Source organism: Streptomyces sp. Ag109_O5-10, assembly GCF_900105755.1.
GTDB lineage: Bacteria > Actinomycetota > Actinomycetes > Streptomycetales > Streptomycetaceae > Streptomyces.
Genome location: NZ_FNTQ01000001.1, coordinates 5,987,404 through 6,045,074, shown reverse-complemented (window position 1 = coordinate 6,045,074; position 57,671 = coordinate 5,987,404). Strand labels below are relative to the sequence as shown.

At 72.8% G+C, this 57,671-nt stretch carries 46 protein-coding genes (2 of these 46 only partly in view); 24 read left to right on the top strand and 22 right to left on the bottom strand.

The features are described 5' to 3' along the window. The 5 genes from BLW82_RS27620 to rbsD form a co-directional block, all read left to right on the top strand. A protein-coding gene (locus tag BLW82_RS27620; protein WP_093502772.1) for a LacI family DNA-binding transcriptional regulator crosses the window boundary here: on the top strand, window positions 1–594 show its 3' portion. It extends 438 nt beyond the left edge of the window; the window shows 594 of its 1,032 coding nt (coding positions 439–1,032); the start codon falls outside the window, past its left edge; it ends in the stop codon at window positions 592–594. Continuing rightward, window positions 591–2,126: a sugar ABC transporter ATP-binding protein gene (locus BLW82_RS27615; RefSeq protein WP_093502770.1), complete on the top strand. Its 1,536-nt coding sequence runs from the start codon at window positions 591–593 to the stop codon at window positions 2,124–2,126. Before BLW82_RS27620 ends, BLW82_RS27615 begins: the two co-directional genes overlap by 4 nt. Beyond that, window positions 2,116–4,062, top strand: a complete 1,947-nt coding sequence (locus BLW82_RS27610; protein WP_093502768.1) for an ABC transporter permease/substrate-binding protein — start codon at window positions 2,116–2,118, stop codon at window positions 4,060–4,062. The genes BLW82_RS27615 and BLW82_RS27610 overlap by 11 nt, the downstream gene beginning before the upstream one ends. Window positions 4,063–4,242: 180 nt before the next feature. Next, complete coding sequence (gene rbsK / locus BLW82_RS27605; RefSeq protein ID WP_093502766.1) at window positions 4,243–5,145, top strand: ribokinase; 903 nt, start codon at window positions 4,243–4,245, stop codon at window positions 5,143–5,145. After that, complete coding sequence (rbsD, locus tag BLW82_RS27600) at window positions 5,142–5,531, top strand: D-ribose pyranase (RefSeq protein WP_093502764.1); 390 nt, start codon at window positions 5,142–5,144, stop codon at window positions 5,529–5,531. Before rbsK ends, rbsD begins: the two co-directional genes overlap by 4 nt. Window positions 5,532–5,624: 93 nt before the next feature. Here rbsD and BLW82_RS27595 read toward each other — a convergent pair whose 3' ends face one another. The 3 genes from BLW82_RS27595 to BLW82_RS27585 all read right to left on the bottom strand — a co-directional run bounded on the left by BLW82_RS27595 (window position 5,625) and on the right by BLW82_RS27585 (window position 8,163). After that, on the bottom strand, window positions 5,625–6,488 hold the full coding sequence (locus BLW82_RS27595) for a hypothetical protein (protein ID WP_093502762.1): 864 nt from the start codon (window positions 6,486–6,488) through the stop codon (window positions 5,625–5,627). A gap of 117 nt (window positions 6,489–6,605) precedes the next feature. After that, complete coding sequence (locus BLW82_RS27590) at window positions 6,606–7,019, bottom strand: sensor domain-containing protein (RefSeq protein ID WP_093502760.1); 414 nt, start codon at window positions 7,017–7,019, stop codon at window positions 6,606–6,608. 148 nt (window positions 7,020–7,167) lie between these two features. After that, the gene (locus BLW82_RS27585; RefSeq protein ID WP_093502758.1) at window positions 7,168–8,163 is read right to left on the bottom strand and encodes an ArsR/SmtB family transcription factor; all 996 of its coding nucleotides are present in this window, start codon (window positions 8,161–8,163) and stop codon (window positions 7,168–7,170) included. 513 nt (window positions 8,164–8,676) lie between these two features. On the opposite strand from BLW82_RS27585, the gene BLW82_RS27580 reads away from it, so the two are divergent. Next, window positions 8,677–10,635, top strand: coding sequence for a glycoside hydrolase family 15 protein (locus BLW82_RS27580; protein WP_093502756.1), 1,959 nt, complete (start codon window positions 8,677–8,679; stop codon window positions 10,633–10,635). Window positions 10,636–10,691: 56 nt separating this feature from the next. Here the strand turns inward: BLW82_RS27580 and BLW82_RS27575 are convergent, their stop codons facing one another. From BLW82_RS27575 to BLW82_RS27555, 5 genes are all read right to left on the bottom strand, one after another. Next, entirely contained in the window at window positions 10,692–12,800 is a 2,109-nt protein-coding gene (locus BLW82_RS27575; RefSeq protein ID WP_093502754.1) for an FUSC family protein, read from the bottom strand. A 100-nt stretch (window positions 12,801–12,900) separates the two neighbouring features. Next, window positions 12,901–13,968: a DNA polymerase III subunit beta family protein gene (locus BLW82_RS27570; protein WP_093508306.1), complete on the bottom strand. Its 1,068-nt coding sequence runs from the start codon at window positions 13,966–13,968 to the stop codon at window positions 12,901–12,903. A 138-nt stretch (window positions 13,969–14,106) separates the two neighbouring features. Next, window positions 14,107–14,937: a sugar phosphate isomerase/epimerase family protein gene (locus tag BLW82_RS27565; RefSeq protein ID WP_093502752.1), complete on the bottom strand. Its 831-nt coding sequence runs from the start codon at window positions 14,935–14,937 to the stop codon at window positions 14,107–14,109. Then, window positions 14,934–16,085, bottom strand: a complete 1,152-nt coding sequence (locus BLW82_RS27560) for a dihydrodipicolinate synthase family protein (RefSeq protein WP_093502750.1) — start codon at window positions 16,083–16,085, stop codon at window positions 14,934–14,936. Before BLW82_RS27560 ends, BLW82_RS27565 begins: the two co-directional genes overlap by 4 nt. Next, entirely contained in the window at window positions 16,082–17,239 is a 1,158-nt protein-coding gene (locus BLW82_RS27555; protein ID WP_093502748.1) for a Gfo/Idh/MocA family protein, read from the bottom strand. The genes BLW82_RS27560 and BLW82_RS27555 overlap by 4 nt, the downstream gene beginning before the upstream one ends. A gap of 251 nt (window positions 17,240–17,490) precedes the next feature. Between BLW82_RS27555 and BLW82_RS27550 the strand changes: the two genes are divergently transcribed. Then, complete coding sequence (locus BLW82_RS27550) at window positions 17,491–18,537, top strand: LacI family DNA-binding transcriptional regulator (protein WP_093502746.1); 1,047 nt, start codon at window positions 17,491–17,493, stop codon at window positions 18,535–18,537. Between the two features lie 327 nt (window positions 18,538–18,864). Here the strand turns inward: BLW82_RS27550 and BLW82_RS44590 are convergent, their stop codons facing one another. Beyond that, window positions 18,865–19,347, bottom strand: a complete 483-nt coding sequence (locus BLW82_RS44590) for a hypothetical protein (protein WP_177233085.1) — start codon at window positions 19,345–19,347, stop codon at window positions 18,865–18,867. A 393-nt stretch (window positions 19,348–19,740) separates the two neighbouring features. Between BLW82_RS44590 and BLW82_RS27545 the strand changes: the two genes are divergently transcribed. Further along, entirely contained in the window at window positions 19,741–20,676 is a 936-nt protein-coding gene (locus BLW82_RS27545; protein WP_093502744.1) for a bifunctional helix-turn-helix transcriptional regulator/GNAT family N-acetyltransferase, read from the top strand. A gap of 17 nt (window positions 20,677–20,693) precedes the next feature. Then, on the top strand, window positions 20,694–21,494 hold the full coding sequence (locus BLW82_RS27540) for a sugar phosphate isomerase/epimerase family protein (RefSeq protein ID WP_093502742.1): 801 nt from the start codon (window positions 20,694–20,696) through the stop codon (window positions 21,492–21,494). Between the two features lie 64 nt (window positions 21,495–21,558). Here BLW82_RS27540 and aroA read toward each other — a convergent pair whose 3' ends face one another. Further along, on the bottom strand, window positions 21,559–22,809 hold the full coding sequence (gene aroA / locus BLW82_RS27535) for a 3-phosphoshikimate 1-carboxyvinyltransferase (RefSeq protein ID WP_093502740.1): 1,251 nt from the start codon (window positions 22,807–22,809) through the stop codon (window positions 21,559–21,561). Window positions 22,810–23,227: 418 nt separating this feature from the next. Between aroA and BLW82_RS27530 the strand changes: the two genes are divergently transcribed. After that, window positions 23,228–25,066, top strand: a complete 1,839-nt coding sequence (locus BLW82_RS27530; RefSeq protein WP_093502738.1) for a glycoside hydrolase family 3 protein — start codon at window positions 23,228–23,230, stop codon at window positions 25,064–25,066. A 102-nt stretch (window positions 25,067–25,168) separates the two neighbouring features. Then, window positions 25,169–25,774, top strand: a complete 606-nt coding sequence (locus tag BLW82_RS27525; protein WP_093502736.1) for a hypothetical protein — start codon at window positions 25,169–25,171, stop codon at window positions 25,772–25,774. A 144-nt stretch (window positions 25,775–25,918) separates the two neighbouring features. On the opposite strand, the gene BLW82_RS27520 is transcribed toward BLW82_RS27525, so the two are convergent. Then, window positions 25,919–26,311, bottom strand: coding sequence for a hypothetical protein (locus tag BLW82_RS27520; protein WP_093502734.1), 393 nt, complete (start codon window positions 26,309–26,311; stop codon window positions 25,919–25,921). Between the two features lie 102 nt (window positions 26,312–26,413). After that, the gene (locus tag BLW82_RS27515) at window positions 26,414–30,154 is read right to left on the bottom strand and encodes an ABC transporter ATP-binding protein (protein ID WP_093502732.1); all 3,741 of its coding nucleotides are present in this window, start codon (window positions 30,152–30,154) and stop codon (window positions 26,414–26,416) included. A 438-nt stretch (window positions 30,155–30,592) separates the two neighbouring features. Between BLW82_RS27515 and BLW82_RS27510 the strand changes: the two genes are divergently transcribed. Continuing rightward, a complete protein-coding gene (locus BLW82_RS27510; protein WP_093508305.1) occupies window positions 30,593–31,846 on the top strand; it encodes an MOSC domain-containing protein in 1,254 nt (417 codons plus the stop codon). A gap of 183 nt (window positions 31,847–32,029) precedes the next feature. On the opposite strand, the gene BLW82_RS45680 is transcribed toward BLW82_RS27510, so the two are convergent. Further along, window positions 32,030–32,542 (bottom strand): hypothetical protein, encoded by a 513-nt coding sequence (locus BLW82_RS45680; protein ID WP_256215973.1) that lies wholly within the window; start codon window positions 32,540–32,542, stop codon window positions 32,030–32,032. Window positions 32,543–32,644: 102 nt separating this feature from the next. Between BLW82_RS45680 and BLW82_RS27500 the strand changes: the two genes are divergently transcribed. The 4 genes from BLW82_RS27500 to BLW82_RS27485 all read left to right on the top strand — a co-directional run bounded on the left by BLW82_RS27500 (window position 32,645) and on the right by BLW82_RS27485 (window position 37,599). Next, window positions 32,645–33,490, top strand: a complete 846-nt coding sequence (locus BLW82_RS27500; RefSeq protein WP_093502730.1) for a serine hydrolase — start codon at window positions 32,645–32,647, stop codon at window positions 33,488–33,490. A gap of 110 nt (window positions 33,491–33,600) precedes the next feature. Then, window positions 33,601–34,656 (top strand): esterase-like activity of phytase family protein, encoded by a 1,056-nt coding sequence (locus BLW82_RS27495; protein WP_093502728.1) that lies wholly within the window; start codon window positions 33,601–33,603, stop codon window positions 34,654–34,656. A 98-nt stretch (window positions 34,657–34,754) separates the two neighbouring features. Continuing rightward, entirely contained in the window at window positions 34,755–37,019 is a 2,265-nt protein-coding gene (locus BLW82_RS27490; RefSeq protein WP_093502726.1) for an ArnT family glycosyltransferase, read from the top strand. 223 nt (window positions 37,020–37,242) lie between these two features. Further along, complete coding sequence (locus BLW82_RS27485; protein ID WP_093502724.1) at window positions 37,243–37,599, top strand: peptidase inhibitor family I36 protein; 357 nt, start codon at window positions 37,243–37,245, stop codon at window positions 37,597–37,599. A 124-nt stretch (window positions 37,600–37,723) separates the two neighbouring features. Here BLW82_RS27485 and BLW82_RS27480 read toward each other — a convergent pair whose 3' ends face one another. From BLW82_RS27480 to BLW82_RS27470, 3 genes are all read right to left on the bottom strand, one after another. After that, window positions 37,724–39,412, bottom strand: a complete 1,689-nt coding sequence (locus tag BLW82_RS27480; RefSeq protein WP_093502722.1) for a thiamine pyrophosphate-binding protein — start codon at window positions 39,410–39,412, stop codon at window positions 37,724–37,726. Continuing rightward, window positions 39,409–40,377, bottom strand: a complete 969-nt coding sequence (gene speB, locus BLW82_RS27475) for an agmatinase (RefSeq protein ID WP_093502720.1) — start codon at window positions 40,375–40,377, stop codon at window positions 39,409–39,411. The genes BLW82_RS27480 and speB overlap by 4 nt, the downstream gene beginning before the upstream one ends. Before the next feature lie 66 nt (window positions 40,378–40,443). Continuing rightward, a complete protein-coding gene (locus BLW82_RS27470) occupies window positions 40,444–41,907 on the bottom strand; it encodes a sodium:solute symporter family protein (protein ID WP_093502718.1) in 1,464 nt (487 codons plus the stop codon). Between the two features lie 125 nt (window positions 41,908–42,032). On the opposite strand from BLW82_RS27470, the gene BLW82_RS27465 reads away from it, so the two are divergent. Together BLW82_RS27465 and BLW82_RS27460 are read left to right on the top strand one after the other, a co-directional pair. Continuing rightward, on the top strand, window positions 42,033–43,556 hold the full coding sequence (locus BLW82_RS27465) for a PucR family transcriptional regulator (protein WP_177233084.1): 1,524 nt from the start codon (window positions 42,033–42,035) through the stop codon (window positions 43,554–43,556). A 65-nt stretch (window positions 43,557–43,621) separates the two neighbouring features. Next, window positions 43,622–44,410, top strand: a complete 789-nt coding sequence (locus BLW82_RS27460; RefSeq protein ID WP_093502714.1) for a phosphatase — start codon at window positions 43,622–43,624, stop codon at window positions 44,408–44,410. A gap of 100 nt (window positions 44,411–44,510) precedes the next feature. Here BLW82_RS27460 and BLW82_RS27455 read toward each other — a convergent pair whose 3' ends face one another. From BLW82_RS27455 to BLW82_RS27435, 5 genes are all read right to left on the bottom strand, one after another. Continuing rightward, the gene (locus BLW82_RS27455) at window positions 44,511–44,843 is read right to left on the bottom strand and encodes a hypothetical protein (RefSeq protein ID WP_177233083.1); all 333 of its coding nucleotides are present in this window, start codon (window positions 44,841–44,843) and stop codon (window positions 44,511–44,513) included. Window positions 44,844–44,989: 146 nt separating this feature from the next. Beyond that, a complete protein-coding gene (locus BLW82_RS27450; RefSeq protein WP_093502712.1) occupies window positions 44,990–45,985 on the bottom strand; it encodes a cation diffusion facilitator family transporter in 996 nt (331 codons plus the stop codon). A gap of 5 nt (window positions 45,986–45,990) precedes the next feature. Further along, complete coding sequence (locus BLW82_RS27445) at window positions 45,991–46,863, bottom strand: acyl-CoA thioesterase (protein ID WP_093502710.1); 873 nt, start codon at window positions 46,861–46,863, stop codon at window positions 45,991–45,993. Between the two features lie 35 nt (window positions 46,864–46,898). Next, window positions 46,899–48,056, bottom strand: coding sequence for an acyl-CoA dehydrogenase family protein (locus tag BLW82_RS27440; protein WP_093508303.1), 1,158 nt, complete (start codon window positions 48,054–48,056; stop codon window positions 46,899–46,901). 683 nt (window positions 48,057–48,739) lie between these two features. After that, on the bottom strand, window positions 48,740–49,339 hold the full coding sequence (locus tag BLW82_RS27435) for an SACE_7040 family transcriptional regulator (RefSeq protein WP_093502708.1): 600 nt from the start codon (window positions 49,337–49,339) through the stop codon (window positions 48,740–48,742). A gap of 86 nt (window positions 49,340–49,425) precedes the next feature. On the opposite strand from BLW82_RS27435, the gene BLW82_RS27430 reads away from it, so the two are divergent. From BLW82_RS27430 to BLW82_RS27415, 4 genes are read left to right on the top strand one after another with little or no spacing between them, the layout of a single operon-like run. Next, complete coding sequence (locus BLW82_RS27430) at window positions 49,426–51,042, top strand: carboxyl transferase domain-containing protein (RefSeq protein ID WP_093502706.1); 1,617 nt, start codon at window positions 49,426–49,428, stop codon at window positions 51,040–51,042. An 11-nt stretch (window positions 51,043–51,053) separates the two neighbouring features. Continuing rightward, a complete protein-coding gene (locus tag BLW82_RS27425; RefSeq protein ID WP_093502704.1) occupies window positions 51,054–52,976 on the top strand; it encodes an acetyl/propionyl/methylcrotonyl-CoA carboxylase subunit alpha in 1,923 nt (640 codons plus the stop codon). Then, complete coding sequence (locus BLW82_RS27420; RefSeq protein WP_093502702.1) at window positions 52,973–53,920, top strand: hydroxymethylglutaryl-CoA lyase; 948 nt, start codon at window positions 52,973–52,975, stop codon at window positions 53,918–53,920. Before BLW82_RS27425 ends, BLW82_RS27420 begins: the two co-directional genes overlap by 4 nt. Window positions 53,921–53,925: 5 nt before the next feature. Further along, on the top strand, window positions 53,926–55,086 hold the full coding sequence (locus BLW82_RS27415) for an acyl-CoA dehydrogenase family protein (protein WP_093502700.1): 1,161 nt from the start codon (window positions 53,926–53,928) through the stop codon (window positions 55,084–55,086). A gap of 54 nt (window positions 55,087–55,140) precedes the next feature. Here the strand turns inward: BLW82_RS27415 and BLW82_RS27410 are convergent, their stop codons facing one another. Then, window positions 55,141–56,751 carry an MFS transporter gene (locus BLW82_RS27410; RefSeq protein WP_093502698.1) on the bottom strand — a complete coding sequence of 537 codons (1,611 nt, stop codon included), beginning with the start codon at window positions 56,749–56,751 and terminating at the stop codon, window positions 55,141–55,143. A 151-nt stretch (window positions 56,752–56,902) separates the two neighbouring features. Here BLW82_RS27410 and BLW82_RS27405 point away from each other — a divergent pair, with 151 nt between their 5' ends. Continuing rightward, a complete protein-coding gene (locus tag BLW82_RS27405; RefSeq protein ID WP_093508302.1) occupies window positions 56,903–57,415 on the top strand; it encodes a winged helix-turn-helix transcriptional regulator in 513 nt (170 codons plus the stop codon). 57 nt (window positions 57,416–57,472) lie between these two features. Then, window positions 57,473–57,671, top strand: partial view of a PaaI family thioesterase gene (locus BLW82_RS27400; protein WP_093502696.1) — the 5' end (the start) only. Its footprint extends 332 nt past the window's final position; 199 of the gene's 531 nt are visible here — the first part of the coding sequence; its start codon is at window positions 57,473–57,475; its stop codon lies off the right edge, out of view.

Here is a 57,671-nt window from a genome sequence, read left to right as displayed (position 1 = left end):
TGGATCCCGGGCGTCGACGTGCCCGTGGTCCGGGCGGACGGGCAGACCGCCGTACGGGACCTCGTCGCACACCTGTACGGGCTGGGGCACCGGCGGCTCGCGATCATCGCGGGCCCCGCGGCCACCACCACCGGCAGCGAGCGGGTGCGGGCCTTCGGGGAGGCGCTCGCCGAGTACGGCATCCCCCTCCCCGACGCCTACACAGGACAGGGCGACTTCCAGGCCGAGAGCGGGCGGCGGGTCACCGAGGGGTTCCTCGACCTGCCCGAACCGCCCGAGGTCGTCTTCGCCGCCGACAACCTGATGGCGCTCGGCGCGCTCGACGCCGTACGCGCGCGTGGCCTGCGGGTGCCGGACGACATCGCGCTCGCCGCGTTCGACGACATCCGGTGGTTCGTGCACACCGATCCGCCGGTCACGGCGATCGCCCAGCCGACCGGTGAGCTGGGGCGGGCCGCCGTCCGCGCACTGATCGACCGTATCGAGGGGCGGCCTCCGCAGTCCGTCACCCTCCCCGCCCGGCTCGTCGTGCGCCGCTCCTGCGGCGCGCGTCCCGGAATGAACCAGACCCCTGTGCAAAGGAGCACGTCGTGAGCAACCCGGACGAGTTGCTGCGCATCGAGGGCATACGGAAATCCTTCCCCGGCGTGGTCGCGCTCGACGGCGTCGACTTCGACCTGCGCCGGGGCGAGGTGCACGTACTCCTCGGTGAGAACGGCGCGGGCAAGAGCACCCTCATCAAGATGCTCTCCGGCGCCTACACCCCCGACGCGGGGCGGATCCTGGCCGGTGGCGAGGAGGTGCGCATCCACGGTGCGCAGGACTCCGAGCGGCTCGGGATCGCCACCATCTACCAGGAGTTCAACCTCGTACCCGACCTCACGGTCGCCGAGAACATCTTCCTGGGCCGGCAGCCGCGCCGCTTCGGGATGATCGACCGCAAGCGGATGGAGGCCGACGCCGAGGTCCTGCTGAAGCGGGTCGGCGTGAACGTCTCGCCGCGGGCCCGGGTGCGTGAACTCGGTATCGCCCGCCTGCAGATGGTCGAGATCGCCAAGGCGCTCAGCCTCGACGCGCGCGTGCTGATCATGGACGAGCCGACCGCCGTCCTCACCTCGGAGGAGGTGGAGAAGCTCTTCACGATCGTGCGGCAGCTGCGGGGCGACGGCGTCGGGATCGTCTTCATCACGCACCACCTGGAGGAGATCGCCGCTCTCGGGGACCGGGTCACCGTCATCCGGGACGGGAAGAGCGTGGGCCAGGTGCCCGCCACCACCCCGCAGGAGGAGCTGGTACGCCTCATGGTCGGGCGGTCCATCGAGCAGCAGTACCCGCGTGAACGCACCGAGCCGGGGGCCGCGCTGCTCTCCGTCCAGGGGCTGACCCGCGACGGGGTCTTCCACGACGTGAGCTTCGAGGTGCACGCCGGGGAGGTCGTCGGGATCGCGGGCCTGGTGGGTGCGGGCCGTACGGAGGTCGTACGGGCCGTGTTCGGGGCCGATCCGTACGACAAGGGGGCCGTGAAGGTCTCCGGTACGGCGCTGCGGCGGCACGATGTCAACGCCGCCATGTCCGCCGGGATCGGGCTCGTCCCCGAGGACCGCAAGGGGCAGGGGCTGGTCCTGGACGCCTCCGTCGAGGAGAACCTCGGGCTGGTGACGATGCGGAAGGCCACCCGGGCCGGGATCGTCGACCTCAGGGGGCAGCATGCGGCCGCCGAGCGGATCGCCGGGCAGCTGGGCGTGCGGATGGCCGGGCTCGGCCAGCACGTGCGGACGCTCTCCGGCGGCAACCAGCAGAAGGTCGTCATCGGCAAGTGGCTGCTCGCCGACACCCGGGTGCTGATCCTCGACGAGCCGACGCGCGGCATCGACGTCGGCGCCAAGGTCGAGATCTACCAGCTGATCAACGAACTCACGGCAGCCGGGGCCGCCGTACTGATGATCTCCAGCGACCTGCCTGAGGTCCTCGGGATGAGCGACCGGGTGCTGGTGATGGCCCAGGGGCGGATCGCGGGCGAACTGACCGCGGACGAGGCCACCCAGGACTCCGTGATGGCACTCGCCGTCAGCACCCCCGGCACCCCCACCACCACAACCGACAAGGAGGCCGGACGTGGCCACTGACACGCTCAAGAGCAAGAACACGGGCGCCGGTGGCGTCTCCGGCGTCCGCCGGCTGCTCCTCGACAACGGCGCCCTCACCGCGCTGATCGTTCTCGTCATCGCCATGTCGGCGCTGTCCGGGGACTTCCTCACCACCGACAACCTGCTCAACGTCGGCGTCCAGGCGGCCGTGACCGCCGTCCTCGCCTTCGGCGCGACCTTCGTGATCGTCGCGGCCGGCATCGACCTGTCGGTCGGCTCGGTGGCGGCCCTGTCGGCCACCGTGCTGGCGTGGAGCGCCACGTCGCACGGGGTGCCGGTGTTCCTGGCCGTCGTCCTCGCCGTCGCCACCGGCATCGCGGCCGGTCTCGTCAACGGCTTCCTCATCGCCTACGGCAAGCTGCCGCCGTTCATCGCGACGCTCGCGATGCTGTCGGTGGCCCGCGGTCTGGCGCTGGTGATCTCGGCGGGCTCCCCCATCGCCTTCCCTGGCTCGGTCTCGCACCTCGGTGACACCCTCGGCGGCTGGCTGCCGGTGCCGGTGCTGGTCATGGTCCTCATGGGGCTGATCGCGGCCTTCGTCCTCGGCCGGACCTACATCGGCCGCTCGATGTACGCGATCGGCGGCAACGAGGAGGCCGCCCGGCTCTCCGGGCTGCGGGTGAACAAGCAGAAGCTCGCCATCTACGCGCTGTCCGGGCTGTTCGCGGCCGTCGCCGGCGTCGTGCTGGCCGCCCGGCTGTCCTCCGCGCAGCCGCAGGCCGCCAACGGTTACGAGCTGGACGCCATCGCGGCCGTCGTGATCGGCGGCGCCTCGCTGGCCGGCGGCACCGGCAAGGCGTCCGGCACGCTGATCGGCGCGCTGATCCTCGCGGTGCTGCGCAACGGCCTGAACCTGCTCAACGTGTCCGCGTTCTGGCAGCAGGTCGTCATCGGCGTCGTCATCGCGCTCGCCGTCCTCCTGGACACCGTCCGCCGCAAGGCCGGGGCCACCCCGGTGGCCGCCGGCACCGGCGGGAACAAGGGCAAGCAGGCCGGGACCTACGCGCTGGCGGCGGTCGTCACCGTCGGCCTGGTGGCCGCGACCTCGCTGCTGCACACGGGCTCGTCGTCGGGCAGCACGAAGATGGGCCTGTCCCTGTCCACCCTCAACAACCCCTTCTTCGTGCAGATCCGGGCCGGTGCCCAGGCGGAGGCGAAGAAGCAGGGCGTGGACCTGACCGTCACCGACGCCCAGAACGACGCCTCGCAGCAGGCCAACCAGCTGCAGAACTTCACCAGCTCCGGGCTCGGCGCGATCATCGTCAACCCGGTCGACTCGGACGCGGCGAGCAACTCCGTGAAGGCCGCCGACAAGGCGCACATCCCGGTGATCGCCGTCGACCGCGGTGTGAACAACGCGAAGACGGCGACGCTGGTCGCCTCCGACAACGTCACCGGCGGTGAACTCGCCGCCAAGACGGTCGCCGAGAAGCTCGGCGGCCAGGGCAAGATCGTGATCCTGCAGGGCCAGGCCGGCACCTCCGCCGCCCGGGAGCGGGCGCAGGGCTTCGCCAACGGCCTGAAGGCCTACCCCGGCATCCAGGTGGTGGCCCAGCAGCCCGCCGACTTCGACCGCACCAAGGGCCTCGACGTGATGTCGAACCTGCTCCAGGCCCACCCGGACGTCCAGGGCGTCATCGCGGCCAACGACGAGATGGCCCTCGGCGCGATCAAGGCGCTGGGTTCCAAAGCCGGTTCGTCGGTCTCGGTGATCGGCTTCGACGGCACGCCGGACGGCCTGGCCGCGGTCAAGAACGGCACGCTGTACGCGTCGGTGGCCCAGCAGCCCAGCCAGCTCGGGAAGATCGCCGTGGACAACGCGCTGAAGGCCGTCAAGGACCAGAAGATCCCCTCGGCGATCAAGGTGCCGGTGAAGGTGGTCACGAAGGACAACGTGGCCGGTTTCACGGGCTGAGACACCGGAGCGGCGGCCGGGCGGTTGAATGGGGCCCCGGCCGCCGCACTCCGTCCGCCGTTCCGTCGTTCCGTCGTTCCGTCGTTCCGTCGTTCCGTCGTTCCGTCGTTCCGTCGTTCCGTCGTTCCGTCGTTCCGTCGTTCCGTCGTTCCGTCGTTCCGTCGTTTAGGGAGTCAACTGATGTACGACTACGACCTCCTGGTCGTGGGATCGGCCAACGCCGACCTGGTGATCCGTGTCGAGCGGCGACCGGGCGCCGGTGAGACCGTGCTCGGCGGTGATCTCGCCACCCATCCCGGCGGCAAGGGCGCCAACCAGGCGGTCGCGGCCGCCCGGCTCGGTGCCCGCACCGCCCTGCTGGCCCGGGTCGGTGACGACGCGCACGGCAGGCTGCTGCTCGACTCGCAGCGGGCGGCCGGTGTGGACACGGTGGGCGTGCTGGCGGACGGGGCGCCGACCGGCGTCGCCCTGATCACCGTGGACTCTTCCGGCGACAACAGCATCGTCGTCTCGCCGGGCGCGAACGGCCGTCTCACGCCGGCGGACGTGCGGGCGGCGGTCAGCCTCTTCCACGCCTCCAGGGTGGTGTCCACGCAGTTGGAGATCCCGCTGGAGACGGTGCTCGAGGTCGTACGGAACCTGGCCCCCGGCAGCCGTCTCGTCCTCAACCCCTCCCCGCCGCAGCCCCTGCCCGGCGAGGTCCTGGCGGCCTGCGACCCGCTGATCGTGAACGAGCACGAGGCGCGGGTGATCCTCGGCGAGGCGTGCGTGAGCGAGGAACCGGCCGACTGGGCCCGGCTCCTGCTCGCCAAGGGCCCGAGGTCGGTGGTGGTGACGCTGGGCGCGGAGGGCGCGCTGGTGGCCGACGGCCACGGGGTGGAGTCGGTGCCGTCCGTGAAGGTGGACGCGGTGGACACCACGGGCGCCGGGGACGCGTTCACGGCGGCCCTCGCGGTACGGCTCGGGGCGGGCGCGTCGCTCGCCGAGGCGGCGGCCTACGCGGCGCGGGTCGGGGCGGCGGCGGTGACCAGGCGGGGTGCGCAGGAGTCGTACCCGACGGCTGCGGAGGTCGACGCGCTGTGAAGCGGGCAGGGATTCTCAACCGTCATCTCGCCGGTGCGCTGGCCGAGTTGGGGCACGGGCACGGGGTGCTGGTGTGCGACGCCGGGATGCCGATCCCGCCGGGCCCGCGGGTCGTGGACCTGGCCTTCCGGGCCGGGGTGCCGTCCTTCGCGGAGGTGCTGGAGGGGCTGCTGGCCGAGCTGGTCGTGGAGGGCGCGACGGCGGCGGCCGAGATACGCACCGCCAACCCGGCCGCCGCGGCGCTGCTGGACGGCCACTTCCCCGACCTGGCCCTGGTCCCGCACGAGCACCTGAAGGACCTGTCCGCGCAGGCGCACCTGGTCGTGCGAACCGGCGAGGCCCGTCCGTACGCGAACGTGCTGCTGCGGTGCGGCGTGTTCTTCTGAACCCCGGCCAGGTGACGCACCCCCGAACCGCGCGGCCGGCCACGACGGCGCCGCAGACGACAGACGACGGCTCGGAGCACGGTCAAGACCCGGTCAGGGCTCGGGGAACACCAGGGTCACCCCGTACCGCTTCTCGGCCGCCCGCAGGGCCGGGACGAGCCTCCGGCGCAGGGTGCGGACCTCGGCGGCGTGGTCCGCGAGGAAACGGGCGCGCAGGTTCAGCCGGGCGGGGTCGCGGACGGCCTCGACGGGGCGCATGCAGTCCGCGTAGACGCGGCCCATGGCGCGCTCCGTGGCGGGCAGGTCGGCGGGCGCGGCGGCCTGCTGGCGGGCGTCGGCCACCCCCATGAAGGCCCGCTCGTCCTTGGCCGGGGTCCCGTGCCCGGCCAGGCAGCCGGGCAGGCCGCGCCGGGCCCGGACCGTGGCGGGGGAGCTGTCGACGGCGCCGAGTTCGCCGAACCAGCGCTGTTCCAGGGGCAGGTAGAGGTCGCTCAGCGCGGCCGCGGCCTTCGTGCCCTGTGCCTGGCAGCGGCGCACCTGTGCCGCGCTGCCGACGCGGGCCGTGCTGGGAGCGGTGGCGGCCGCGGGCACGTCGGCGCTGGTGCTCAGGCCGTGCCGGGCGACGAAGTCCAGGTCGGGCAGGGCGAAGAAGCGGATGAACGCGAGGGGGGCCTGGGCGGGCACCGCGAACCCGCCCCTGCGGGCGCAGTCGGCGGCGGCGATCCGGGTCACCTGCTGCCCGAACACGTACAGGCCCTGGGTCCACCGGGTCTCGGCGCCCGTCGCCGGCAGGACCATGCGCACCGGGTCGGCGGGCAGGGCGCGGCCGAGGCGGGCCGGGGCCACGGTCGCGGCGGGCGGGCCGGGCCGCCGGGCGGCGTCGGTGGAGCACGCGGTGCCGAGCAGGGCGACGGCCACCGCGAGCGCCGCGCGCACCAGGACCGGGCGCCGGAACATCCGGACCACTCCTCTCCCCTCCGTTTCCCATGTTTCCTGTGTGTCCTGCATGGCACGCGACTTGCGGTGCGGACAGGGCCTCCGGGCCCGCCGGGGACCGGAGGCCCTGGAACCGGGTCAGTGCACGACGTGGACGGTGTCGCCGCCGTTCGCCGCACTCGCCACGGTGAACGTGGTGTTGTCGGAGACGTCGGTGCACAGCAGCTCGCTGTCGACGGCGTAGGAGCCGTCGTAGAGCCAGATGTAGCCCGCGTCGCACGTCTTCCAGGTGCCGGTGGAGCTGTGGTACAGGCGGCCGGCGTAACCGTCGTAGCCGTAGACCGTCGTGTCGTTGACGTAGGTCAGGTTGAGGTCGCTGCAGCTGCTGCTGGCCGACTTCTTGACGTGGGTGCCGCCGGTGCCTTCGTACGCCGAGGTGGTGAGCGTGGACGTCACGCAGGCGTCCGGGGCGGCGGACGCGGCGGGCGCGAACACCAGACAGCCGGCGGCGGCGACGAGCGCGAACGCGCCGGCGGTGATGGCCTTCCTCATGGTTTCCCCCATCTGGTTCGGATGTGAGGCGGATCGGGCACCCGAAACGCTCGCAGAGCACGTGTCCCGCGGGCCACGCCCTTCGACAGGGGTCTAAAGTCCCGCACCGGCGGCCGGACTTCGCCGCTCCGGTGGTACGGGGGCACACTCATGTGGCTCGTGGGGCGTGCCCCGAGGTCGACCTGAGCAACGCGGCCCCGAGCGGCGTGAGGGTGTGCAGTACGGTGTTGTGGCGGCGTCGGCTGATGACCAGTCCCGCGTCGCGCAGGACGGTCGTGTGGTGGGTGGCCGTGGGCGTCGAGACGCCCAGCAGGCGGGCCAGTTCGGAGGTGGTCGCGCCGAGCGCGAGGAACCGCAGGGCGGCCGCGCGGGTACGGCCGAGCAGTGCGGCGAGCGTGGCGTCGGGCGGGAGTTCGGGGACGGCGCGGCGGGCCCCGTGCACGGGGTAGACCAGGACGGGCCGCAGGGTGTCGTCCGCCATCGAGACCGGTGACTGCCAGCAGAAGTACGAGGGGACCAGGCGCAGCCCGCGGCCGGCGAGATGCAGGTCCCGGTCCTCGACGTAGTCGACCTGGAGGACGGGCGGCCGCCAGCGGACGGAGGGTGACAGGCCGCGAAGCAGTCCGTCGGCCCCGGTGTCGAGGGCGTCGCGCGCGAGCAGGGCACGCTCCGCGGCGACGGCGGCGGCGACGCGGCTCTCGTGGGGGGCGATCACCGCCTCGTGGTAAGTGCGCAGAAGTTTGGCGAGTTCTTCCCTGGTCTGGCGTTCCACGAGCCGGGGCGCCCAGTCGGGAGCGCCGCTGAACCGCTCCAGCATCCGGACCTCGTGGGCGACCCGCTCGGGCGGCGTGTCGACGACGGCCGCGAGCCCGCGGTCCAGGCCGTCGGCGGCCTCGTGCGGGGTGAGGAAGTCGGGCAGGTAGCGGGCCCGGGGCAGGATCGGGATCAGGAGCCGGCTGACGGCCGCGCCGAGCGGGGTGTTGGTGAGGGTGGTCCGGGTCTCGCGGTACCAGTCGGCGTAGGCCCAGCGGCCCCGCGAGGTCTGTAATCGGTGCAGGCTGCAGGCGATCTCCCAGAGCGGGTCGGGGGTGCTCGCCACCTGGACGCGGGTCAGGTCCTGAGGCGTGAAGTGGATGCGCAGCACGGGAACCGCCCCCCGAGTCGAACAGTCGTCCGGTAAGGAGCAGCCTGCGGCACACGGCTCCCGGGAACAACTCAGGAATCGGCCGCGACGGCGCCAGGACATGTCCGGACCCGCCCGGGCAGGCCCGGCCCCCCGGGCACGCTTCGAGAGGGCCCGGTCCGTCGACCGAATCCCCTCGGCTCTCCCCCTTCGCGCCAGAACCCCCGCGATCCCCCCGGATCCCCCTCCGAAAGCCCTGACGCCGGCTATGACCGGCGGGACGGCGGGACGGTTGTACGCCGGTCCGGGATCTTCCGTCCGGGGTCACGTGTACCGCCCGGCGGGGAACCGGACCGCTCCGCAGCGTGCTCACCCGTCACTGGACGTAGCGCGCTCCCGGTCCGCCTCCGGGAGTGATGCGAACCCTGTGGCCGCCGTGCAGTCTGGAGGGGGGAGCGCGTCGTGCGACCGCGAGCGGCGTGGCCGGCAGCGGCGACGTCACGGCCGGCGCCAGACGCAAGGGGAAGAGGCCCCATGAGGGAACACCCGCTGATCGAACACCATGGCATCATCGGTGACCTGCAGACGGCCGCGCTGGTCTCGACCGAGGGAACCATCGACTGGTTCTGCAGCCCGCGATTCGACTCGCCGAGTGTCTTCGGGGCGCTGCTCGACAGTGAAAGCGGCGGTCACTGGACGATCGCGCCCCGGGCACCGACGTACGCGACGAGGCAGCTCTACTACCCGGACACCTGCGTGCTGCTCACCAGGTTCATGACGGAACAAGGCGTCGGATCGATCGTGGATTTCATGCCGCCCGCTTCGCCACGCGATCCGACGAACCGTCACCGGCTGGTCCGCATGCTGCGGTGCACACGCGGTGAGATCTCGTTCGACATCGAGATCGCCCCCCGGTTCGACTACGCCCGCCAACCGCACGAGGTCACCTCGCACCTGGGCGGCTGGCACTTCGCCGGCCGCGACACGCAGGTGACCGTCCATACGGTGGACACACCCGGCGAGGAGTGCACGGGCGACCGGAGGATTCGCGACGGCGACGTGTGCATGACCGTGAGGCTGCGCGCCGGCATGACCCGTGGCCTGGTGCTGGAGACATTCGCCGACGGCCCGCCACGCACCGTCCCACCGGAGGAGTGTGAGCGGCTCCTGGAGGACACGATCACCTTCTGGCACCACTGGCTGGCGCGTTCGCGCTACACCGGGCGGTGGCGGGAGATGGTCAACCGCTCCGCCATGACGCTCAAACTCATGACGTACGCCCCGACCGGGGCGATGGTCGCGGCTCCGACCACCAGCCTGCCGGAACAGGTCGGAGGCGAGCGCAACTGGGACTACCGCTACGCGTGGGTGCGCGATGCCTCGTTGTCCCTGCACGCGCTGCTCGGGCTGGGATTCACCGAGGAAGCCGTGGCGTTCACCGAGTGGCTGGGCAACCGCGTTCAGGAGTACGCCGGTCCGGGCGAGCACCCTCTGAAGGTCATGTACCGCATCGACGGCTCCTCCGACCTGGCGGAGCAGACCCTGGATCACTGGGAGGGCTACCGAGGCTCCGCTCCGGTACGGGTCGGCAACGGTGCCGCCGGCCAGTTGCAGCTCGACATCTACGGATCGGCGCTGGAATGCCTCCACTTCGCCGACCAGCAGGGCCTGCCGACGACCTGCCGCATCTGGCAGGCGCTGATCAACACGGTGGACTGGGTGTGCGAGAACTGGGACCGTCCCGAAGCGGGCATCTGGGAGACCCGGGGCGGCGACAAGGACTTCACCTACGGACGGCTCATGAGCTGGACCGCGCTGGACCGGGCCGTCCGCATGGCCACGCGCAGCGGCCGCCCCGCCGAGGTGCAGCGCTGGACGAAGGAACGCGACGCCCTCTACTGGCAGATCCTGCGGCGCGGGTGGGATCCGCGGCGGGCGGCGTTCACGCAGTACCTGGGCAGCGACGTCCTGGACTCCGCACTCCTGCGGATGCCCGCGGTGGGGTTCATCCCCCCACAGGATCCGCGATGGCTCGCGACCCTGGACGCGATCAGGAAGGACCTGGTGTCCGACGGCCTCGTGTACCGGTACGACCCCGCCGCCTCCCCCGACGGACTGCTCGGTTCCGAAGGCACCTTCTCCGCATGCACTTTCTGGTACGTCGAAGCCCTCGCCCGCGCCGGCCACCTGCGTGAAGGACGGCTCGTCTTCGAGAAGATGCTCACCTACGCCAACCATCTCGGCCTGTACTCCGAGGAGATCGGGCTGACCGGCGAACAACTCGGGAACTTCCCGCAGGCGTTGACCCACCTCGCTCTCGTGACCGCGGCACTGAACCTCGATGCCCATCTCGACGCGGCCAAGCCGGGCTTCCCGCCCACCTCCCCGCTTCCGGTCCCCTTCCTCTACGCCCAGCCGATGTCAGCGGCAGCCGAAGGCCCACTGCTCACGCCGACCACGCCGTATCCGTCGGACCACGTGATCCGCAGGTGAGCACAGCAGCAGCACCCGGGCGGAGTTCCGGCGAAGCTCCGGCGGCGTCTCGCCTTTCAGGCTGCCGCGTGGCGACGGGGGCGGTGACGGGCGGCGATGGTCGCGGTCAGGGCTTCGACGGCGTCGACGGTCGCGGTGCTCAGAGCGACGGCGCGGCCGGCCGTGACACTGCCGGAGCCGTCGGTCGTCTCGGCCGGCAGACCTGAGCGGGCGGTGAAGGAGTCGAAGACACGCCGCAACGCCCCCGGGGCCACGGTCTCGGCTCCGGCGGCGGCGCGGGCCAGGGCGGTGAGGTGTTCGTGCATCGGATCGACCAGTTCGGTCAGCTCCGGCACGGTGTCCTGCGGGGTACGGGGCAGGTTCTCACCCAGCAGGCTGGCGCATCCGGCGACCGCGGACACCTGGGTCCTGATCTGCTCCAGCTGCTCACCCGACCAGGGGCAGCGGCGCTCGGACGGCTCGGCGTGCGACTGCTCCACCGCTGCTGTCAGGTGCCCCCTGAGCTGCCGTGATCGCGTGCGCAGTGCGTCGACCGCGGCCCGGTCGGCCGCCCCGACGTCGGCGTAGCCGGTCAGCAGCTCGGGCAGCAGCCGGTCCTGCACCCGCAGCCACTCCGCGAGCAGGCCCGGCACCCGCCGGGCGGACCAGGTCGGCCAGACCAGGAAGACGAGCACGGCGAGCGCGGCGCCGACCACCGTGTCGGCGGCGCGCGCCCACGCCGTGGGCCCGGGCAGCCCGCCGACGTGGTGGATCAGGAAGACGATCCAGGTGGTCAGCCACAGGTTGAGCATCAACTGCCCGGTCCGCAGGGTGACGAACGACGCCGCGGCCAGCACCACCGACAGGGCGGCGAGGCCGACGGGCGACCAGTGCGGCAGGGACAGCGCCCAGGCGAGGACGCCGCCCAGCACGGCCCCGGCCGCCCGTCCCCAGGCGCGGGCGACGGTGTGCCCGTACTCGGGGAAGAGCACCAGCATGGTGGTCAGGGCCACCCAGAAGCCGTGCGCGGAGATGCCGAGACCGCCCCACCCGCCGATCGACCGGCCGATGACCTCGGCGACCACCACGGCGACGGCGAGCCGCACCGCATGGCGGAAGATCGGTGACTGGGGGCGCAGTTGCGCCCGGATCCGCCGGGCGGTGCGCGCCACGGAAGGGGTCCCCGCGTACAGACCCGGCACCTCGGCGTGGGGCTCCAGCACATCGCCGAGGCGGTCGTCGGTCGAGGACCGGGCCAACTGCTCGGCCTGCCGCAGCCGCGCGGCCAGGTCGCGCGGGCCGCGCACGGGCGAGGCGGCCGCCCACGACTCCAGGAGGGTGCCGGCCGAGTCGGCGGGGCGGTGCCCGCGGCCGGAGGCCACCGTGCGGGAGACGGTGCCCAGCACCTGCGCGGCGGCGGCCAGCGCCTCCTGGGTCCCGGCCGCCGGTTCCGTCAGCCGGACGGTGTGCAGCGCCCGGCGGATGCGCTCGGCCTCGCCCAGCAGCCCGAACAGGGCCGCCGCGGTCGGCCGGCTGAACTGGGGCAGCAGGTCCAGGGTCTGCCGAGCCGCCGTGAACGGAGCGGTCCCGCCCAGGGCGGCGAGGTCGGCCGCGACCGAGGCCTCGGCGAGCGAGCGGTACAGGGCGGCGAGGGCACGACGCTGGGCGGCGAACCGTGGACCGTACGGCGGGAGCAGCTGCACCACCACGACGATTCCGGTCCCGACCGCGATCCACCCGGCCATCACCAGGCCGCCGTGGACGCCGGGAGCGAGATCGGCCGTGATCATCAGCCCGATGACCGCGAGGCAGCCCCGGATGCCGGACGCGACGCCCAGCGTCCGCCAGAGCCCGGTGACGAACGCCGCGAGACCGAGCAGCAGCAGGAACGCCCAGGTGGTGCTGTGCACCAGGGCCCCCAACACCGCCGTCGTGCTGAAGGCCACGGCCATCCCGAACGCGTTGACCACGGGGTGGCGCAACGGGCTCACCAGCGTGCCGACGCCGCAGATGAACGCACCGACACTGGCCATGGACCCGGCCACCGGGTCGTCGAGGAGCAGGCCGAGGACCGTGGCGAGCAGGACCCCCAGTACGGCCCGCGCGATCGCCGAGGGGGCCGCGAACGCCCGTTGGATGCGCAGCCCGTCCCGGCCGATCCTGATCAGCGACGACCACCAGCGCATGTACGGGCCTCCTCAGCGGCACGGCGCGGGAGCAGCGTTCTCATCCTCTGCCCGTCCCGGCGCGGCCGCCACTCGCTGTACCTGGACCGCTGGCGGCCGGTCAGCTCTCCAGCCGGACCGGCATCAGGAGTGAGAGGGTGCCCTCGTCCTCGGGCCGGCGGATCGTGATCGGGGCCGTGGGCGCGCCCAGCTCCAGGACCAGCCGGTCGCGGGCGCCGGCGGCCAGCGCGGCCAGCAGGAACTCACGGTTGACGGCGACGCGGTCCGAGTCGTCGTCGGCATCGGCGCAGACGGCCACCGCGCCGCCGTCCGCCACCCTGAGCACACTGAGGTCGGGTGCCCCGGGCTCTCCGGAGCGGACGGGACCCGTCTCCAGAGCCTGCCGGAAGGCCGCCACCTCGACGACGGTGCGGCGTCCGCCGGGCCGGGGCAGGAGACGGCGGTAGTCGGGGAAGTCGTGGTCGAGGCACCGGCCGGCCGCCTGCCGGTCCCCGGCCTCCAGGGTCACGCGGTCACCGTCGAGCGAGAGTCGCGCGGGCCCCTCGCCGTCCAGCAGCGCACGCATCGCGTCGGCGAGCGGAGTGGGCACGATGACCTGCACCCGGCCCCCCTCGTACCCGGTGAAAGCGGCCCGCGCGACCGCCATCCGGTACCGGTCGGTGGCCACGGCGTGCAGGCTCTCGCCCTCGATGTCGAACAGGACCCCGCCGAGCATCGGCAACTCGGGGTCGGTGCTCGCGGCGAAGCGAACGGCGTCCAGGGCGGCCGCCAGTGCCGGCGCGGCGACGGACAGGCGGACGGAGGCGGTACGGAGCGAGGTCATGACGTTCTCCCGGTGGTCGAGTAGGGCTCGGAGCGCGGAGAACTCGGCGCGGGCGCCGGACAACCCCTGTTCCAGACGGCGCAGGTGTGCCGTGAGCAGCTTCCGGACCAGATCGGTGTCCGGGCCGGACCAGCCGGCCAGCACCAGCCGGATGTCCGCCAGCGGCATCGAGGCCCGGCGCAGGCGGGCCAGCAGGCGGGCCTCCTCCAGCTGCCCCGGCTCGTACCAGCGGTATCCGCTCACCGGATCCACCCAGGCCGGGACCAGCACGCCGGCGCGGTCGTAGAACCGCAGGGCGCTCACGCCCAGGCCACTGTCGCGGGCCATCTCCCCGATGCTGCGCATGTCGTCCTCCACACCACGCACTCTGGGCCCTGTACAAGGTCGAGGGTCAACCCGGCAACCGCGCCCCCCTGCTCTCGGCCACACGCCGCACCTCCCGCAGCGAATCACCAGGGTCGCCTCTTCGGCCGCCTCGCCGAACTACGCCACGTGCGCCAGGAAGCGTTCCGCCGTCTCCGCGAGCACCTCCCGCCCGTCCCTCGCCCACAGCCCGTCGTTGAAGAGCTCCACCTCGATGGCGCCGGTGTAACCGGCCGCCTCCACGTACCCCCTCCACTCGCGCATGTCGATCGCGCCGTCGCCGATCTGCCCGCGGCCGTTGAGGACGCCCTCCGGAAGCGGGGTGATCCAGTCGGCGAGCTGGAAGGTGTGGATGCGGCCGCCCGCGCCGGCCCGGGCGATCTGCGCGGGCGCCCGGTCGTCCCACCAGACGTGGTACGTGTCGACCGTGACCCCGACCTGGTGGGCCGGGAAACGTTCCGCGAGGTCCAGGGCCTGGCCGAGCGTGGAGACCACGCAGCGGTCGGAGGCGAACATCGGGTGCAGGGGCTCGATGGCCAGGCGTACGCCGTGCCGCTCGGCGTAGGGGCCCAGTTCGGCGAGGGCGTCGGCGACGCGCTCGCGGGCGCCGTGCAGGTCCCTGGAGCCGGCCGGCAGGCCGCCGGAGACCAGGACCAGGGTGTCCGTGCCGAGGGTCGCGGCCTCCTCGACCGCCCGGCGGTTGTCGGCGAGCGCGGCGGCGCGCTCGTCCGGGTCGAGGGCCGTGAAGAAGCCGCCCCGGCACAGGGTGGTGACCGTCAGGCCGGCCTCGCGGACCAGCTTGGCGGTCGCCTCGACACCGTACGCCCGCACCGGCTCGCGCCACAGGCCGACGCCCGGCACGCCCAGCTCCTGACAGGCGTCGGCCAGTGCCGGCAGCGAGAGCTGCTTGACGGTCATCTGGTTGACGGAGAAGCGCTCCAGGGACGTCATCGGGCGACTCCGTACAGGGCGAGGAGGGTCCTCATGCGGTCCTCGGCCGACTTCGGGTCCGGGAACAGGCCCAGGCCGTCGGCGAGTTCGTAGGCGCGCGCGAAGTGCGGCAGGGAGCGCGCCGACTGCAGGCCGCCCACCATCGTGAAGTGGGTCTGGTGGCCGGCCAGCCAGGCCAGGAACACCACGCCCGTCTTGTAGAACCGGGTGGGCGACTGGAAGAGGTGCCGGGAGAGCTCCACGGTGGGGTCCAGGAGGCCGCGGAAGCCCGCCGTGTCCCCGGTGTCCAGGATCCGGACCGCCTCGGCCGCCAGCGGCCCCAGCGGGTCGAAGATGCCGAGCAGGGCGTGGCTGAAGCCCTGCTCGTCGCCCGCGATCAGCTCGGGGTAGTTGAAGTCGTCGCCGGTGTAGCAGCGGACGCCCTGCGGCAGGCGGCGGCGCAGGTCGACCTCGCGCTCCGCGTCGAGCAGGGAGACCTTGATGCCGTCGACCTTGTCGGGGTGGGCGGCGATGACCTCGAGGAAGGTGTCGGTGGCCACGTCGAGGTCCGCCGACCCCCAGTAGCCCGTCAGCGCCGGGTCGAACATCGGGCCGAGCCAGTGCAGGACCACCGGCTCGGCGGCCTGGCGCAGCAGGTGGCCGTAGACGTCGAGGTAGTCCTCGGGGCCCTGCGCCGCCGCCGCGAGCGCCCTGGAGGCCATCAGGACGGCCTGGGCGCCGGACTCCTCGACGAGGGCGAGCTGTTCCTCGTACGCGGCCCGGACGTCCGCGAGGGAGCCGCCGGTGATCTGGTCGGTGCCGACCCCGCAGGCGATCCGGCCGCCCACCGCACGGGCCTCGGCGGCGCTGCGGCGGATCAGCTCGGCCGCGGCCGCCCAGTCCAGGCCCATGCCGCGCTGGGCGGTGTCCATCGCCTCGGCGACGCCCAGGCCGTGCGCCCACAGGTGGCGGCGGAAGGCGAGGGTGGCGTCCCAGTCGACGGCGGCGGGCGCGTCGGGGTGGGTGTCGGCGAACGGGTCGGCGACGACGTGCGCCGCCGAGAAGACCGTACGGGAGGTGAAAGGGGTGCCCGGGGTGAGGGCGAGCGGCTCGGTGCGCGGCTCGTACGGCCGCAACGACCCGTCCGGGGAGGGGAGGTGGATGGTCACAGTTCGATCTCCGGTACCTCGATGCGGCGGCCCTCCGCCGAGGACGTCAGGCCCAGCTCGGCGAGCTGCACGCCGCGCGCGCCGGCCAGCAGGTCCCAGTGGTAGGGGGCGCCGGCGTAGACGTGCTTGAGGAACAGCTCCCACTGGGCCTTGAAGCCGTTGTCGAACTCGGTGTTGTCGGGGATCTCCTGCCACTGCTCGCGGAAGGCGTAGGTGGCGGGGATGTCCGGGTTCCAGACCGGCTTGGGGGTCGCGCTGCGGTGCTGGACACGGCAGTTCCGCAGGCCGGCGACCGCTGAGCCTTCGGTGCCGTCCACCTGGAACTCGACCAGCTCGTCGCGGTTGACGCGGACCGCCCAGGAGGAGTTGATCTGGGCGACGGCACCTCCGTCGAGCTCGAAGACGCCGTACGCGGCGTCGTCCGCCGTCGCGTCGTAGGGCTTGCCGTTCTCGTCCCAGCGCTGCGGGATGTGGGTGGCGGTGAGGGCCTGGACGGACTTCACGCGGCCGAACAGCTCGTGCAGGACGTACTCCCAGTGCGGGAACATGTCGACGACGATGCCGCCGCCGTCCTCCGCGCGGTAGTTCCAGGACGGCCGCTGCGCCTCCTGCCAGTCGCCCTCGAAGACCCAGTAGCCGAACTCACCCCGGACCGAGAGGATCCGGCCGAAGAAGCCACCGTCGATGAGCCGCTTCAGCTTCAGCAGGCCGGGCAGGAAGATCTTGTCCTGGACGACACCGGACTTGACGCCCTTGGCGTGCGCGAGCCGGGCCAGCTCCAGGGCGCCGTCGAGGCCGGTGGCCGTCGGCTTCTCGGTGTAGACGTGCTTCCCGGCCACGACGGCCTGCTTGATGGCCTCCTCGCGGGCGGAGGTGACCTGGGAGTCGAAGTAGATGTCGATGGTGGGGTCGGCGAGCACGGCCGCCAGGTCGGTGGAGATGTGCTCGTCCGACAGGCCGTGGCGGTCGGCGATCTCGCGGAGCGCGTGCTCGCGGCGGCCGACGAGGACCGGTTCCGGCCACAGCACCGTGCCGTCGCCGAGGTCGAGTCCGCCCTGCTCGCGCAGGGCGAGGATCGAGCGGACGAGGTGCTGGCGGTAGCCCATGCGTCCGGTGACGCCGTTCATGGCGATACGCACCGTCTTGCGGTTCACGTGTTTCCCTTCGTCCGCGTGCGCCCCAGCGGCGCAGCAAGCGCTTTCTACACGGTCTGAAGCTAGCCTTTCCCCACTGGTCTGTACAAGACCGTGATGGGGTCGAGTTGTTCGAGGGGGCGAACAACAGGAGTGAATGGCCATATGGTCTGCACGGCAAGGGGGCTTCCTATGAGCAAGCTGTTGATCGGGCTGCCGATCAGGCTGCGTACGACGACGTACGACGAGATGCGCGACCGGAGGACGACGAGATGACGGTGACCCTGGCGGACGTGGCGGCCCGCGCCCAGGTCTCGCCCGCGACGGTGTCGCGCGTACTGAACGGCAACTACCCCGTGGCGGCGTCCACGCGGGAACGGGTGCTGCGGGCGGTGGACGAGCTGGACTACGTCCTCAACGGGCCGGCGAGCGCGCTCGCGGCGGCCACCTCCGACCTGGTCGGCATCCTCGTCAACGACATCGCCGACCCGTTCTTCGGGATCATGGCAAGCGCGATCCAGGGCGAGATCGGCGGTCCAGGCGGGCGCGCGGGCGGCGAGCGGCTGGCGGTGACCTGCAACACCGGGGGGTCGCCGGAGCGTGAGCTGACGTACCTGACGCTGCTGCAGCGACAGCGGGCGGCGGCGGTGATCCTGACCGGCGGCGCCGTGGAGGACGCGCCGCACGCGGCGGCGGTGGCGGCGAAGCTGCGGAAGCTGGCGGACGCCGGGACCCGGGTGGTGCTGTGCGGGCGGCCGCCGGCGCCGGACACCGACGCGGTGGCGCTGACCTTCGACAACCGCGGCGGCGGCAAACAGCTGACCGAGCACCTCATCGGGCTCGGCCACCGGCGCCTCGGCTACATCGCGGGCCCCGAGGAGCGGACGACCACCCGGCACCGCCTGGAGGGCCACCGGGCCGCGCTCGCCGAGGCCGGCATCGAGGAGGACCCGCGCTGGACCGTGCACGGGCGGTACGACCGCCGGGCCGGGTACGAGGCGACGCTGGAGCTGCTGCGCCGGGACCCGTCGCTCACCGCGGTGGTGGCGGCGAACGACTCGGTCGCGCTGGGCGCGTGCGCGGCACTGCGGGAGTCGGGGCTGCGGATCCCGGCGGACGTGTCGGTGGCCGGCTTCGACGACCTGCCGTTCAGCATCGACGCGGTGCCGTCGCTGACCACGGTCCGGCTGCCGCTCGCGGAGGCGGGGGCGCGGGCCGGCCGCATCGCGATGGGCCGCGAGGAGCCGCCGCCGGGCGGGATCGCGACGGTGCGGGGGGAGCTGATGGTGCGGGGGTCGTCGGGGGTGCCGCGCGCCTGACCACCCACCGGCGACGAGAACCCCGACAGCGGGGGGCGCGGCTCAGGTGCCCCCGACCATCCCTCGTCCCGGCGGTCGTGGTTCGGCTGCGGTCGTCCGGGGGTTGCCCGCGCCCCCCTCAGGGGCGCGGGCAACCGCGCGGCCAACCCCCCGCCGGCCCGCAGCCGGCCGACCGCCGTCTTGCCCCTGCGCCTCTTCGCCCCGACAGCGGCTCAGCTTCTGGACGCAGGTGACGCGGAGGTTGCGATACGGGGGTCTTCGACGCACGGATCCGGGTGCCCGAGGGTCGGGCACCCGGATCCGTCCTTCGTTGTCAGGGAGTGTCACTCACCGGCCGCCGCCACCGCCGCCGTGACCGCCGCCACCGTAGCCGCCGCCACCGTGACCGCCGCCGCCATAGCCGCCGCCACCGTAGCCGCCGCCACCGTAGCCGCCGCCACCGTGACCGCCGTGACCGCCGTAGCCGCCGTAGCCGTTGTCGCCCCAGCCGCCCCAGCCACCACGGCCGTAGCCGTCGTCGCCCCAGCCGCCGTAGCCGCCGCCCCGGTGACCGCCGCCGTAGCCGCCGCCGCCATAGCCGCCGCCGCCGTGACCGCCGCCGCCGTAGCCTCCGCCGCCATGGCCGCCACCGCCGCCGCCGTGGCCACCGCCACCGCCGCCGCCGTGACCGCCGCCGCCACCGCCACCACCGTTGTCCTGGTAGGTGACGACGTGGTCGGGCGCCGCGTGGGTGGCCGCACTGGCAATTCCGGCTCCGGCGCCGAGCGCCAGAATGGGTGCCGAAATCGCAGCGATGGCGACCCTCTTCATACGTGTGGTGTGCGCGCGCATGGTTTCGCCCCTCTCCGAGGGTGTGGTTGTGTGACGACGGCCGCCTTGCTTGGGCCGGCCGCCCTGCGTGCGCTCCAAGGCCTGCGCGCAGCCCTGGGCGCGTCCGCCGCCCGCGATGCCGGTTCTCCGCACACCCGCTCGGGTTGTCCGGCGGACTACGTCACATGCTCGTTGAAACGGACATATGTGACGTTCGTGTATAAACCTACGGCGCGGGCGCGACGAAGTCAAAAGCAGGACCAGGACCAAGCAAAAAAGAACAAGTAAAGCCAGCGGGGCCGCTGTTCGAGCCGACGCCTTCCGGTCGGGCGGGGCGGCGGGATAGCCTCGGGGCACGGTATCTCTGACTCAGTCAACCATCGGGGGCCAGCCATGACCGTCCAGGACATCCGCGCCTTCAACCGCTTCTACACCAACCTCATCGGCGCCCTCGACTACGGCCGCCACCTCTACGCCCCGTACACCCTCACCGAGGCCCGGGTGCTCTACGAGCTCGCGCACGCCGCAGACACCGACGCGGCCGACCTGCGGGCCGATCTCGCTCTGGACGCCGGGTACTTGAGCCGGATCCTCAACAAGTTCGAGGAGGCCGGGCTGATCGAGCGCGCGCCCTCGGCGAAGGACCCGCGGCGGCGGCGCGTCTCCCTCACCCCGGGCGGCCGGTCGGCCGCCGAACTGCTCGACGAACGGGCCCGGGAATCGGTCGGCTCGCTGCTGGGCGCAGTCGACCCGGCCGAGCGGGCCCGCCTCGCCGAGGCGATGCGCACCATCCGCTCGATCCTCGGCGACGGGCACGCCCCCGAGGGCTCCGGCGAGGTCGTGCTGCGCGAGCCGCACCCCGGCGACCTGGGCTGGATCGTGCAGCGCAACGCCGCCCTGTACGCGGCCGAGTACGGCTGGAACACCGACTACGAGGGCCTCGTCGCCCGGATCGTCGCCGACTACGCCGAGGATCACGACCCGCACCTGGAGCGGACCTGGATCGCCGAGTGGGCCGGGCGGCCGGCGGGCTGCGTGATGTGCGTACGGGACGACGCCCCGGGCACCGCGCGGCTGCGGCTGCTGCTCGTGGAGCCGGAGGCCCGCGGGCTCGGCATCGGCGACCGGCTGGTCACCGCCGTGACCGACTTCGCGCGCGGGGTCGGCTACCGGGAGCTGGTGCTGTGGACCAACGACGTGCTGTCCGCCGCCCGCCGCATCTACCAGCGGCACGGCTTCGTCCTCACCGCCGAGAAGCCGCACCGCTCCTTCGGCAAGGACCTGGTCGGCCAGGACTGGCGACTGGACCTGCACGGAACCGGTGAGTGAGAAGTAGGTTGGTGGGCATGAAGTTCGCCTTCTCCACCCTCGGGGTTCCCGGCCTGCCCGTGCCCGACGTGCTCGCGCTCGCCACGGCCAACGGCTATCACGGCGTGGAGCTGCGCGCCCATCCGGAAGAGCCCGTCCACACCGGGCTCGGCCCGGCCGCGCGAGCCGACGTGGCCGCCGAGTTCAAGGCGACCGGGGTGGAGGTCCTGGGCGTCGCCGGGTACGCCCGCCTCGCGGCTCCGGGCGACGACGCCCCGGTCCTCGACGAGACGCGCCAACTCCTCCAGCTCGCCCACGACCTGGGCGCCTCCCACGTCCGCGTCTTCCCTGGCGCCGACCCGGACCTGCCGGCCGCCGAGTCCGACGCGATCGCCGCCCGGCGGCTCGGCACGGTCGCCGAGGACGCCGCCGCGCTCGGCGTCCGGGTCCTGCTCGAGACCCACGACTCGCACCGCACCGGCGCCGCCGCGATCCGCGTCCTCGGCCCGGTCGGGCACCGCATGGTCGGCTCGCTCTGGGACGTCATGCACACCTGGCTGGGCGGCGAGCAGCCCGCCGAGAGCTACGCGGCGCTCGCCCCGCACCTCGGCTACGTCCAGGTCAAGGACATCGCCTCGGCCGACGACACCACCCCGCTGCCGCTCGGCGCCGGGGTCCTCCCCCTCTCCGACTGCGTGGAGGTGCTCTCTCGGCACGGCTGGGACGGCTGGCTGTGCTGGGAGTACGAGAAGCGCTGGTACGAGGCGGCGGCCCCGCTGCCCGGACTGCTGGCGGCGGGCCGGGAGCACCTGGCCCGGCTGCTCAACGAGTCGGCCTGACCCCCGCCACCACGCGCCGCCGACCGGGATCCCGGATCACGCCCCGGCCGACGGGGACCCCCGATCACGCCCCGGCGACCGGCATCCCCCACCCCGCGGCCAGCTCCCCGAACGCCTCGTGGAAGCCGGGGAACGTCTTCCGCACGCACCCAGGGTCGTCGAAGGAGATCCCGGGTGTGCGCAGCCCGGTCACCGCGAAGGACATCACGACGCGGTGGTCGCCGAAGGTCTTGATCTCGGCCGGGGCGGGCGTGCCGGGCCGGATCTCGATCCAGTCCTCGCCCGTGGCGGCCTCGATCCCCAGCCGGCGCAGGTTCTCCGCGCAGGCGTCGAGCCGGTCGCACTCCTTCACCCGGGTGTTGGCCACGTCCTCGATCCGGACCGGACCGCTCGCGAAGGGGGCGATCGCCGCGAGGGTGGGCATGGTGTCGGAGATGTCCCGCATGGCGACGGTCAGGCCGCGCAGCTCGCCGGTACCCCGGACGGTCGTCCGGTCCGCGCCGATCTCCACGTCCGCGCCCATCCGCCGCAGGACGTCCACGAACCCCAGGTCGCCCTGGAGGGCGCCCCGCCCGAGCCCCGGGACGATGACCTCACGGCCCGTCACCGCCGCCGCCGCGAAGAAGTAACCGGCGGTGGAGGCGTCGGGCTCGACCGCGTAGGTGGTGGCCCGGTAGCCGCCCGGCGGGACGACGAAGACCTCGCCCTCCCGCGCCACCTCCACCCCGAACGACCGCATCATCGCGATCGTGATCTCCACGTACGGCGCGGACACCAGGTCGGTCACCCGGATCCGCAGGCCCTTGCGGGTGAGCGGGCCGAGCAGCAGCAGGGCGGTGAGGTACTGCGAGGACTGCCCGGCGTCGAGCGTCACCTCGCCGCCCTCGACCCCGGCCGCCTCGATGCGCAGCGGGTGGTGGCCCTCGGCCGCCTCGTGGCGCAGGTCGACACCGAGGTCGCGCAGGGCGCGGGTGAGCGGGGCGAGCGGGCGGCGGCGCATCTGCTCGGAGGCGTCGAAGCGGTAGCTGCCGTGGCCGGCCGCGGCGAGGGTGGGCAGGAAGCGGGCGGTGGTGGCGCCGTCCCGGCAGTAGACCTCGGCCTCGGGGAGGGCGGGGCCCTGCGGGCGGCCGTCCACCTGCCAGGTGTCGGGGGTGCGGCCGACGCGGTAGCCGAGCCGGGTCAGGCCCTCGGCGAAGCCCTCGGTGTCGTCGGAGCGGAGGGGGCGGACGAGGGTGGTGACTCCGTCGGCGGCGGCCGCCAGGAAGAGGGCGCGGGCGGTGACGGACTTGGAACCGGGGATGTCGACGAGGGGCATGCCGCCATGATCGCTTGCCGCGAGGCTCGGGTGGGGGTGTTTCCAGGGGCTGGAACAGGTCGTTCGTCGGGTGCGGCCGGTGGGGGCTGGTCACGCAGTTCCTCCCCCGGCCTTCGGCCGGGGGACCCCCAGCGCCCCTGACGGGGCGCTGTCCCTGGCGTATCTTCCGGCTCCCCCCTCCCGAATTACGGAAATGGACCGCCCGACGGGAACCCCTCCCCCGTGCCGTCCGTCCAAAGCGCAGGCTGTCGGAAGAGTCTCCGTGGTGCGGTGTCGGCCCTCGCTGCTGGCTGCGATTGCTGACCTACCCTCTCCGCCCACCACGGCCGCCGGCCCGCCGCCATCGACGTGCCCCCTCCAATGCGCCGATGGCGGCCCCTTTCTGGTTACTGTGCATTCCCCACCAAAAGGAGCGCACGTGCCCTCCAGACGCACCGTCCTCACCGCGACCGCGGGCGTCACCGCGGGACTGGCCGTCGGCACCGGCGCGAGCGCCCTCGGCTCCGGCGGCAGAGGCACCGCCGGCACGGACCCCGGTGACAAGAGGTCCGACGACAAGAGGCTCCGCGCGATCGTCGGCCGGATGACGGTCGAGGAGAAGGTCGGTCAGCTGTTCGTGACGCGGGTCTACGGGCATTCGGCCACCGACCCGGACCAGGCCGACATCGACGCCAACCTCAAGGAGATCGGCGTCCGCACCGCCGCCGAGCTGATCGCGACGTACCGGGTCGGCGGGATCATCTACTTCACCTGGACGCACAACACCCGCGACCCGCGGCAGATCGCCGAGCTGTCCAACGGGATCCAGCGGGCCTCGCTGACGCAGCCGCGCGGCCTGCCGGTGCTGATCTCCACCGACCAGGAGCACGGCGCCGTCTGCCGGATCGGGAAGCCCGCCACCCTCTTCCCGGGCGCCATGGCCATGGGGGCCGGTGGCTCCCCGGCCGACGCCCGCACCCTCGGCCGGATCTCCGGCGCGGAGCTGCGGGCGATGGGCGTGCGGCAGGACTACTCCCCCGACGCCGACGTGAACGTGAACCCGGCCAACCCGATCATCGGTGTACGGTCCTTCGGGGCCGGCCCGGACGCGGCCGGGGCGCTGGTCGCCGCCGAGGTGCAGGGTTACCAGGAGGCGGGGGTGGCGGCCACCGCCAAGCACTTCCCGGGGCACGGCGACACCGCCGTGGACAGCCACACCGGCTTCCCGGTGATCACGCACAGCCGGGAGGTGTGGGAGAAGCTGGACGCGGTCCCGTTCCGCGCGGCGATCGAGGCGGGCATCGACTCGGTCATGACCGCGCACATCCAGTTCCCGGCCCTGGACGGCTCCGGCGACCCGGCCACCCTCTCGCACCCCGTCCTCACCGGCATCCTGCGCGGCGAACTCGGCTACGACGGGGTCGTGGTGACCGACTCCCTGGGCATGGCGGGGGTCCGGACGAAGTACGGCGACGACCGGGTGCCCGTGCTCGCGCTGAAGGCCGGCGTCGACCAGCTCCTCGACCCGCCCCACCTGGACGTCGCCTGGAACGCCGTCCTGAAGGCCGTACGGGACGGCGAGCTGACCGAGGCCCGGCTGGACGAGTCGGTCCTGCGGATCCTGCGGCTGAAGTCCCGGCTGGGGCTGCTCGACCGGCCGTACGTCGACACGAAGGACGTCGGCCGGGTGGTCGGCACGGCACAGCACCTCGCCGCCGCCGACCGCATCGCCGAGCGCACCACCACCCTGCTGGTCAACGAGGGCGGGCTGCTCCCCCTGGCGCGCCGCACGCACGGCAAGGTGCTGGTCGTCGGCGCCGACCCGGACTCGCCGTCCGGCACGACGGGCCCGCCGACCGGTGTGCTCGCCGCCGCCCTCTCCGAACTGGGCTTCACGGCCACCGCGTTGCCCACGGGCACGGCCCCCTCGCCCGCGACCGTCGACCAGGCCGTCGCGGCGGCGCGGTCGGCGGACGCGGTGGTCGTCGGGACGTACAACGTGACGGCGGGCAGCGGGCAGCAACGGCTGGTGGAACGGCTGGTCGCGACCGGCGTCCCCGTGGTGGCGGTGGCGGTGCGCAATCCGTACGATGTCGCCCAACTGCCTTTCGTCAAGGCGTACTTGGCGACCTACTCCTGGACCGACGTCGAACTGCGGGCCGCGGCGCGGGTGATCGCGGGCGAGGTGGCACCGCGAGGCAGCCTGCCGGTGCCGGTGCAGCGGGCGGACGATCCGGCCCGGGTGCTGTATCCGGTCGGCCACGGGCTGACGTACTAGACGTACGCCACAGAACCGGGCGTAACGCCCCCAACAGGCGGAAAGCCTCCCGTGCAGCTGACGCGGACCGTGATCGCGGGCCACGCTGGCAGGGGGGTCGCTATGCGGAACAGGCGTTGTGCGGGGGTACTGGTGGCGGTGGCCGTCGTGCTGCTGCCGGCCGGTTGCCGGACGTCGTCGTCCGGGGCGCCGGCGGGCAGCGCGCGCTCGACGGCGAGCCCGGCGCCGGCCGGGTACGGCGCGCAGTTCCTCGCGGTCGGCGAGTGCAGCTCGTTCGGGACCGCCGGCTTCACCGAGGTGCCCTGCACCGGGGAACGCGCGGCGGCCCGGGTGGTCGCCCGGTACGACGGCACCGTGGCCGACGGGCCGTTGTGCCCGGCCACCACCGACTTCGTGCTCCACATAGGCGCCCAGCACACGGACGGCGACGGAACGATCCCGCAGGGCTACGCCTGCATGCGCAACCTCGAGCCGCCGCACCCCGGTGACCCGGGCGGGGGCGGCGGGCCGCGCACCGTCGTCGGAGACTGCGTCTACGGCTCGGGCCACGGCCAGGTCCGCGAGACCGCCTGCGACGGCTCGGGGAGACGGAAACCGCAGTACCGGGTGGTCCGGGCGGTGACCTCGCGGGACGCCTGCCCGACGGCGACCGCCCTGTACGTCCAGCTGGGCGGCGAGCACCCGGTGGGCTGCGCCCGGCGGTTGTGAACGCTCCGCGGGGATCGGAGGTGTCCCAGTCGGCGTACCCAGCGGACCTCCCGCCATATGCGCACGAGCGGTTCGCCCCCTCCGCGCCTGCCCTTCCAGCCGACCCAGGTCATCCGCTCGGCCGCACGGTACGGGATCGAACCCTCAGCAGAGGATCCAGCCCGAGCTCACTGAGCTCCCTCCCACCGCACCCCGGACCCACACGCAGCGGTGTCCCGCGTGGACCGTGACCGGGCCCGCGCGGTGGCTGTACCTGCCCCTGTCGACGACCGGGCGGTTGCCGCGGGCCTGGACGCTGACGGACATCGTCCGCCGGCCGCCGGACTGCTTGGGGAGGGTGATCGCGCAGACGTAGCCGCCCTGCCGGTAGACGTGCACGGTGCCGTCGGCGAAGGACAGGGTCCGCACCTCGCGTCCGGCGCAGTTCGTGGCCGTCTCGGCCTGGGCGTCGGCCGGTGCCACGAGCGCGAGGGCCCCGGAGGCGGCCAGCACGGCCGCACCGAGCGCCAGCCGCCGGCGTATCGCACCACTGTCCACAGTCGTTCCCTCCCGTACCGCAGCTGTGCCCAACCATGACCGTACTGATGTACGGACGCCCGACATGTGTCGGATGGTTGCACGGCCGTCAGGGAGGCGAACTCACCGGGTCGCGCCGACCGGCTCCTCCGGCTCCTCCTCGGGCCGGCCGATGAAGGTGCGCCACAGTTCGGCGTACCGGCCGTCGCGGGCGAGCAGTTCGTCGTGGGTGCCGTCCTCGGCGACCCGGCCGTGGTCCATGACCACCACCCGGTCGGCGCGGGCCGCGGTGGTCAGCCGGTGGGCGACCACGAGGGTCGTACGGCGGCCCGTCAGCCGGTCGGTGGCCATGTTGACCTGGGCCTCGGTCGCCAGGTCGAGGGCGGCGGTCGCCTCGTCGAGGAGCAGCACGTCGGGGTCGACCAGCTCCGCGCGGGCGAGGGCGATGAGCTGGCGCTGGCCCGCAGAGAGGTTGCGGCCGCGCTCGGCCACCTCGTGGAGGTAGCCGCCGTCGAGGGTGGCGATCATCTCGTGGGCGCCGACCGCACGGGCCGCCGCCTCCACCTGGGCGTCGGTCGCGTCCGGGCGGCCGTAGGCGATGGCGTCCCGGACGGTCCCCGGGAAGAGGTACGCCTCCTGCGGGACGACCCCGAGGCGATGGCGGTACGAGGTCAGGTCCAGGTCGCGCAGGTCCGTGCCGTCGACCGTCACCCGGCCACCCGTCGGGTCGTAGAACCGCGCGACCAGCTTGACCAGGGTCGACTTGCCCGCGCCGGTCTCGCCGACGAAGGCGACGGTCTGCCCGGCGGGGACGGTCAGGTCGATGCAGCGCAGGGCCTCTTCGTCGTCCCCGTAGGCGAAGTGCACGTTCTCGAACGCGATGTCGCCGTGGAGCGACTCCACCTCCCGCGGGCGCTCCGCCGACTTGGTGGAGGTCGGCTCGCGCAGGAGTTCCTGGATGCGGCCGAGGGAGACGGTCGCCTGCTGGTAGCCGTCGAAGACCTGGGAGAGCTGCTGGACGGGGGCGAAGAACAGGTCGATGTAGAGCAGGTAGGCGACCAGGGCGCCGGTGGTGAGGGTGGCCGCCTCGACCCGGTGGGCGCCCGCCATCAGCACGCCGGCCGCGGCCACCGACGACAGCAGCTGGACGAACGGGAAGTAGGCCGATATCAGCAACTGGCCCCGGATACGGGCCTTGCGGTAGCTCTCGCTGCGCTCGGTGAAGCGGCGGCCGCTGTCCCGCTCGCGCCGGAAGGCCTGCACGATCCGCAGCCCGGACACCGACTCCTGGAGGTCGGCGTTGACCACCGACACCCGCTCCCGGGCGAGTTCGTACGCCTTCACGCTCGCCCGGCGGAAGAAGAACGTCGCGACGATCAGCGGCGGCAGGGTGATGAAGACGACGAGCGCGAGCTGCACGTCGATGACCAGCAGGGCGACCATGATGCCGAAGAAGGTGACGACGGAGACGAAGGCGGTGACCAGGCCGGTTTGCAGGAAGGTGGAGAGGGCGTCGACGTCCGTCGTCATCCGCGTCATGATCCGGCCGGTCAGCTCGCGCTCGTAGTAGTCGAGTCCGAGCCGCTGGAGCTGCGCGAAGATCTTCAGGCGGAGGGAGTAGAGGACCCGTTCGCCGGTGCGGCCGGTCATCCGGGTCTCGCCGATCTGGGCCGCCCACTGGGCGAGCACCGCGAACAGGCCGAGCAGCGCGGCCGCCCAGACCGCACCGAGCGCCAGCTTGCTGACGCCCTGGTCGATGCCGTGCCGGATCAGCACCGGGAGCAGCAGACCGGTGCCGGCGTCCACGGCGACCAGCGCGAGGCTGACCAGCAGGGGCGCGCCGAAGCCGCGGAGCAGGCGGCGCAGCCCGTAGGAGTCCTCGGGGCGGACGGCGCCGGCCTCGTCGATGTCGGGGACGTCGGTCGCCGGGGGCAGCGCCTCGACCTGGGCGAGGAGTTCGGGGGTGGCCGGGGTGCCGGCCAGGGCGAGGTCGCGGGGCGTGCGGTCGCCGGTCCACAGCCGCGGGGTCACCCCGCGCTCGGCGTCGAACTCGGCGTCCAGCTCGTCCCGCACGGAGGTGTCCTCGCCCGGTTCGAGGGGCAGCGCGTGCCCCGGGGAGACCCCGCCCAGCTCGTCGGGGTCGGTCAGGAGCCGGCGGTAGAGGGCGGACCGCTGCTGGAGCTCCTCGTCGGTGCCGATGTCGGCGAGCCGGCCGCCGTCGAGGACGGCGATGCGGTCGGCGAGGTTGAGGGTGGAGCGGCGGTGCGCGATGAGGAGCGTGGTGCGGCCCCGCATCACGTGGCCGAGGGCCTCGTGGATCTCGTGCTCCACGCGGGCGTCGACGGCCGAGGTGGCGTCGTCGAGGACGAGGAGCCGGGGGTCGGTGAGCAGGGCGCGGGCGAGGGCGATGCGCTGGCGCTGGCCGCCGGAGAGGGTGAGGCCCTGTTCGCCGACCTTGGTGTCGTAGCCGTCGGGCAGCTCGGCGATGAAACGGTCGGCCTGGGCGGCGCGGGCGGCGGCGAGGATCTCGTCCTCGGTCGCGTCGGGACGGCCGTACGCGATGTTGTTGCGGACCGTGTCGGAGAAGAGGAACGAGTCCTCCGGGACCAGGCCGATCGCGGCCCGCAGCGAGTCGTGGGTCAGCTCGCGCACGTCGTGGCCGCCGACCAGGACGGCGCCGTGGGTGACGTCGTAGAAGCGGGGCAGGAGGAGCGAGACCGTGGACTTGCCGGAGCCGGAGGAGCCGACGACGGCGAGGGTCTCGCCCGGCCGGATCTCGAAACTGAGCCCCTTCAGGACCGGCCGCTCGTGGTCGTACCCGAACGACACGTCGTCGAACTCGACGGTCGCGGGCGCGTCGGCGGGGAGGGTCCTGGTGCCCTCCTTCATGGTGGGCTCGGTGTCGATCAGTTCGAGCACCCGCTCGGTGCCGGCGCGTGCCTGCTGGCCGACGGTGAGGACCACGGCGAGCATCCGGACCGGGCCGACCAGCTGGGCGAGGTAGGAGGAGAAGGCGACGAAGGTGCCGAGGGTGATGTGACCGCGGACGGCGAGCCAGCCGCCGAGCGCGAGCATGGCGACCTGGCCGAGGGCCGGGACGGCCTGGAGGGCCGGGGTGAACCTGCTGTTCAGCCGAATCGTCCGCAGCCGCCCGGCGAAGAGCCTGCGCCCGACCTCCCTCAGCTTCCCGGTCTCCTGCTCCTCCTGCCCGAACCCCTTCACCACGCGCACGCCGCTGACCGCGCCGTCGACCACCCCGGCCACGGCGGCGGCCTGGGCCTGGGCGTACCAGGTGGCGGGGTGCAGCTTGCTGCGGCTGCGCTTGGCTATCCAGTACAGGGCCGGGGCGACGGCCAGGGCGACCAGGGTGAGCGGCGGCGACAGCCAGGCCATGATCCCGAGGGAGATCAGGAAGAGGAGCACGTTGCCGATCGTCATCGGCAACATGAACAGGAGCCCCTGGATGAGCTGGAGATCGCTGGTGGCGCGCCCCACCACCTGGCCCGTGGACAGCTCGTCCTGCCGCCGTCCGTCGAGCCGGGTGAGCGTGCCGTACATCTCGGTGCGCAGGTCGTGCTGGACGTCGAGGGCGAGCCGGCCGCCGTAGTAGCGGCGCACGAAGGTGGCCGCGTAGACGAGGACGGCGGCACCGACCAGGGCACCGGCCCAGGGCCCCATCGACCGGCTGTGATCACCGATCACGTCGTCGATGATCACCTTGGTGATCAGGGGTACGACGGCGAGCACCGCCATACCGGCCAGCGAGGACCCGAGGGCGAGCACGACGTCCCGGGGATGCCGCCAGGCATACCCCGCGAGCCTGCGCGCCCAGCCGCCCTGCCGCTCCCCCTGTTGCGCTGCCACGCGGGTGCCCTCCGTTCGCCCTGTTCTTCCGCAAGGTCACAACACGGAACGAAGCGGATTTCATCCCTCCGCAACAAAACGGGGGCGGGGCGGCGGAGGGCTCGCCGCGGACGCCTACGCGTGGGCGCTGATCACACCGCCCGCGTTGAGGACGACCGACGTACACGCTGTGCGCGCGGTACCGGAGCTCGCCCGTCTTCGTGACCTCGGCCGTCCAGCCGCCCGCCGGCTTGAAGGTGCCGGGGCCGGTGGGCGGCGGAACGGCGGTACGGCGGGCACGGCGCGTGGTCGTCATCGGGTTCCGTCCGGGTTCGGTGACGGCGGAACGGCCGTCCCGGTGCGCGGAGAGGCAACCGTCCGCGGTCGCGGATTCCCGGCGGAGGCACCAGGATGCGTGCTCAAGGGAGCGTGGCGGTGCCGGCCCCGCAGGAGGTCCGCATGGCGAGGTTGCTGTCCGTCAACGTGGGGATGCCCAAGGACGTCCCCTGGCAGGGCAGGACCGTGCGCACCGGGGCGTGGAAGTCCCCCGTGGACGGCAGCCGCATGGTGCGGCGGCTGAACGTCGAGGGGGACGGCCAGGGCGACCTGGCCGGGCACGGCGGCGAGATCCGGGCCGTCCTCGTCTACCAACTGGAGTCCTACCGGTACTGGCGGAAGCAGCTCGGCCGCGACGACCTCGCCTTCGGGATGTTCGGGGAGAACTTCACCGTCGACGGCCTGCCCGACGAGGAGGTGTGCATCGGCGACCGGTACCGCGTCGGCGAGGCCGAGTTCGAGGTGACCCAGCCCCGCGTCACCTGCTACCGCGTCGGCATGCGCCTGGGCGAACCCGCCATGGCCTCGCTGCTGGTCGCCCACCACCGTCCGGGCTTCTACCTGCGAGTGATCACCGAGGGCCGGGTCCGGGCCGGTGACGAGACCACCCGCACCCGCCGGGGCCCGGAGGAGCTCAGCGTCGCCGACACCGACGCGCTGCTCTACCTGCCCGGCCGCGACCCCGCGAAGCTGCGCGCCGCCCTGCGCATCCCCGCCCTCAGCCCCGGATGGCAGCAGTCCTTCCGTGAGCTCGCCGCCGGGCAGTCCGGGCCGCCCGCCGCTCCCGAGCCGGGGCCGCCGGGATTCAGGCCCATGCGCGTGGCCCGCACCGCCCCCGAGACCCCCGACGTCTCCTCCGTGCACCTCGCCACCACCGACGGCACCCCGCCGCCCGCGGCCCGCCCCGGCCAGTACCTCTCCCTGCGTCTCGCCGTCGACGCGGACGCCTACCTCTGCGGACCGACCGCCTTCATGGACGACCTCTCCGGCCATCTGCGCGAGCTCGGCCTGCGCCCCGAGCGGATCCGCACGGAGCGGTTCGGCGCGCTCGGCGCCGTCAACCCGGGCGTCACCCCCACCGCCCCGGTACGCCCGCACCAGCCACCCGGGCCACCGGGCCCCGGCCCGCTCGTCACCTTCACCCGCAGCGGCATCACGACGCCGTGGTCACCCGCCCACGCCTCGCTCCTCGAACTCGCCGAGGCCTGCTCCGTCCCCACCCGCTGGTCCTGCCGCACCGGCGTCTGCCACACCTGCGTCACCCCCGTCCTGACGGGCGACACCAGCTACACGACCCCGCCCCTCGGCCTCCCCGAGCCCGGCACGGTCCTGATCTGCTGCGGCACACCGGCGACGGAGGTCGTCCTCGATCTCTAGCGGGTGCTCGCAGCCCCGGACCGCGGACAGCCGTCACCTGCGGCCGGGAGGTACGTGTGTGTCAGAGTGGCGTGCGTGACCGGCAGTTCGAGAGCCCGGAGCCGACCCCGACAACGCCGCGGCCGGACTGTCCCGGTGCGCGCTGCAACCCGGTCCAGGGTGTTTCTCGCCGCGCCGGAGCCGCTAGGAAGCCGACCGGCCGGCCCCGTCCCGGCGGCCGACCGTGATCGCCCACCGCACACCCGCCGACGCCGTCACCCGCACCGTGCCCGGCGTGTGGGGGCGCTTCAGGTCGAACTCGTTGCCGATGGCGCTGACCCGGCCGGCCTCGCAGGCGAACGGGAAGCCCACGCCCAGCGGTTCGACGGCGACGGTCAGCCTGCCCTTGCCCTCACAGTGCACCTGAACGGAGAGGATGCCGCTCCCGACACCCCCCTTGATGTCCAACTCCCGGTTCCCGGTGACGTCCGCCGCCCGGGCGACGACCTTTCCGCCGGGGAACGGCGGCGCCTTGGTGACGGAGTCCGACACCGTGGCGGCCGAGGCCGTCGCCCTCGTCGCCGGAGCGGGCGACGAGGCCGCGTGGGCGGGTGCGGTGCGGTCGGAGCCACTGCCGCCGCCGCTGCTGCACCCGGCGGCGAGCAGCACAGCCGTGCCCGCGGACACCGCCGCTGTCAGCGCTCTCTGCTTTCCCATGGGTGTCATCATCACCCGGCAGCGGGCCGGTCCAGGTGACGGTTCCTTAAAGCCCCTGCCGTTCGTACAACCATTCGCGCGAATCCGTGTGTCAACGGGGGTATGACTCACAGACGAAGGAGAGGGCTGGTCGCCACCGCGCTCGGCACCGGGTTTCTCATAGCCGGCGTGACCGCCGCCGCGCCCGCCTCGGCCGCCACGCCCGCCGTCAGCTGTACGTCCGCCAAGGCGGCTCTCGCCACGAAGCTGAAGAAGGACATCAGCACGGCCATCGCCAACCGCAGGGGGACGATCGCCGTCGGCCTGTACGACCGTTCGACGAAGACGACCTGCACCCTGCGCTCCACCACGCACTACGACTCGGCCAGCACGGTCAAGGTGACCGTCCTCGCCACGCTGCTGTGGGACGCGAAGAAGCACAACCGGTATCTGACCACCACCGAGCAGACGCTCACCAAGGCCATGATCACCAAGTCGGACAACGACGCCACCACCAAGCTGTGGAAGCAGCTCGGCCTGACGAAGATCAAGGGCTTCCTGAGCGCCGCCGGGATGACGCAGACCACCCCGGGCGCCAACGGCTACTGGGGCCTGACCCAGATCGACGTGCACGACGAGCAGCGGCTGCTCGCGCTCGTCACCGCCAAGAACACCGTGCTCAGCGACAATTCGCGGGCCTACATCCTGAAGCTGATGGGACAGGTCGTCTCGTCCCAGCGGTGGGGCACCCCGTACGGGGCCCCGTCCGGTGTCGCCGTGCACGTCAAGAACGGCTGGCTGCAGCGCGCCACGCGCGGCTGGCGGGTGCACAGCCTCGGCACGTTCACCGGTGGCGGCCACGACTACCAGATGACCGTCCTGACCCAGGACAACAGCACCATGAGCTACGGCATCAACACCATCCAGGCGGTCGCGAAGGTCGTCCACAAGGACCTCGCGGCCTCCTGAGCCACGACGGCGGCTCGCGTACCCAAGTGCGGTCCCGGCGGCCGGAAATCGACCCCTTCCCGCACGGGGCGGTCTCCACCCCGCCACCGGTTCCCTCTACGGTGACCGCCATGCGCCTGCGAACCGTACTCGCCACCGTCACCGCCGGCCTGGCGGCGGCCACCTGTCTGTCCGCCGCCGGGTCCGCCAACGCCGTCGCGACCCGCACCGACGCGGCCGACACCGCCTCCGCTCACGCGTGTTCGTCCTCGGTCTCCCTCGACAGCTTCTCCGACGCCCTCGACAAGACGGCCTTCGGCGGCTATTTCGTCGGCAACCTCTCCGCGCTCGCCGTGGACGAGGACGGCTCGCTCGCCGCCCTCGCCGACCGGTCGTACCTCTTCGACCTGGACGCGAAGACGCTCGCGCCGAAGAAGGTCGTCGGGCTCGCCGACGAGAACGGCGCCGCGCTCGACTCCGAGGGCCTGGTCGTGGACCGGGACGGCACCCGCCTGATCACCTCCGAGACCGAGCCGTCCATCCGCCGCTACTCGGCGGACGGCAGGATCCTGGACCGGCTCCCCGTGCCGTCCTCGCTCCTCGTCTCCCCGGCCGGGCGGGCCACCACCAACCAGACCTTCGAGGGGCTGACCCTCCTGAACGGCGGCCGCACCCTGCTGGCCTCCATGGAGTACGCCCTCTCCGGCGACACCGCCGGGATCGTCCGCTTCCAGACCTGGACCCGGAGCAGGGGCGGCCACTTCAAGCCGGCGGCCCAGTACGCCTACCGCACCGACGACCCGATCCTCGGCGTCCCCGAGGTGCAGGCGCTCCCCGACGGCCGGCTCCTCGTCCTGGAGCGCGGCTTCACCTCCGGCGTCGGCAACACCGTCCGCCTCTTCCTGGCCGACCCGCACCACGCCACGGACACCAGCGGCATCGAGAACCTCACCGGCCAGGCCGGCGTACGGCTGATCAGGAAGACCCTGCTCACGGACGTCGCCGCCTGCCCGACGCTCGGCGCCACGGCCAAGCAGCCGCAGCCCAACCCGCTCCTCGACAACATCGAGGGCATGGTCGTCACCGGCCGGGCGAAGGGCGCGTACCAGGTCCTCCTGGTCAGCGACGACAACCAGAACGCGGCCCAGACGACGCGGTTCTACCGGCTGTCGGTCCGCGTGCGCTGACCCGCGGCGGCCGCCCTCTTACCGACATCTCATCCACCCACAGCCTGCGCCCAGGATCAGCACAGCCCTCGCCCATCGGCCGCCCGCATGGTGGCGTGGTGACATCTGCCACCGATCCCACCCCCCACCCGCCCGTGTCCCCCGACTGGGGCCCGCCCACGGCGGCCCCCGCGCCGGCCCCCGGGGCTCCCGTGCCGGGCAAGGCACCGCGCTGGTCCCTGCCCGCGCTGATCGCGATCCTGGTCCTGGCAGCGGTGCTCTACGCCTGGAACCTGTCCGGTTCCGACATGAACACCTTCTACAGCGGTGCCATCTGGGCCGGTACGAAGAGCTGGAAGGCCTGGTTCTTCGGTTCGCTCGACCCCGGCAACTTCCTGACCGTGGACAAACCGCCGTTCGCGCTCATGGTCATGGGCCTGTCCTGCCGCGTCTTCGGCTTCGGCACCTGGCAGATGATGGCGCCCGAGATCGTGGTCGCGCTCGCCACGATCTGGATCCTGCACTCCACCGTGAAGCGGGTGTGGGGACACGGGGCGGCGACCGTCGCCGCGCTCGTGCCGGCCCTGACCCCGATCACCGTCGCCATCAACCGCGACAACAACCCGGACACCATCCTCGTCTTCCTGATGGTGTCGGGCGCGGCGCTCGCGTTCCGTGCCACCCGTGACGAGAAGCTCCTCCCGCTGCTCGGCTCGGCGGCGTGCTTCGGTCTCGCCTTCAACACCAAGCTGCTCGCGGGCTGGATCGCGCTCCCGGCCGTCTTCGCGCTCTACCTCTACGCGTCGAGGTCCGGCTGGGCGAAGCGCGCCGTCGACCTGGCCCTCGCCGCGGTCGTGCTGGCCGTCTCCAGTTTCTGGTGGGCGGTCGCCGTCTCCCTGGTCCCGGCCTCGGACCGGCCGTACATCGGCGGCTCCACGGACGGCTCCGCCTGGGACCTGATCATGGGGTACGACGGTCTGGGCCGCGTCTTCGGCGGCGAGGGCAACCGCGGGGGCGGCGGGGGCGGGGGCGGCGGCTTCTCCGGCTCCGCGGGCCTCGGCCGGATGTTCAACGACATCCTCGGCGGCCAGATCTCCTGGCTGCTCCCCTTCGCGGGCATCGCCCTGGCGGGCGGCCTGGTGCTGTGCGGCCGCGCCCCGCGCACGGACCTGAGGCGGATGGCGCTGGTCCTGTGGGGCGGCTGGACCCTCCTGCACTACGTGATCTTCGCGACCGCGCAGGGCACCATGCACCCCTACTACACGACCGCGCTCGCCCCGGGCATCGCGGTGCTGTGCGGCGGCGGTGGCGCGATGCTGCTGCAGGCGTTCCGCACCGACAGGCGCTGGATCTGGGTCCTCCCGGCCGCCTTCGGCGTCACCGGCGTCTGGGCGATCGTGCTGCTGCGCCGGGCCCCGGGCTGGAACACCTGGCTGTGGCCGGTGATCGGCGTGCTGACCGTGGCCGGCGTCGTGGGCCTGATCCTCTTCCGCTCCGGCAACAGGGCCCGGTTGCTTACGGTTTCGCTGGCGGCGGCCGTGATCGCCGCGCTCGCGGGTCCGACGGCGTACGCGGCGACCCTGCCGTTCGGCGGCGCCGGCGGCGGCATGCGCGGCGGTACGAACCCGACCGCGGGCCCCTCGACGGGCTCCGGCTTCGGCGGCGGGCCGGGCGGCGGCAACCGGGGCGGTTTCCCGGGCGGCGGCGAACTCCCGGGCGGCACCCGGCAGGGCGGCCGGGGCGGGCAGAACGCCGAGGCCGGCGGCGGCTTCCCGGGCGGCGTGAACGGCGAGGCGCCGAGCGGCGGTCCGGGCGGCGGCCTCCCCGGCGGCGGCAACGGGCGGATGACGCCCGGCGGCGGCGCCGGCGAACTGCCGGGCGACAACGGGGAGATGCCCAGCGGGGGCACCGGTACCGGCGACACGCGCGGTGGCTTCGGCGGCGGCATGGGCGGCGGCGTGAGCAGCGACCTGATCGCCTACCTGAAGAAGCACATGGACGGCGCCACCTGGCTGCTGGCCGTCTCCAACTCGCAGTCCGCGGCGCAGATCGAGCTGAGCGCGAACGAGCCCGTCATCTCCATGTGGGGCTTCACCGGCCAGGACAACGCGATGACCGTCGCCAAGCTGAAGGAGCTGGTGACGGCGGGCAAGCTGCACTACATCCAGCTCGGCGGCGGCTTCGGCGGCGGCATGGGCGGCGGCACCGACAGCCTCAGCTCCCAGGTGACCTCCTGGGTGGAGAAGAACGGCACGGCGGTGAAGGAGAGCGAGTACAGCAAGAGCCCGACGAGCAGCTCCGGTTCGAGTTCCAGCTCCTCGTCCTCCACCACGCGGAGCATCACCTCCACGCTCTACCGGCTGGACCCGTCGGACGTCAGCTGACGCACCGCCGGCACCGAGGCCCCCGGCCGCACGGCCGGGGGGTCTCCTTTCACGCCGCCCGGAATGGGTCGACGCGACCTGGTGGGCGGACCGGTCGTACTACTTACCTCACACAGGTGAAGTCGATCATGGACTCGGGCGTGTCCGCGTGACCGCCAAGGAGCATGGGGGCGCCCCGGCAGTTCCGCCGGTGCGTCCCCAACTCCCCTTTCCGGAGACTCCCGTGAAGCTTCGCACCTGGTCCCTCGCCACCGCCCTCGCCCTGACCGCGCTCGTCGTCCCCGCCCAGAGCGCCTCCGCCCACGCGGCCGCCGCCCCGTCCTGTCCCGACGGCTCGGTCTGCTTCTGGAGCGGCGAGGGCTTCGGCGGCGACTACTGGGAGTGGACGGCCCGCAGCGGCTACCGCGACATGCCGCCGGGCCTCCACGACAACGTCGGCTCCTTCGTCGCCTCCACCCGCGCCTGCTTCGTCAACTGGTCCCCGACCGAGAAGCGCGACGTCTTCAACGGCGACTGGCGCTCCCAGTACCGCGGCGACTTCGGCGGGCGGATCGACGGGGTGGGGGCGGGCGCCTGTTGAGCGCTCCGTCGGAAGCGCCGCGACGGGCCGTCAGTCGACTGCGGCACCGTCGCGGCTGATCGCGCCCACGCGGCGGAGCCGCACATCGATACAGCCCCGCACCCCTCAGGGGCGCTGGACCGGCTCAGTCCACCAGGTGCGTCGGCGCGAACATCCGCAGCAGGGCGGGGAGTACGACGACCGAGGGGCCCGGTTCGGCGAGCGCCTTCGCGAGGTCGGTCTCCAGGGTCTCCGGGGACGTGCGGACCCCCGGGACGCCGAAGGACTCGGCGAGCGCCACGTAGTCGGGGCGGGACAGTTCCGTCGCCGTCGGCTCGCCGAAGGCGTCGGTCATGTACTCGCGGAGGATGCCGTAGCCGCCGTCGTCGACGATGAGCCAGGTGACCGGGAGGTCGTGCTGCCTCGCGGTCGCCAGTTCGGCGATGGAGTAGAGGGCGCCGCCGTCGCCGGAGACCGCCAGGACCGGGCGGCTCGGGTCGGCGGCGGCCGCGCCGAGGGCCGCGGGGAAGCCGTAGCCGAGGCCGCCGGCGCCCTGGGCGGAGTGCATGAGGTTCGGGGCCTGGGCGTCGAAGGCTGACCAGGCCCAGTACGCCAGGATCGTCATGTCCCAGAAGGACGGCGAACCGGCGGGGAGCGCGCGGCGGACCGACGCCAGCACCTCCTGTTCCAGGGTGAGTTCCTGGGCGGCGATGCGGTCGGAGACCTTGCCGAGGAGGTTCCGTACCCGGTCGGCCGCCGTGTCGTCCGCGCGCGGGGTCACCGTCTCCAGCAGGGCCTGGAGCGCGAGCCGCGCGTCGGCGTGGATGCCCAGCGCCGGATGGTTGGACTCCAGCTTGCCGAGGTCCGCCTCGATCTGGATCACGCGGCCGCGCGGCTTGAACGTGTGGTAGTTGGAGGAGAGTTCGCCGAGGCCCGAGCCCACCACGAGAAGGACGTCGGCGTCCTCCAGGAAGTCCGTGGTGTGCCGGTCCTCCAGCCAGGACTGGAGGGACAGGGGGTGATGCCAGGGGAACGCGCCCTTGCCGCCGTACGTGGTGACGACCGGAGCGTTCAGCGTCTCCGCGAGTTGCCGCAGCTTCCCGGAGGCGTCCGCCCGTACGACGCCGCCGCCCGCGATGATCGCCGGGCGGGCCGCGCGGGAGAGCAGGTCGGCCGCCACCGCGGTCAGTTCGGGGCGCGGGGGGAGTTCGTCGGGGGTCGCGTCGACCGCCGTCACCACGGGCAGCGCGGCGTCCGCGAGGAGCACGTCCTGCGGGATCTCCACCCACACCGGGCCGTGCGGGACGGTCAGCGCCGACTGCCAGGCGGCCGCGATCGCGGACGGGATCTGCGATTGGGTGCGGACGGTGTGGACCGACTTCACCACGCCCCGGAAGGAGGCCGCCTGGTCCGGGAGTTCGTGCAGGTAGCCGTGGCGGCCGCCGCCCAGGCCCGCGGTGGGGATCTGGCTGCTGATCGCGAGGACGGGCGCCGACGCCGAGGCCGCCTCGTGCAGCGCGGCCAGCGAGGTCAGCGCGCCGGGGCCGGTGGAGAGGAGCAGCGGGGCCGCCTCGCCGGTGATCCTGCCGTAGGCGTCCGCCGCGAAGCCCGCGTTGTTCTCCACCCGCAGGCCGACGTACTGCAGCGAGGAGCGGCGCAGGGCGTCGAACATGCCGAGGGCGTGCTGGCCGGGCAGCCCGAAGACGGTGGTCGCGCCGAGCCCGGCCAGGGTCTCCACGACCAGGTCTCCGCCGTTGCGGCCGGCGGGCGGGTTCAGGGCTGCGGCCGTCTGCGCCTCGGTCGGGCGGAGCACCAGGTCGTGGTCGTGCGTCACTTCGAACGAGCCTCGGCAATCTGTCGGGTCATGATCGTGGTCAGTTCGTATGCCGTGTGCGAGGCCGCCACCGAGGTGATCTCGGCGTGGTCGTACGCGGGGGCCACCTCGACGAGGTCCGCCGAGACGAGGTGGCACGTGGCCAGACCGCGCAGGATCTCCAGCAGCTCCCTGGACGTCATACCACCCGCCTCGGGCGTGCCGGTGCCCGGGGCGTGAGCGGGGTCCAGACAGTCGATGTCGATCGAGATGTAGAGCGGACGGTCGCCGATGCGCTGCCGCAGCTGGTCGGCCACCTCGTCGGCGCCCCGGCGGTAGATGTCCGCCGAGGTGACGATGCCGAAGCCCATCTTCTCGTCGTCGGTGAGGTCCTGCTTGCCGTAGAGCGGGCCGCGGGTGCCGACGTGCGAGAGGGCCGAGGTGTCCAGGATGCCCTCCTCCACCGCCCGCCGGAACGGGGTGCCGTGCGTGTACTCGGCGCCGAAGTAGGTGTCCCAGGTGTCGAGGTGGGCGTCGAAGTGGAGGAGCGCGACCGGGCCGTGCTTCTTGGCGACGCTGCGCAGCAGGGGCAGGGCGATGGTGTGGTCGCCGCCCAGGGTCATCAGGCGGGCGCCGGTGCCGAGGAGATCGTCGGCGGCGGCCTCGATCGTCTCGACCGCCTCGTTGATGTTGAAGGGGTTGACGGCTATGTCACCGCCGTCCGCGACCTGGGCGAGGGCGAAGGGCGAGGCGTCCTGCGCGGGGTTGTAGGGGCGCAGCAGCCGGGACGCCTCGCGGATGGCGTTGCCGCCGAAGCGGGCGCCGGGCCGGTACGAGACGCCCGAGTCGAACGGCACGCCCACCACGGCGACGTCGGCGCGGCCGACCTCGTCGAGGCGGGGCAGCCGGGCGAAGGTCGCGGGACCGGCGTACCGCGGGACGCGGGAGGAGTCGACGGGGCCGCGGGGTGTCTCGTTGCTGCTCATGGGGTGCTGCCTTCTTTCCTACGCTTCATCGCGTACGTACCGCTATGCACTACTTCTGCTACGACTCTACTGGTGGGCCGGGACCGGTTCGGACACGAGTTCGGGGGTGCCACGGCCCGCGAGCCGTTCCCGCCAGTTGGCCAGCACGGCCGCGTCGGTCGGCTTCGTCGCCAGGGAGACGGCGACGTACGCGACGAGGGAGGAGAGCAGGCCGTAGTAGACGGGTTCGTTGGCGAGGATGCCGTAGCCCGCCATCAGGCCGATCACCGCGAGGCCGCCTACGGTCACGGCGGCCAGGGCGCCCTGGACCGTGCCGCGCTTCCACAGCAGCCCGCCGAGGATCGGGACGAGGAGGCCGCCGACGAGCAGGTTGTACGCCACGGTCAGCGCCTCGACCACGTCGTTGAGGGCGATGGCCGTGCCGATCACCCCGAGCCCCATGACCAGGATGAAGACCCGGTTGCCGCGCACCTCGTCGTGTTCCCGTGCGCCGGTCCCGGCCCGTCCCCGCAGCCGCGACCAGATGTCGTTGTTGGCGACGGTCGCACAGGCGATCAGCGCGCCGGAGGACGTCGACATCACCGCGGCCAGGGCCGCCGCCAGCACCAGCCCCCGCACGCCGACCGGGAGCTCGTCCTTGACGATGGTCGCGAAGGCGTCGTCCGGGCTGCCCAGCTTCGGGTACAGCACCCTGGCCGCGGTCCCGATCACGGCCCCGGCGAGGGCGTAGACCAGGCAGTACGTGCCGGCCACCGTGCCGCCCCACTTCGCCGTCCGGTCGCCGCGCGCGGTGAACACCCGCTGCCAGATGTCCTGCCCGATGAGCATGCCGAAGGTATAGATCAGCACGTACGTGAAGATGGTCTCGCCGCCGATGCCCAGCGGGTCGAAGTACGACGTCGGCAGCTTCGCCCTCATCGCGCCGAACCCGCCCGCCTTCACGACCGCGATGGGCAGCAGGAGCAGCAGCACGCCGATCGTCTTCACCACGAACTGGACCATGTCGGTCAGCGTGATCGACCACATGCCGCCCAGCGTCGAGTAGGCGACGACGATCGAGCCGCCGATGATGATCGCGACCGTCCGGTTCATGTCGAAGAGGACGTCGAAGATCGTGGCGTACGCGATGGTCGAGGTGACGGCGAGCATGAGCGTGTACGCCCACATCACGATCCCGGAGATCACGCCCGCCCGGCCGCCGTACCGCAGATCCAGCATCTCGGAGACGGTGTACACCTTGAGGCGGGCGATCCGGGCGGAGAAGAAGACGGAGAGGGCGAGCAGGCCGAGGCCGATGGTGAAGACCATCCAGGCGCCGGACAGCCCGTACTGGTAGCCCAGGCCGACCCCGCCGATGGTGGACGCGCCGCCGAGCACGATGGCGGCCATGGTGCCGGAGTACATGACGGGCCCGAGCCGCCGCCCGGCCACCAGGAAGTCGCTCTTCGACCTGGCGCGGCGCATGCCCCACCAGCCCATGGCCAGCATGCCGGCGAGGTAGAGGACGATCACGGTGTAGTCGACGGCCACGGGGCCCTCCTTCGATGGGGGTTCTCGCCGGCGGGTGAGGTGCCTCGACACTAGGTGGCCGGAAAGCGGCTGCGAAGTGTACGTTTCATCCATTCGAGCCGTACGGGATGGAGGAAACGCACACCATGCCGGACCCCACGGCTCCGCCCACGCCGCCCGTGCCCCTCGCCGCCCTCCTGGCCCGCGAGGACCTCGGACTGCGCCGGATCGCCGGGCCCGCCGACCCGTCCCTCGTCATCCACGCCGCGCACACCTCGGAGATGGCCGACCCGTACCCGTACCTGCTGGGCGGCGAGCTGCTGCTGACGGCGGGCGTGCACATCCCGGAGGCGGCGGGCTCGGGCACCTACTTCGACGACTACGTCTCCCGGATCGTCGCGGCGGGCGGCGCCGCCCTCGGCTTCGGACTGGCCCCCGTGCACGACGCGGTTCCGCGCGCCCTGGTCGAGGCCTGCGACGGCCACGGCCTCCCGCTCCTGGAGGTCCCGCCGCAGACCCCCTTCACCGCCGTCGCCCGCGCGGTCTGGCAGCTGCTGGCCCAGGCCCGCCTCGCCGAACTGCGCCGCGTCACGGAGGCCCAGCAGAGCCTGGCCGCCGCCGCGGCCCGCCCCGACCCGGTGCCGTCGGTCCTGCGTCAGCTGGCCCAGCGGACGGGCGGCTGGACGGCCCTGTACGGCCCGGAGGGCACGGAGATCGCGTCCGCGGGCCGGCGCCCCGAACCCCCGGTGACCACGTCCCTGGCCGAGCTCGCGGAGGTGGTCCGCCCCTCCGGCCCCGGCACCCCCACCTCCGCCACCCACACCGCCGCCGGCACCCACCTCGCCGCCTACACCCTCAGCACCGGCTTCGCGCTCGGCGTGGCCACCCCCACCCGCGAACCGGGCGACCACACCATCGCCTCGGTGGCCACGGTCCTGCTCACCCTCCTCACCGGCGAACAGCAGAGCGGCTCGGGCGCGGCCCGCACCTCGGCCCTCGTACGACTCCTGCTGGGCGACACGGCGGAGGAGGTGGCACCACTGCTGGGAGGAGGGGACAGCTGGCTGGTCGTACACGCGTCGCCGGACGACCGACGTGACCGTCACGCCCCGTCAGGGGCGCGGGGAACCGCGCGACCAGCCCCCACGCACCCGCACCCGCCCGACCTCCTGTCCGCCACCGCCCTGGGCGCCGCACTCGGCTCGACCCTCGTCGACCCCGTGGGGGACATCGTCCAGGTCCTGCTCCCCGCCGACCGGACCCCTCAGCCACAGCCCGGCTGGACCCTCGGCGTCAGCGCTCCCGTACCCGCGCAACAGCTGGCCCTCGCCGGTACCCAAGCGGCACGCGCAGTGGCCCGCGCCCGAGCGACCCGCACCCCGCTGCTGCGGCACGGCAGCCGCCCCGGCCTGGCCGAACTCGTCCCGCGGGAAGACGCACAGGCCCACGCCCGCGCCCTCCTCGGCCCCCTCGCGGAGCACCCCGCCCTCACCGACACCCTGCGCACCTGGCTCTCCCTGCACGGCAGTTGGGACCGCACCGCGGTCGCCCTCACCGTCCACCGCAACACCGTGCGGCAGCGCATCGCCCGGTGCGCGGCACTGCTGGGTGCCGAACTCGACGACCCGGACGTCCGGATGGAGCTGTGGTTCGCCCTCCGCGAGGAGTGAGTGACCCGCGTCCCAGCGGGCGATACGCAGGGCGGACGCGTGGCGCCCTGCCTCACAATGGAGCCATGCCGATATCCGGGACACCCAGCCGCGCCGAGCTCGTAGAGCACCTTGTGAAGACCCGTATCGCGGGCGATGTCGCCACCCCTCGCGAGAACAACCTGCTCCACTACCGCAAGCTGGCCAACGGCGAGCGCAACTGGTGGCTGGGACTGGAACTCGGCGACCGCTGGACCGACGAGCAGGACGTGCTGGCCGTGATGGCGGAGCGGGTCGGGGTGAACGACGACCCCGAGTACCGGTACGGCCAGGACACCATCGACCCCGAGCTGACCGTGGACGGCCTGGACCGGCTGGCGGCGCGGCTGCGCAAGGCGGCCGAGGGACGGCAGCGGGTGCTGTTCGCGACCGGTCACCCCGGCGGTCTGCTGGACGTGCACCGGGCGACCGCGGCCGCGCTGCGCGGCGCCGGCTGCGAGATCGTGGTGATCCCGGACGGCCTGCAGACGGACGAGGGGTACGTCATGCAGTTCGCCGACGTCGCCGTCCTCGAACACGGCGCGACGCTGTGGCACACGCACTCCGGGGAGCCGATGAAGGCCGTCCTGGGCGGCCTGGAGCGCGAGGGGCGGCCGCAGCCCGACCTGGTCGTCGCCGACCACGGCTGGGCCGGCTACGCGGCCCAGGTGGGCCTGGACTCGGTCGGGTACGCGGACTGCAACGACCCGGCGCTGTTCCTCGCCGAGTCGGAGGGCACCCTCCAGGTGGCCGTACCGCTGGACGACCATGTGCTCAGCCCGCGGCACTACGACCCGATGACCGCGTATCTGCTGGCCCAGGCGGGGCTGGCCTGACCGACCGATGTGCGGCCCCCGGCAGCGGGAGCCGCACATCGTGGCCTGGCCCTAGACCCTGGATGAGACTCTGGGTTCCTGGTCTGCTGTCGTCGGTCGGTCAGAACCCGAGTCCGCCGAAGCCGAGACCACCGAAGCCGCCGAACCCGGCGGTGTAGCCGACGCCGACGACAGGGACGACCGCGACGGGGACGACCGCGACAGTGGTGGGGTAGTACCCGTAGCCGTAGCCGCCGTATCCGTAACGGCAGTTGTTGAAACCGCCGCCCCGGAAGCCGTTGCAGCCGCCGAAGCTGCCGCCGGTGACGACGGACTGGTGAGTGGAGGCGGGGGCCGCCGAGGCGGTTCCCGCGGCGCCGATCGCGGCACCACCGGCCAGCAACAGGCCGGCGGCGGACATCGCGGCGAGACGCCTCGCGCGCTGTACTCGCATGGGAAATACCTTTCTGCCGGACTTACGTCCGCTACGCGGCACGTCCGCTATGCGGCACATGCATGGTGCGGCATTTCACTCATAGAGCTTAATTCGGGATAAAGGCGACGGCACCTCGGGCGGTCACCACCCGTCATCGGACCAGCTCACCAGCCCGAAACCGGCCCCGGAAGCGGACCGGGCACCGGACCCGGGACCGGCTCCGCGGCCGGCCCCGGCGTGGGGTCCAGATAGACCCGGCCGATCGCGGGGAACGCGGCCCGCAGCCGCTGCTCGGCCCGCTCGCAGGCCCACTCGATCTCGGCCGCCGTCGACACGTCCCGGAGGTCCACCTTGGCGGCGACCAGCGCCTCCTCCGGGCCCTGCACCAGGGTGGTCAGCTCCAGTACGGCCACGATGTGCTCGGACCTCAGCAGCTCCGCCCGGATCCGCTCCCGCACGGGCCCCGGCAGCGGCCGCCCGATGAGGAGCTCGGCGTTGGACCGGCCCAGCACCCAGGCCACGTACAGCAGGAGCAGGCCGATGAGGAGGGAGGCGAGGCCGTCCCAGACGCCGGAGCCGGTGAGCTGGCCGCCGAGCAGGCCGCCGGCCGCGAGCACCAGCCCGACGAGCGCGGCCGAGTCCTCCATCACCACGGCTTTCACGGCGGTGTCGGCGGTGCGCCGGAGGTACAGCCTGAACGGCGCCTTGACACGGGCCGCCTCCCCGCGCGCCTGCCGCAGCCCGGTCCGCAGCGAGAAGCCCTCCAGCACGAAGGCGATGGCGAGCACGACGTACGACACCAGCGGGTCGCCCGGCTTCTCCCCCACCGCCAGGGTGTGGGCGCCGTCGTAGAGGGAGAAGACCGCGCCGCCGACGAAGGTGGCGACGGCGGCGAGCATGGCCCAGATGTACCGCTCGGGGCCGTAGCCCAGCGGGTGGTCCTCGTCGGCCGGCTTCTCGCTGCGCTTGAGGGCGGTGAGCAGCAGCAGCTCGGTGATGGTGTCGGCGACCGAGTGCGCCGCCTCGGAGAGCATCGCGCTGGAGCCGCTGACGACCCCGGCGACCACCTTGGCGAGCGCGATCCCGAGATTGGCGACGGCGGCGACGATCACCGTGAAGGTGCTCTCGCCGCCGCCGTCCTTCGCCTTCGCTTCCGTCACGCCCGTCAGTCTGCCCTGGGGACGCGGACCACACCCTCCTGGATCACGGAAATGGCGAGGGAACCGTCCTGCGTGTAGATCCGGGCCTGGCCGAGCCCGCGGCCGCCGTGCGCGGACGGCGACTCCTGGTCGTAGAGCAGCCACTCGTCGGCGCGGAACGGCCGGTGGAACCACATGGCGTGGTCGAGCGAGGCGCCCACCACGTCCCCGACCGCCCAGCCGCCGCGGCCGTGCGCGAGCAGGACGGAGTCGAGGAGGGTCATGTCGGAGACGTAGGTCGCGAGGACGACGTGGAGCAAGGGGTCGTCGTCCAGTTTGCCGTTCGTCCGGAACCACACCTGGCTGTGCGGCTCGCGCGGCTCGCCGTACTTGCCGAACGGCGGCTCCTCGACGTAGCGCAGGTCGATCGCCTCGCGGGCCTCCAGGAACTTCTCCACGACGGCCGGGTCGAGGTGGTCGTAGCCGCGGAAGCGGTCCGCCGAGGTGGGCAGGGTCGCCGGGTCGGGTGCGGCGGGCATCGGGGCCTGGTGCTCCAGGCCGTCCTCATCCAGCTGGAAGGAGGCCGACACGGCGAAGATCGGCCGGCCGTGCTGGACGGCGACCGCGCGCCGGGTGGTGAAGGAGCGGCCGTCGCGGATGCGCTCGACGGTGTAGACGATGGGCGCGCCCGGGTCGCCGGGGCGCAGGAAGTACGCGTGCAGCGAGTGGGCGTGCCGGTCCGCCGGGACGGTGCGCCCGGCGGCGACCAGCGCCTGGGCCGCGACCTGTCCGCCGAAGACGCGCGGGACGACGGCGGACCGGGACTGGCCGCGGAAGATGTTCTCCTCGACCTGCTCCAGGTCGAGCAGGTCGAGGAGATCACTTAGTGCCTGGTTCATGGCACCTTTTCTACTGGCGGGTTGTTGCGGCAGCCCTACAGACCCATGTCCTTCGCGATGATCGTCTTCATGATCTCGCTGGTGCCGCCGTAGATGCGGTTGACGCGGTTGTCCGCGTACAGGCGGGCGATCGGGTACTCGTTCATGAAGCCGTAGCCGCCGTGCAGCTGGAGGCACCGGTCGATGACGCGGTGCGCGACCTCGGTGGTGAACAGCTTGGCGCTGGCGGCCTCGGCCGGCGTCAGCTCACCGGCGTCGAGCGCTTCGGTGGCCCGGTCGACGACGGCCTCGGCCGCGTCCACCTCGGCCTGGCAGGCGGCCAGCTCGAACTTGGTGTTCTGGAAGGCGGCGACGGGCTGGCCGAAGACGACCCGCTCCTGCACGTACTGCTTGGCGAACCGGACGGCGGCCTTGGCCTGCGCGTAGGCGCCGAAGGCGATGCCCCAGCGCTCGGAGGCGAGGTTGTGGCCGAGGTAGTAGAAGCCCTTGTTCTCCTCGCCGAGCAGGTCCTCGACCGGGACCTTGACGTCGACGAACGCCAGCTCGGCGGTGTCGGAGGTCTTGAGCCCGAGCTTGTCGAGCTTGCGCCCGACCGAGTAGCCCTCCGCCTTCGTGTCCACGACGAAGAGGGAGATCCCGTGCCGGCGGTCTTCCTTCGTCGGCGCGGAGGTCCGGGCGCACACGATCATCCGGTCGGCGTGCACGCCGCCCGTGATGAAGGTCTTGGCGCCGTTGAGGACGTAGTGCGTGCCGTCCTCGCTGAGCTTGGCGGTGGTCTTCATGCCCGCGAGGTCGGAGCCGGTGCCCGGCTCGGTCATCGCGATCGCCCACATCTCCTCGCCGGAGACGAACTTCGGCAGGTACCGCTTCTTCTGCTCGTCGGTCGCCAGCAGCTTTATGTACGGCAGGCCGAGCAGCACGTGCACGCCGGAACCGCCGAAGGACACGCCCGCACGGGCGGTCTCCTCGTACAGGACGGCCTCGAACTTGTAGGAGTCGATGCCGGCGCCGCCGTACTCCTCGTCGACGCGGATGCCGAAGACACCGAGCTCGGCGAGCTTGTAGTAGAAGTCACGGGGGGCCTGGCCAGCGGCGAACCACTCGTCGTACACCGGTACGACCTCGGCCTCGATGAAGGCGCGGATGGTCTCCCGGAACGCCTCGTGATCCTCGTCGAACAACGTACGGCGCACGGCCGCCACCTCCACGGACTTCGGCATGTCTAAGCGCTTGCTCAGACCCCAAGGTACCGGCGAGTACGCCAACGGGTCCAGCGCGAGCCCCCGACTGAAGGGGGTAACGCTCGTCACGCCGACGCCCGCCCGGGGGTTGCGCCACCGCCCACCCCAGGTGAATGCGCCGCCCCCCTCACCGCCCGCCCACCAGACGGCCGAACCACCCTCACACCCCCGCCGCAACGACGATCAGCCACAACACCACAGCCCGGCGCCGCCGAACCGACCCGAGGCAGCACGGCACCGCCGAACACCGTCGTCGGGGCTGACCACCGCCGCGCCGGATTCGAAGAGACGGGCGGAGCTGGGTAACAGAACGCAGGCGCACAGGCGCGGCAGGCGGCGCAAGCGCGGCAAGCGCGGCAAGCGCGGCAAGCGCGGCAAGCGCGGCAAGCGCGGCAAGCGCGGCAAGCGCCACCATCCCCTCCGCTCGCCCTCACACCCCCGCCGCAACGACGATCAGCCACAACGGCGCAGCCCGGCGGTGCCGAACCGGCCCGAGGCGGCACGGCGCCGCCGGGCACCGTCGTCGGGGCTGATCGCTGTCGCGGCGGATAGCAAGAGGGTGGACGCGGCGAGGCGGGCACAGTGCGTGGGCATTGCGAGGTGGGGGCGGTGCGGTGGGGTGGGGTGGGTCGGGGTCAGGCTGTGGCCGCCGCCTCGAAGGCGCCCCGCGCCATGCGGTGGAGGAGGATCGCGGTTGTGCCGCGGCCCGGGAGGGAACCCGGTCGGCCCAGGTGCGGGGTGGAGTTCAGGAGGCCGAAGACGGAGTGGACCGCCGAGCGGGCGGCCGGCTCCGGGAGCGCCGGGTAGACGCCGCGGACCACCTCCACCCACAGCTCGACGTACTGCCGCTGCAGCTGCCGCACCAGCTTGCGGTCGCTGTCGCGCAAGCGGTCCAGCTCCCGGTCGTGCAGGGTGATCAGTGGACGGTCGTCGAGGGCGAAGTCGATGTGGCCCTCGATGAGGGAGTCCAGGACCGCCGCGGGGCCGGTGTCCCCGTCGGCCTCCGCCAGGCGGCGCTTGGCCCCCGTCAGCAGCTGCCCGCTGATCCCCACCAGCAGCTCCGCGAGCATCGCGTCCTTGCCCGCGAAGTGCCGGTAGAGACCGGGCCCGCTGATGCCGACCGCGGCCCCTATCTCGTCCACGCCGACACCGTGGAAGCCGCGCTCGGCGAAGAGCCGGGCGGCCTCCTTGAGGATCTGCTCGCGGCGCGTCGGGGCGTCGGTTCTCGTGACCATGAGGGCAATTCTAGACAGGGAGGTTAGCGGTCGTTAACCTGATGCCGATGCGTTAACGCTCATTAACAAGGTGAGGGGATCGCGGAATGGACCAGGCACCGGAGCTGACGAGCGCGGCGGACCCCGCGTCGGAGGCCTTTCGGGCCAACGAGGAGGCGCATCGCGTCCTCGTCGAGGAGCTGCGCGGCAAGCTCGCCGTGGCCGCGCTCGGCGGCGGCGAGAAGGCGCGGGCCCGGCACACCGCGCGCGGCAAGCTGCTGCCCCGGGACCGGGTGGACGCCCTCCTCGACCCCGGCTCGCCGTTCCTGGAGCTGGCTCCCCTGGCCGCCGACGGGATGTACGACGGAGCGGCCCCGGCGGCCGGCGTGATCGCCGGGATCGGCCGGGTCAGCGGCCGCGAGTGCGTGATCGTCGCCAACGACGCCACGGTCAAGGGCGGCACGTACTACCCGATGACCGTGAAGAAGCACCTGCGGGCACAGGAGGTGGCCCTCGACAACCGGCTGCCGTGCGTGTACCTGGTCGACTCCGGCGGCGCCTTCCTGCCCATGCAGGACGAGGTCTTCCCGGACCGCGACCACTTCGGGCGGATCTTCTACAACCAGGCCCGGATGTCGGGTGCGGGCATCCCGCAGATCGCCGCCGTCCTCGGGTCGTGCACGGCGGGCGGGGCCTACGTCCCGGCGATGAGCGACGAGGCGGTCATCGTCCGGAACCAGGGGACGATCTTCCTGGGCGGCCCCCCGCTGGTGAAGGCCGCCACCGGTGAGGTCGTCACCGCCGAGGAGCTGGGCGGCGGCGAGGTGCACTCCCGTGTCTCCGGCGTCACCGACCACCTCGCCGAGGACGACGCGCACGCGCTCAGGATCGTCCGGAACATCGCCGCCACCCTCCCGGCCCGGCGGGCGCTTCCCTGGGAGGTCGCGCCCGTCACCGAGCCCAAGGTGGACCCCTACGGCCTGTACGGCGCCGTCCCCGTCGACTCCCGGACCCCCTACGACGTCCGCGAGATCATCGCGCGGGTCGTCGACGGCTCCCGGTTCGCCGAGTTCAAGGCGGAGTTCGGGCAGACCCTGGTCACCGGCTTCGCCCGCATCCACGGCCACCCGGTCGGCATCGTCGCCAACAACGGCATCCTGTTCTCCGAGTCCGCCCAGAAGGGCGCCCACTTCATCGAGCTGTGCGACCAGCGCGGCATCCCGCTCGTCTTCCTGCAGAACATCTCCGGCTTCATGGTCGGCAAGGACTACGAGGCCGGCGGCATCGCCAAGCACGGCGCGAAGATGGTCACGGCGGTGGCGTGCACGCGGGTGCCGAAGCTGACGGTGGTGGTCGGCGGCTCGTACGGCGCCGGGAACTACTCCATGTGCGGCCGGGCCTACTCCCCCCGCTTCCTGTGGATGTGGCCCAACGCCAAGATCTCCGTCATGGGCGGCGAGCAGGCGGCCAGCGTCCTCGCCACGGTCAAGCGCGACCAGCTGGCGGCCCGCGGCGAGGACTGGCCGGCCGAGGACGAGGAGGCCTTCAAGGCCCCCGTCCGCGCCCAGTACGAGCGGCAGGGCAACGCCTACTACGCGACCGCCCGCCTGTGGGACGACGGGGTCATCGACCCCCTCGACACCCGGCAGGTGCTGGGACTGGCCCTGACGGCCTGTGGCAACGCGCCGCTGGGTGAACCCCGGTTCGGCGTCTTCCGGATGTGAGGAGGGGACTCGTGTTCGACACCGTACTCGTGGCCAACCGGGGCGAGATCGCCGTCCGGGTCATCCGTACGCTCCGCTCGCTGGGCGTCCGCTCGGTGGCCGTGTACTCCGACGCGGACGCGGACGCGCGGCACGTCCGGGAGGCCGACACCGCGGTCCGGATCGGTCCGGCACCGGCGGCCGAGAGCTATCTGTCCGTGCCGCGGCTGCTGGCGGCGGCCGCGACCAGCGGCGCCCAGGCGGTCCACCCGGGGTACGGCTTCCTCGCCGAGAACGCGGCCTTCGCGCGAGCCTGCGAGGAGGCCGGGCTGGTCTTCATCGGCCCGCCCGCGGACGCCATCGCGCTGATGGGCGACAAGATCCGCGCCAAGGAGACGGTCGCCGCGGCCGGGGTGCCGGTGGTGCCCGGCGGCCGTGACCCCGAACTCGCCGAGGCCGCCCGCGCGTTGGGGGCACCCGTGCTCCTCAAGCCGTCCGCGGGCGGCGGCGGCAAGGGCATGCGGCTGGTGCGCGACCTGACCCTTCTGGACGAGGAGATCGCCGCCGCCCGCCGCGAGGCCCGCGCCTCCTTCGGCGACGACACCCTCCTCGTCGAGCGGTGGGTCGACCGGCCCCGGCACATCGAGATCCAGGTCCTGGCCGACGGCCACGGCAACGTCGTCCACCTCGGCGAGCGCGAGTGCTCGCTCCAGCGCCGGCACCAGAAGGTGATCGAGGAGGCGCCCAGCGTGCTCCTCGACGAGGCGACGCGGGCGGCGATGGGCGAGGCCGCGGTGCAGGCGGCGCGCTCGTGCGGGTACCGGGGAGCGGGCACGGTGGAGTTCATCGTGCCGGGCGGCGACCCGTCGTCGTACTACTTCATGGAGATGAACACCCGCCTCCAGGTGGAGCACCCGGTCACCGAACTCGTCACCGGACTCGACCTGGTGGAGTGGCAGCTGCGGGTGGCGGCCGGGGAGCGGCTCGGGTTCGCGCAGGAGGACGTCCGGCTCACCGGGCACGCGGTCGAGGCCCGGATCTGCGCCGAGGACCCGGCGCGCGGCTTCCTGCCCACCGGCGGCACCGTGCTGCTGCTGCGCGAACCGCAGGGCGACGGCGTCCGCACCGACTCCGGGCTCAGCGAGGGCTCCGAGGTCGGCAGCCTGTACGACCCGATGCTGTCCAAGGTGATCGCGTACGGCCCGGACCGGGAGACCTCGCTCCGGAAGCTGCGCGGGGCCCTCGCGGAGACGGTCACCCTCGGCGTGCAGACCAATGCGGGTTTCCTGCGCCGCCTCCTTGCCCATCCGGCGGTGGTGGCGGGCGAGTTGGACACCGGCCTGGTCGAGCGGGTGGTGGACGAACTGGTCACCCACGACGTACCGGACGAGGTGTACGAGGCGGCGGCGGCCGTACGGCTCGAGGCGCTGCGGCCGCTCGCGGCGGACGGGCGCTGGACGGACCCCTTCTCGGTGCCCAGCGGCTGGCGGCTCGGCGGTACTCCCAAGCCGGTCGCCTTCCACCTCCGGGTGCAGGACCCGGTGGAGTACACCCCGCGCGGCACGCACACCGTCACCGCCGACCGCGTGTCGGTGACGCTGGACGGCGTCCGGCACAGCTTCCGGCACACCGCCGACTGGCTCGGCCGCGACGGCGACGCCTGGCAGGTCCGCGACCACGACCCGGTCGCCGCCTCGCTGAACCGCACCGCGCACGCCGGCGCCGACTCCCTCACCGCGCCCATGCCCGGCACGGTGACCGTCGTGAAGGTCGCCGTCGGCGACGAGGTCACCGCCGGGCAGAGCCTGCTGGTGGTGGAGGCGATGAAGATGGAGCACGTCATCTCCGCCCCGCACGCCGGCACGGTCGCCGAACTCGACGTGACGCCCGGCGCCACGGTCGCCATGGACCAGGTGCTGGCCGTGATCGCCCCGCACGAGGAGGAGACGGCATGACCGCCCCGGAGAGCGCCCTCCCCATGGTCGTACCGGCCACCGATCTGCCCGCCCGGGTCCGGATCCACGAGGTCGGGGCCCGCGACGGCCTGCAGAACGAGAAGACGGCCGTACCGACGTCGGTGAAGGCCGAGTTCGTGCACCGTCTGGCCGACGCGGGCCTGACGACGATCGAGGCGACCAGCTTCGTGCACCCGAAGTGGGTGCCCCAACTGGCGGACGCGGAGGACCTGTTCCCACAGCTCGCCGATCTGCCGGGGGTCGCCCTCCCCGTCCTCGTCCCCAACCAGCGGGGGCTGGACCGCGCCCTTGCCCTGGGCGCCCGCCGGGTCGCCGTCTTCGCCAGCGCCACCGAGTCCTTCGCCAAGGCCAACCTCAACCGCTCGCTGGACGAGTCGCTGGCCGTCTTCGACCCGGTCGTCCGGCAGGCGAAGGACGCGGACGTGCACGTCCGCGGCTACGTGTCGATGTGCTTCGGCGACCCCTGGGAGGGCGCCGTCCCGTTCCACCAGGTGGTCCGGGTCTGCAAGGCGCTGCGCGACATGGGCTGCGACGAGCTGAGCCTCGGCGACACGATCGGGGTCGCCACTCCGGGCCATGTCCTCGAACTGCTCTCCCTGCTCAACGAGGAGGGCGTGCCGACGAACGTCATCGGCGTGCACTTCCACGACACCTACGGCCAGGCGCTCGCCAACACCTACGCGGCCCTGGAACACGGCGTGACGACGATCGACGCGTCCGCCGGCGGGCTCGGCGGCTGCCCGTACGCCAAGTCCGCCACCGGCAACCTCGCCACCGAGGACCTGGTCTGGATGCTCCGGGGCCTCGGCATCGAGACCGGAGTAGACCTCGGCAAACTCACCGCCACCAGCGTGTGGATGGCCGAACAACTGGGCCGACCCAGCCCGTCCCGTACCGTCCGCGCCCTCTCCCACCAGGAGTGACGACCATGGACCACCGCCTCTCCCCCGAACTGGAAGAACTCCGCCGTACGGTGGAGGAGTTCGCCCACGACGTCGTGGCGCCGAAGATCGGCGACTTCTACGAGCGGCACGAGTTCCCGTACGAGATCGTCCGCGAGATGGGCCGCATGGGCCTGTTCGGGCTGCCGTTCCCCGAGGAGTACGGCGGCATGGGCGGCGACTACCTGGCCCTCGGCATCGCCCTGGAGGAGCTGGCCCGCGTCGACTCGTCGGTGGCGATCACGCTGGAGGCCGGGGTCTCCCTGGGCGCCATGCCGATCCACCTGTTCGGGACGGAGGAGCAGAAGCGCGAGTGGCTGCCGCGGCTCTGTGCCGGGGAGCTCCTGGGCGCGTTCGGGCTCACCGAACCCGACGGCGGAAGCGACGCCGGCGCCACCCGCACCACGGCCCGGCTGGACGAGGCCACCGGCGAGTGGGTGATCAACGGCAGCAAGTGCTTCATCACCAACTCCGGCACGGACATCACGGGGTTGGTGACGGTCACCGCGGTCACCGGCCGCAAGCCCGACGGCAAGCCCCTGATCTCGTCGATCATCGTCCCCTCCGGCACCCCCGGCTTCACGGTCGCCGCCCCCTACTCCAAGGTCGGCTGGAACGCCTCCGACACCCGCGAGCTGTCCTTCGCCGACGTCCGGGTCCCGGCCGCCAACCTGCTCGGCGCGGAGGGCCGCGGCTACGCCCAGTTCCTGCGCATCCTCGACGAGGGCCGCATCGCCATCGCCGCCCTGGCCACGGGCCTGGCCCAGGGCTGCGTGGACGAGTCGGTGAAGTACGCGAAGGAGCGGCACGCGTTCGGCAGGCCCATCGGCGCCAACCAGGCCATCCAGTTCAAGATCGCCGACATGGAGATGAAGGCCCACACGGCCCGCCTGGCCTGGCGCGACGCGGCCTCCCGCCTGGTGGCCGGCGAGCCCTTCAAGAAGGAGGCGGCCCTCGCCAAGCTGTACTCCTCGACGGTCGCCGTCGACAACGCCCGCGACGCCACCCAGGTCCACGGCGGCTACGGCTTCATGAACGAGTACCCGGTGGCCCGCATGTGGCGCGACTCCAAGATCCTGGAGATCGGGGAGGGCACGAGCGAGGTGCAGCGGATGCTGATCGCGCGGGAGCTGGGGCTGGTGAGCTGAGACCGGCCGACCTCGACGGCCGGGTACACCCCGCGGGCGGACGTGGGCCGTGCGTCAGTTCGCCGTGGTGGTGACGTGGTGCGGCCGGTTGCGTATCAGCAGGGCCGAGGCCACGGCCGCGCACAGGAACACGGCGGCGACGACGGCCATGCCGACGTGGACGCCGGAGGTGAAGGCGTCGCCCACCGCGGCGGTCACGTCGGGCGGGGTCGCCCCGTGACCGCCGGTCCCCGTGGACACGGCGTGCTCGACGGCGGGCCAGGCCGCCCGGGGGACGTGGTGGGCGTCGAGCCGGTCGGGCAGCCGGGACTGGAGCCGGCTCGCGAGCAGGGCGCCGAGGAGGGCGGAACCGGTGACGGAGCCGACCTGGCGGAAGGCGTTGACGGCCCCGGAGGCCATGCCGGCGTGTTCGTGGGAGACGCTGACCAGGGCGGCGGCGGTGCTCGGCGCGGCCACCATCCCGGAGGCGGCGCCGAAGAGCACGTACAGCCACCACACCCGGGCGTAGGAGGTGGCCGGATCCAGCGCGGTGGTGAACCCGGCCGTGGCCGCGGCCCCGACGAGGAAGCCCACGGTGAGCGGGAGCTTGAAGCCGGTACGGCGGATCACGCGCCCGGTCGCGTAGGCGACGACGACGTAGACGCCGAAGAAGGCCAGCAACCGCCAGCCCACGTCCAGGGCGGAGAGCTGCTGGACGCGCTCGTAGAAGAGCACCGAGAGGATGGCCACCCCGGTGAAGCCGAACAGGGAGACGGCCGCGACGAACATGACGGCGCTGAACGACGCCGACCGGAACAGGCCCATGTCCAGCATGGGGGTGCGGGCGGCCCGCTCGACGAGGACGAAGCCGGTCAGGGCCGCGGCCGCGACGGCCCAGGCGACGATGATCCGCGGGCTGGTGTAGCCGTCGTGGCCGCCTTCGATGAGGGCGTAGACGAGGGCGGCGATGCCCAGGGCGGCCAGGATCTGGCCGGGGACGTCGAGCTTGCCGGCGGGGCCGCGCGACTCGGCGACGAAGACGGCGGCGGCCATGGTGACGACCGCGAGGGCGGCGGTCGACAGGAAGACCGTGTTCCAGTGGAAGTGGCCCAGCAGGGCGCCCGCGATCAGCGGTCCGGCGGCGAGTCCGATGCCGGAGGCGGCCGCCCAGGCGGTGACGACCTCGGTGCGCCGGTGGGGGTCCGGGAAGGCGGCGCCCAGGATGGCCAGGCTGTTGGGCAGGATGAGAGCACCGCCGAGGCCGGAGACCAGCTGGCCCGCGATGACGCCCGTCGTCGACCCCGAGGCGTAGACGGTGAGCGACCCGGCGATCATGACCGCGGCCCCGGCCAGGAACGCGCGCTTACGGCCGTAGAGGTTGCCGATGGTGCCCGCGGACATCACCAGGCTGGCCACGAGCAGGGTGTACGCGGAGGGGATCCAGACGAGGCCGGTCGGGGAGACGTGCAGGTCGTCCTGGATCGCCGACAGCGCCGACACCGATGCGGTGACCAGCAGGAAGGTCGTCATGGCGCCCAGGCACATCGCGACGAGGGTGAGCGCCGCCGCACGCCGGGAGGGCTGGTGGGAGCCCTGGTGGGAGTTTCGGTGGGAGGGGAGCCGGCCGCCGGGTGGCTGGTCGGCCGGCTCGAGCCGGCCCGGGGCGGGTGAAGGGGTGGAAGCCATCGAGTCCTCGTCTCGGCCGAGCTGCGGGCAGCGGGCAGCAGGCAGCAGCGCCCGCGGTGACGCGAGCTGACTTATGATTGCAGAAGTCAGACGTGACGCTATAGGCTGACTTCGCACGAGGCAAGTCAGGCGGAGAGTGGAGGTCGGGGAGATGACGGACCTGCTGCGGGAACGGGATGCCTGGTCCATGGCCAACTGCTCCGTCGCCCGGACCCTGGAGGTCGCCGGCAACAGGACGGCGATGCTGATCATGCGCGAGGCGTTCTTCGGCACCCGCCGGTTCGACGACTTCGCCCGGCGGGTGGGCATCGGCGAACCCGCCGCCGCGGCGCGCCTGAAGGAACTCACCGCCGCCGGGCTCCTGGAGCGCGTGCCCTACCAGGAGCCCGGCCAGCGGACCCGTTACGCCTACCGGCTGACCGAGAAGGGACGGGACTTCCTGCCCGTCCTCACGGCGCTGCGGCAGTGGGGCGACACCTGGGCCACGGACGAACAGGGCCCCCCGGTGGTCGTACGCCACCGGGACTGCGGCGCCGCGGTGCACGCGGTGCTGCGCTGCGACGACGGCCACGACGTGCAGCTCGGCGAATCCCTCGTCGACGCCGGCCCGGGTCTCATCCGGGTAGCCCCGCCCGCCCCCGACGCCGCCCCCGACGGCGACTGAGACACCCGGCGGGACGACCACGGTGGCGCCCGCGCTCACCCATCACGAGGAGTTGCCTTGACGCTCGACCTCCATCCCGAGCAGGACCCCAGGTCACGCACGTTCGGCTGGGAGGACCCCGCGATATCCGCCGGCGCCGTCCCGGACCACAGCGGTCTCGCCTTCCTCCGCGAGATCCTGGCCGGCCGCCTGCCCGCCCCGCCGATCGCCGCCACCCTGGGTTTCAGCCTCGAAGAGGCCGAGTACGGCCGGGCGG

Bases quoted from the DNA above. Each gene is read 5' to 3' on its own strand.
- rbsK (WP_093502766.1), top strand. From the start codon at position 4,243: ATGTACGACTACGACCTCCTGGTCGTGGGATCGGCCAACGCCGACCTG.
- BLW82_RS27595 (WP_093502762.1), bottom strand. From the start codon at position 6,488: ATGTTCCGGCGCCCGGTCCTGGTGCGCGCGGCGCTCGCGGTGGCCGTC.
- BLW82_RS27590 (WP_093502760.1), bottom strand. From the start codon at position 7,019: ATGAGGAAGGCCATCACCGCCGGCGCGTTCGCGCTCGTCGCCGCCGCC.
- BLW82_RS27580 (WP_093502756.1), top strand. From the start codon at position 8,677: ATGAGGGAACACCCGCTGATCGAACACCATGGCATCATCGGTGACCTG.
- BLW82_RS27575 (WP_093502754.1), bottom strand. From the start codon at position 12,800: ATGCGCTGGTGGTCGTCGCTGATCAGGATCGGCCGGGACGGGCTGCGC.
- BLW82_RS27570 (WP_093508306.1), bottom strand. From the start codon at position 13,968: ATGCGCAGCATCGGGGAGATGGCCCGCGACAGTGGCCTGGGCGTGAGC.
- BLW82_RS27565 (WP_093502752.1), bottom strand. From the start codon at position 14,937: ATGACGTCCCTGGAGCGCTTCTCCGTCAACCAGATGACCGTCAAGCAG.
- BLW82_RS27550 (WP_093502746.1), top strand. From the start codon at position 17,491: ATGACGGTGACCCTGGCGGACGTGGCGGCCCGCGCCCAGGTCTCGCCC.
- BLW82_RS44590 (WP_177233085.1), bottom strand. From the start codon at position 19,347: ATGAAGAGGGTCGCCATCGCTGCGATTTCGGCACCCATTCTGGCGCTC.
- BLW82_RS27545 (WP_093502744.1), top strand. From the start codon at position 19,741: ATGACCGTCCAGGACATCCGCGCCTTCAACCGCTTCTACACCAACCTC.
- BLW82_RS27540 (WP_093502742.1), top strand. From the start codon at position 20,694: ATGAAGTTCGCCTTCTCCACCCTCGGGGTTCCCGGCCTGCCCGTGCCC.
- aroA (WP_093502740.1), bottom strand. From the start codon at position 22,809: ATGCCCCTCGTCGACATCCCCGGTTCCAAGTCCGTCACCGCCCGCGCC.
- BLW82_RS27525 (WP_093502736.1), top strand. From the start codon at position 25,169: ATGCGGAACAGGCGTTGTGCGGGGGTACTGGTGGCGGTGGCCGTCGTG.
- BLW82_RS27510 (WP_093508305.1), top strand. From the start codon at position 30,593: ATGGCGAGGTTGCTGTCCGTCAACGTGGGGATGCCCAAGGACGTCCCC.
- BLW82_RS45680 (WP_256215973.1), bottom strand. From the start codon at position 32,542: ATGGGAAAGCAGAGAGCGCTGACAGCGGCGGTGTCCGCGGGCACGGCT.
- BLW82_RS27500 (WP_093502730.1), top strand. From the start codon at position 32,645: ATGACTCACAGACGAAGGAGAGGGCTGGTCGCCACCGCGCTCGGCACC.
- BLW82_RS27495 (WP_093502728.1), top strand. From the start codon at position 33,601: ATGCGCCTGCGAACCGTACTCGCCACCGTCACCGCCGGCCTGGCGGCG.
- speB (WP_093502720.1), bottom strand. From the start codon at position 40,377: ATGAGCAGCAACGAGACACCCCGCGGCCCCGTCGACTCCTCCCGCGTC.
- BLW82_RS27465 (WP_177233084.1), top strand. From the start codon at position 42,033: ATGCCGGACCCCACGGCTCCGCCCACGCCGCCCGTGCCCCTCGCCGCC.
- BLW82_RS27460 (WP_093502714.1), top strand. From the start codon at position 43,622: ATGCCGATATCCGGGACACCCAGCCGCGCCGAGCTCGTAGAGCACCTT.
- BLW82_RS27455 (WP_177233083.1), bottom strand. From the start codon at position 44,843: ATGCGAGTACAGCGCGCGAGGCGTCTCGCCGCGATGTCCGCCGCCGGC.
- BLW82_RS27445 (WP_093502710.1), bottom strand. From the start codon at position 46,863: ATGAACCAGGCACTAAGTGATCTCCTCGACCTGCTCGACCTGGAGCAG.
- BLW82_RS27435 (WP_093502708.1), bottom strand. From the start codon at position 49,339: ATGGTCACGAGAACCGACGCCCCGACGCGCCGCGAGCAGATCCTCAAG.
- BLW82_RS27430 (WP_093502706.1), top strand. From the start codon at position 49,426: ATGGACCAGGCACCGGAGCTGACGAGCGCGGCGGACCCCGCGTCGGAG.
- BLW82_RS27420 (WP_093502702.1), top strand. From the start codon at position 52,973: ATGACCGCCCCGGAGAGCGCCCTCCCCATGGTCGTACCGGCCACCGAT.
- BLW82_RS27415 (WP_093502700.1), top strand. From the start codon at position 53,926: ATGGACCACCGCCTCTCCCCCGAACTGGAAGAACTCCGCCGTACGGTG.
- BLW82_RS27410 (WP_093502698.1), bottom strand. From the start codon at position 56,751: ATGGCTTCCACCCCTTCACCCGCCCCGGGCCGGCTCGAGCCGGCCGAC.
- BLW82_RS27405 (WP_093508302.1), top strand. From the start codon at position 56,903: ATGACGGACCTGCTGCGGGAACGGGATGCCTGGTCCATGGCCAACTGC.